This window comes from Hymenobacter sp. (assembly GCF_035709525.1).
GTDB lineage: Bacteria > Bacteroidota > Bacteroidia > Cytophagales > Hymenobacteraceae > Hymenobacter.
In genome coordinates this window covers 1-41,923 of the sequence record NZ_DASTEP010000242.1, presented here as the reverse complement: position 1 = coordinate 41,923, position 41,923 = coordinate 1, and the positions used below count along the sequence as shown (strand labels likewise).

The following is a 41,923-nucleotide window of genomic DNA, read 5'->3' as shown; positions in this document are numbered from 1 at the left end:
CCTCTTTTTTGGAGAGGGGGCCGGGGGGTGAGGTTCACCCGACCGAGTAGTATAGCGCGGGTGCAACCGTAGGGCAAACCGCGCTACCTTTCGCCTTCGAATAATGCCAACGTTTAGTTTGTTCCCCACCAAGCTTATGCCCTCCTACGTACCGGGCCTCGTGGCCACCGCCACGCTTTTTATTGCTACCACGGCTGCGGCCCAGCAGCGGCCCGCCCTCACCGACCAAGACTATGCCCGCGCCGAGCAGTTTATGGGCTATAATACCCAGGCGCTGGTAGATGGTGCCCCCGGCCAGCCGCACTGGCTCGCCAACGACCGGTTTTGGTACCGCGTGCTCACGGCCAAGGGCAGCGAATACGTGCTGGTAGACCCGGCCCGCAAAACCCGCACCGCTGCCTTCGACCACGCCAGGCTGGCCGCCGCGCTCTCGACGGCCACGGGCAAAACTTACGAAGCCAACCGGCTGCCGAACCTAGACCTTGCATTTGCGCCCGATGGCAAGTCGGTGGCCTTCGCGGCAGCGGGCAAGCGCTGGCAGTATGACCTAGGCAGCGGGCAGCTGAGCCCCGCCGCTACGCCAGCCGCCCAGGCTAACCCTAACGCCCGCAACGAAGTCGAGTCGCCCAACGGCCAGCTGGCGGCTTACATCAAGGACTACAACTTGTGGGTGCGCGATACCAAAACCAACCAAAGCACCCAGCTCACCACCGACGGCGCCAAGGACTACGGCTACGCTACCGACAACGCCGGCTGGACCCACAGCGACGCGCCGGTGCTGCGCTGGTCGCCCGACTCGCGCAAAATCGCTACCTTCCGCCAAGACCAGCGCCAGGTGGGCGACATGTACCTCGTGACCACCAACGTAGGCCACCCCAAGCTGGAAGCCTGGAAATACCCGCTGCCCGGCGATAAGGACATTGCCATGATTGAGCGGATAATCATCGAAGTGAATAGCCCGAAAGTGGTGCGCCTGCAAGTGGCCCCCGACCCCCACCGCGGCTCGCTCTCAGACGATATTTCGAGCAGCGGCACCTTCGACGATGTGGATTGGAGTCCCGACGGCCGGGAGCTGGCCTTCGTCTCGACCTCGCGCGACCACAAGCAGGAAAAAGTGCGCCTGGCCGACGCCGCCACCGGCGCGGTGCGCGAGGTGTTTGAGGAAACCGTGCCTACGCAGTACGAATCGGGCCAGCGCGCCATCAACTGGCGCTACCTGCCCAAAACCAAAGAAATTATTTGGTATTCGGAGCGCGACAACTGGGGCCACCTCTACCTCTACGACGCGGGCACCGGCAAAGTGAAGCGCCAGATTACGAAGGGTAACTTCGTGGTGACGCAGCTGCTGGGTGTAGACGAGGCCAAGCGCCAGCTCTACTTCCTGGCCGACGGGCGCGAGCCCGGTAACCCTTACTTCGCGCACCTCTACCGCATCGGGCTCGATGGCAAGGGGCTGACCCTGCTCACGCCCGAGGCCGGCAACCACCAGGTGGCGCTGGCGCCCTCGGGCCGCTACTTCGTGGACACCTACTCGCAGCCCGACAAGCCGGGTGCCACGGTACTGCGCGGGGCCGATGGCAAGCTGATTTCGACCCTAGAGAAAACCGATATTTCGCGCCTCACGGCCACCGGCTGGAAGGCGCCCACGGCCATCACGGTAAAAGCGCAGGACGGGCAGACGGACCTCTACGGCCTGCTGTTTACGCCCACGGCGCTGGACCCAGCCAAGAAATACCCGATTATCAACTACATCTACCCCGGCCCGCAGGGTGGGGGCGTGGGCAACTGGTCGTTTTCGGCGGCTCGCAACGACAACCAGGCGCTGGCCGAGCTGGGCTTTGTGGTGGTGGTGATAGAAGGCAGCTGCAACCCGCTGCGCAGCAAGAGCTACCACGATGCCTGCTACGGCAACATGGCCGAAAATACCCTAGGTGACCAAGTGAGCGGCATGCGGCAGCTAGCCCAGAAGTACCCCTACATCGACCTGGAGCGGGCGGGCATCTGGGGGCATTCGGGCGGCGGCTACGCCACGGCGGCGGCCATGTTCCGCTACCCCGATTTCTTTAAAGTAGGCATCTCGGAATCGGGCAACCACGAAAACCGCAATTACGAAGACGATTGGGCCGAGCGTTACATCGGCCTGCTCAAAACCAACCCCGACGGCACCACCAACTACGACAACCAGGCCAACGCCACTTTTGCCAAGAACCTCAAAGGCAAGCTGATGCTGGCCCACGGCCTGATGGACGACAACGTGCCGCCCTACAACACCTGGCTGGTAGTCGAGGCCCTCACCAAGGCCAACAAGAGCTACGACCTGGTAGTATTCCCCAACGCCCACCACGGCTTTGCGCAGTATTCGCCCTACATGACGCGCCGCCGCTGGGACTACTTCGTGCAAAACCTAGCCGGCGCCCAGCCGCCCCACAACTACGAGATGCAGCCCAAGCCCGACCCGCGCAACACCGTGCAGTAGGGTAGGTATTAGCTTGTACACGGTTGTCATGCTGAGCTTGCCGAAGCATCTCTATCGCATCGTTGAACGGCTTGGATGAAGCGGCAGAGATGCTTCGACAAGCTCAGCATGACAACCGTGTGCGAGGCTCTAATTTGAAAACAAACCGCTTATGCTCCACTGGATTAAAGCCCTGCTCGCTACCCTGGCCGCCATCGCGCTGACCTGGGCGCTGAATACCAAGCACGGCGACTTGCCGCCCTTCGGCAAGCTGCTGAGCCCATTCCGGGGCTTTTGGCAAAACGGCGAAGCGGCCGACGCTTTTGCCGCGCCCCAAACGCTACAGCTGCCGGGCCTGCAAGCGCCCGTGCAGGTGCGCTACGACGACAAGCGGGTGCCGCACGTATTTGCCCAAAACGACCACGACCTGTACTACGCCCAGGGCTACCTCACGGCGCAAGACCGGCTCTGGCAGATGGACTTTATCGCCCACGTGGCGGCCGGGCGGCTGGCCGAGATAGTAGGCCCGGCCCGCCTCGAAACCGACCGCTTTTTCCGGCGCATGGGTTTGGCCTACGGGGCGCGCAAATCGCTCGACTCGGCCATGACGGACCCCGTAACGCGCACTGTGGTCACGTCTTACGCCGACGGGGTGAACGCCTACATCAACACGCTGAGCCCGCGCACGCTGCCCTTCGAATACAAGCTGCTCGACTATGCCCCCGAGCCCTGGCAGCCACTCAACAGCTACTTGATTCTAAAGTACATGGCCTTCGACCTGAGCGGCCGCTCCGACGACCTGCGCATGAGCAACGCGCTGGCCCGGTACGGCCCGGCCGTGGTGAAGGACCTGTTTCCGGACTACCCGGAGCAGGAAGACCCCATTGTGCCGGTGGGCACGCCGCTCGATTTTCAGCCCCTGCCGGTGCCGCCCACGCCGCCTAGCTTCGCGGCGGCGATGTCGGGCCTGGTGCCGCAGCACGAGCCCGACCCCGAACTGGGCTCCAACAACTTTGCGGTGAGCGGGGCCAAGTCGGCCACCGGCTACCCGTTGCTGGCCAACGACCCGCACTTGCAGCTGAACCTGCCCAGCATCTGGTACCAGATGCAGCTGGTGGCGCCGGGCGTCAACGTGTACGGCGTCAGCATTCCGGGTACGCCCACGGCCATCATCGGCTTCAACGAGCGCGTAGCCTGGGGCGTTACCAACGTGGCGGCCGACGTGCTCGACTGGTACCAGCTGAAATTCAAGGACAATACCCGGCGCGAGTACTGGCACGGCGGCCGCTGGAAACCCGTGCGCCGGGTGGTGGAGCGCATCAAGGTGCGCGGCCAGCCCGACCGCTTCGACACGGTGCTGTATACCCACCACGGCCCCATCGTGTACGATAAGCCTGAGAAGCCTTTTCTGCCGGGCCAGGTGCCCGTGGCCCACGCCATGCGCTGGACTGCCCACGACGCGGCCAACGAAGTAGGCACATTTTACCGCCTCAACCGCGCCCGCAACTACCAGGACTACACCGCCGCGCTGGCCATCTATGGCGCACCGGCCCAGAACTTTATCTTCGCCAGCGCCGACAAGGATATTGCCATCTGGCCCAACGGCCGCTTTCCGCTAAAGTGGCGCGAGCAGGGCAAATTTATCCTCGACGGTACCGACCCGGCCTACGACTGGCAAGGCTGGATTCCGGCCGCCCAAAACCCGCACGTGAAAAACCCGCCGCGCCAGTTCGTATCGTCGGCCAACCAGTTTTCAACCGGCCCCGACTACCCCTACTACCTCAACTGGAACTACGGCGACGGCACCTACGACCGCTCGCACCGCATCAATACGCGCCTGGCGCGCATGACCCAGGCCACGCCCGACAGCCTGCGGATGCTGCAAAACGACAACCTCAACCTCACCGCTCAGCTCTTGCTGCCGCGCTTGCTGGAGCTGGTAGCCGGCCCCGCCAACGGTGATACGCTAGTGGCCGCCACCTCGCCCGAGGCCCGGGTGCTGGCCGAAATGCGCCGCTGGAACTATGAGTACAACGCCGACGCCCTGGCGCCCAGCGTGTACGACTTGTGGTATAACAGCTTGGTCAAGCGCATTTGGGGCGATGACTTCGGCCCGAAAGCCACCGGCCTCGAAATGCGCTACCCCGCCCGCGACCGCACCAAGCAGCTGCTCCTGCACGAGGAAAACAGCCCCTGGATAGACGACCGCCGCACCCCACAGCGCGAAACCCTACCGCAGTTGGTGCGCCGCAGCCTGCGCTTCGCCACCGACTCGCTCACCCGCAAATACGGCCCCCTAGGTCCCAAATGGGCCTGGAAAAATCAGAAAGGCACCGATGTGCTGCACATGCTTCAGCTACCCGGCTTCGGCCACCTAGACCTAGACTGCGGCGGCGGCGCGGGTATTGTGAATGCCACGTCTGAGCGCAACGGCCCCTCGTGGCGCATGGTGGTGGCCCTAGGGCCGCAGGTGCGCGCCTACGGCGTATTCCCTGGCGGGCAAAGCGGCAACCCCGGCTCGGCTGCCTACGACGACATGCTCGAAACCTGGCGCGTGGGCCAGCTCAACGAGCTGATTTTCCTGCGCTCGGCCACCGAAACCAACCCGCGCCTGCGCGGCAGCTGGACGCTGACGAAGTAATATCTGAGTGTGGAGTTTCCTAACCATCTGTCATGCTGAGCTTGCGAAGCATCTCTACCGTTTCGTTGTAGGCGCAATTAAAAAAGTTGGTCATGCAGAGCGCAGCGAAGCATCTCGCTCACATCGTTGCTAGCGTCAGAGATTACTGCGCCATGCGAGATGCTTCGCTGCGCTCTGCATGACCAACGTTCTCAATTGAAAGATACCTAGCACTATGCGACTTTTTATCTCGATTTTAATCTTAGCCTTCCTGGCGCAGCTTTTCTTACCCTGGTGGGTGATTGCGCCACTGTGTTTCGCCCTAGCGGCCGCACTAGGCAGCACGGGTGGCCGGGCGTTCGGGGCGGGCTTTGCGGGCGTTGGGTTGGGCTGGCTGCTTACTGCGGCGTGGCTCAACATAAACAGCGCCAGCATCCTAAGTCACCGGGTGGCGCAGCTACTGCCGCTGGGTGGCCGGGGCTGGGTGTTGGTACTAGTCACGGCCGTGCTGGGCGGGCTGGTGGGGGGCGTAGCGGCGCTGGCGGGCTGCTGGATGCGGCAGGCGGCCGGGGTAGGGCGTGGGCGGGTGGCCTAACTTTGTGCCGGGCCTCCTAGCCTCGCTAAAGCAGCCGTTTAGTGACCTAGAAACGCAATGCAATGCCTTGCGTCCGTAAGCATACGCTGGCGCCAGGCGCGAGGCATCTATTTCTATGGCCTTTCGCGCTTCGTTCTATTCTCTTTTGACCCGTTGTTGAAAAAGCTTCCTTTTCTCGGCTCCGTGCTGGCCCTAGGGCTGGCCTACACCACCAGCCTGGCCCAGGCGCCGCTGCCCGTGCCGCGCAACCTGCGCGCCACCTACGACCGGGGCACCCGCTCGCCCACCGGCCAGCCGGGCCCCAAGTACTGGCAAAACACGGCCGACTATACTATTAAGGTCAACTTCGACCCCGGCACGCGGCTGGTAGCGGGCACTGTCAACATCGCCTACCAAAACAACAGCCCCGATTCGCTGCGCCAGCTGTGGTTTAAGCTTTACCCTAATATCTACCAGAAGGGCGCCCCGCGCTCGGGCAAGTTTGCACCCGAGGACCTAAGCGATGGCGTCAAAATCGCGCAACTTAGCATCAATGGCCAAGCGCTGGACGTGAGCCAGTTGGCCATCGACAATACCAATATGGTAGTGCCGCTGCCACGCGCCCTAGGTGCCCGGCAGACGGCCCAGGTGGCTGTTACGTATTCGTACACACTCAACAAGGGCTCGCACCAGCGCACGGGCGAGGTCGAGCCGGGGGCGGCATTTGTGGCGTACTTCTTCCCGCGTATTGCGGTATATGATGACATCGACGGCTGGAACCGCATTCCGTACACCGGCGGGCCGGAGATGTATAATGACTTTTGCCACTTCGCGGTCGATATCACGGTGCCGCGCAACTTCCTGGTTTGGGCCACCGGCGACCTGACCAATGCCGACCAGGTGCTCACCAAAAAGTATCTGACCCGCCTGCGCACCGCTGAGAAGAAGGATGGCTTCACCACCATCATCGACAGCACCGAGGCGCGGCGACACGATGCCACGGCGCCCAACGCGCAAAACACGTGGCACTTCGACGCCCATGATGTCACAGACTTTGTATTCGCCACCGCCGACCACTACGTCTGGGACGCTAGCAGCCTCGTGGTAGACCCCGCCACCAAGCGCCGCACCCGCGTCGATGCCGTGTATAATGCCAAGCACGAAGACTTTCGGGAGGTAGCCAAGTTTGGGCGCCGCACGGTGGAGGCCATGAGCTACACCTTCCCCAAGTGGCCGTTTCCCTACTCGCACGAAACGGTGTTCGACGGCCTCGACCAGATGGAGTACCCCATGATGGTGAACGACAACCCCACCAGCACCCGCGAGGACGCCATTACGCTCACCGACCACGAGATTTTTCACACGATGTTCCCGTTTTACATGGGCATCAACGAAACCAAGTACGGCTGGATGGATGAGGGCTGGGCCACCATCGGCGAGTGGCTGATTTCGCCCCTCATCGACTCCAAGCTGGTCGATGACTACGGCATGGTACCCTACGCCCGCGCCGCCGCCACCGAAGACGACCTGCCCATCGTGACCCTGACAACGCAGCAAACCGGCACGCCGTTCTTCCTCAATTCGTACCCCAAGCCCGGCCTAGGTTACTTGTACGTCAAGGACTTGCTCGGCGATGAGCTATTTACCAAGGCGCTGCACACCTACATCCGCACCTGGCACGGCAAGCACCCGATGCCCTACGACTTCTTTTACTCCATGAATGCCGGAGCCGGGCAAAACCTCGATTGGTTTTGGCAGCGCTGGTTTTTCGAGGGCGGCTACCCTGACCTAGGCATCACGAGCGTAACGCCGGCCGTGGGCAACACCGCTGCCGAAATCGTAGTCACGGCCAAGGGCAGCAAGCCCGTGCCCGTAGACCTCACCGTGACCTTTGCCGACGGCAGCACCGAGAAAATCCACCGCACCATCGCGGTGTGGCAAAACGCCCAGACCGTAAAAGTGCCCGTAGCCGGCCGCAAAGCCATCAAAAGCGTCACGCTCGGCAGCCTTTACGTGCCCGACAGCTACCCGGCCGACAACGTATGGCCGGCCGGGCAGTAGTCGCTACAGCGCGAAAAAATACGTGCCCGTGAGCTGGGCCACGCGGTTGTAGGCCGCGTCGTAGCTGCCAGATTCTGAGTCGACTCGCTGGGTTAGGTCACGCAGGTTGCGCAGCCCTAGTCCGTAGCTCAGCTGCACTTGCAGCGGGCCTTGCCGGTAGCCAACCCCGAAGTTGAGACCTGCATCCACCCGCTTGCCATCCGAAAGAGAATTATAAGAGTGCTTTTGGTCAATGGGCTTATCGTCGGTAGCGCCCGTCCACGAGTAATGGGTGGTGTTACCCTGCTGGTGCCCGCCTACTGCCAGCGCCACGTAGGGGCCGGCAAAAAGCTGGAGGCCGTGGTCGCCGTGCTGCGTGTATACGACGTGCAGAGGCAGTTCTACCCAGTTATAGCGATTGGTACCCGTGGATTTCCAGGTATCGGTTCCCGCAAAGCCAACGATAGTATTGACAGTGGAAAACCGTGAGCCTTTCTGCGAAAAGAGTAAAGCTGGCTGCACCGCAAAATTTCCACGGCGCGCTTCTAGCGTTATTCCCGCTTGCCACGCATATAGCGCTGATGCATCGGAGGTTCGGCTAGGATAATCATTGCTCGCTCCGTGCGTCACCAGCTGCGCCTGGTTGAGGCCGCCGCGCCCGCCGATATGGAAAGACGTTTGGGCTGAGGCCGTGGCTGCGCTCAGCAGCAAGCTGGCGGCGAGAAGGGTAGCTAGGGGCTTCATGGGGAAAGGAAATAAGGTGCGTAGCACTATGATTACAGCCGAACACGAAGCGTTGCACAAGGGGGCGCTGAAAAGATGAAACTGCCCTGATATTCGTTTTTCTCGCGGGCATGGTGCGAGCAACGGGACCCGCGCCGCCCCGCCGCCCGTACCTTGCAGGAATGCCCGATTCCGCAACCCCGTCCCGCTACGCCCGCGCGCTGGCCTGGTTTGACCGCTACCTCATTCGCCCGCTGTACACGCCGCGGGTGCGGCGGCTCATTTTGCAAAGCCTGCCCTTCTGGATAGCCTCGCTGCTGACGGGCGTGGCGGCGGTGGGCTACGAAAAGGCGTTTGCCTGGGCCGAGCAAATAAGCTTTGGTTGGCTGAACCGGCTGCCGTTGCAGGCGTTTGGGCTGGTGCCAGTGGCGTTTTTGGCCTCGTGGGCGCTGGTGTACTACCTGGCCCCGGCGGCGCGGGGCAGCGGCATTCCGCAGGTGATGGCCGGCATCGACCTCTCGACGCCCACCCGGCACCGCTACGCCGGCTACCTGCTGAGCGTGCGCGTAGCGGTGGTGAAGGTGCTCAGCAGCGTAGTGCTGCTACTGGGCGGCGGCGTGATTGGGCGCGAGGGGCCGACCATCCAGGTGTCGGCGGCCATCTTTCGGGCTATCAATAACTTGCAGCCGGCGGGCTGGCCCCGGCTGTCGCGGCAGATTGCGCTGGTCACGGGCGGGGCGGCCGGCCTGGCGGCGGCCTTCAACACGCCGCTCGGCGGCATCGTGTTTGTGGTGGAAGAGCTGACGCAGGTGCACTTATCGCGCTTTCGCATGGCGGTGTTTGCGGCCGTTATTATCGCGGGGCTCACGGCGCAGCAGTTTCTGGGCACATACCTCTACCTGGGCTTCCCGAAGGTGACTTCGCCGGGCGGTTGGTTTCAGGTGCTGGCGATGGCCTGCGCGATGGCCTGCGGCCTGGCCGGGGCCGTGTTCGCCAAAACGCTGCTGGCGGTGGGGCAGTACCGCCGCCGCTTCACCACGCTGGGCGCGCAGGTGGGCTGGGTGTTGGGCTGCGGCGTGCTCATGGCCACGCTGGCCTACTTCGTGGGTACCGATGCGGTAGGCACCGGCAAGCCGATTATCAACCGCCTGCTGTTTCAGAACAACGGCGAGTCGCCGGGCTACTTGTTTCCGGTGCGCTTTGCGGGCATGGTGCTCAGCTACAGCGGCGGCGGAGCGGGCGGCGTGTTTGCCACCTCGCTCAGCGCGGGCGCGCTGCTCGGCGATGGCCTGGCCCGCCTGGCCGGCGTGCCCGTGCTCGACCGCAACCTGCTGATACTGGTGAGTATGGTGGGCTTTCTCACCGGCGTGGTGCGCTCGCCCTTCACCGCCGCCATCCTGGTGCTCGAAATGACGGACCGCCACTCGGCCATCTTCCAGCTGCTGCTCGGGGCGCTGCTGGCCCAGGCCGTAGCCGCCCTCATCGACCCGCACTCGCTGTACGAGCATTTGAAGCAAGGCTTCGTGCGCGAGGCGCTGGCGGGGGAGGCGGTTGCAGAAAAATGAGAGATTTCACAGCAGGTGTAAATTACAAAACCTGCCAATTAGGGAATTCTAGTAGTTGCGAATCTATGAAGCAGGCCATATCCTTGCCTGAATATCAAGAATACTTTGTAATTTTAAATCTTCGGTAGCTATAGATAAATCTCCTTTCCCAAAGGACACTTCTAGTTGATTTCTTAAAATCTTAAAGACCTGTTTACCGTGTCTATATCTTGGCTTGTTAGCTCTATACTTGGAAGTGCAATCTAATGCAATCTGGCCATTATCAACTCTGGCTCCCCCGGCGTACTGCTTCTGTAATGCATCTTGAGTTGCGGCATTAATAAAATTTCTTAGTGATTTTTCTTCTACTTTGTCAGTAGCCTTATCAATCAGATTTTCAACTTGTTCTAGATTTAGTTGAGTATATACTTTAGTAATGTGATGGGGGTTAAGTAAATGAGACTCTATATCAGTGCCGATAGTAAACATTATTTCTATATTGGCTGCACTGGCCTTCGAAGCTATTAAGTCGCATTCTTCATCAGTCAAATAATCTCTATCTCGATGGACTAGAACAGTTGTGCCTGGTGCGCTTTTCTTGATAAAAGCGGCTAATACTATTGCTGTATCAAGTTTTGAGCATCCCTCATAAGACCATAGCTCTGTTTCTGCCAAGTTAAAATTATTAGCGGCTAAAACTGATTTTAGCTTTTCTGTACGAGCATCTTCCGTTAGGATTACACACTTTGACGAGCCTTTATTGAGTATGTCTCCTCTATCAAGAGCACCTATCTCTAAAAGTACACTGATGAAACTATAGTCCTGATTGTTTAAAGCTCCATTAGATATCCAATGAACAGCCGCGTAATCTCTAAATGAATCTAGGAGATGTCTAGAATGCGTACTTATGATAATTTGAAAATTTAATCGCGCTGTGATATCATTCAACTTCTCCGCTAATATTTTTTGATTGCTTGGATGTAAATGGCTGTCAGGTTCATCTAATATAAGTAATTTAGGATTGTATAAATGTATATAAGATAAAATTTGAATTATTTGCAAAACACCTGTTCCAAAAGCATCTATCGGGAAAGATTTAGAATTAGATGTAATGAATGCATTTAAATATTCATCTTTTATTTTATCAAAAGTAATAGTGATATCGAGTTCTGGGAAAATATCCTTGAAATCTAAAATAAATGCGTCCCACTTGTTTGTGTCTTGCTTTAGAAGCCATAATACATTGCGAAATACATTATTTGCATCTCCTTTCGCTGCTAGTCTTCTTACAACGCCTTCGCTTTTTAGTTCTTCAGCTGCGGGAATTCCTGATAAGCCTGGTACGTATATAGAATAGGGATTATCTAAGTATCTGATAGTATTCCCTAAGTCTTTTCCTTCTATTGAGGTAAGCAAGTTCTTATTTCTTCCTTTTCTCAAGGAAAACTTTGCCAAATGTCCACTATCGCGTTCTGCAAATTCTACCATAATGGCCTTATCTGCATCTTGGCTTAAACTCCCTCCACTTCCTAAGGCATAAATATCCTTAATAGGAGAATAAATAATTTGATTTGCTGTCAAAGAAGTAGATAGAATACTATTCTTCCATCCTACTGTGCTAAACTCATCCAGCGATGTAGTTTGGGCAACGGCAACAGCAAATTGAATTCCCTGTAGTATAGAACTCTTACCCGCGTTATTAGCGCCGACTAAAATATTTATATTTTCTAGTTTAAGCGCGATACGTGAAATGTTTTTAAACCGCTCAATGGTTATAGTGTCAATCATAACATTACTATGTAATTAGAGCCCATACATCGCTTAGAGCGGTATAATACCGGTGTGTGATGTAAGCAGTTGTTATGTGCAAATATAGGAATAATTTTAATTTTTGAATATTACGCTCATCCCTTCGGGCTCTTGGCCTCCATTGCCTTGTAAATCACCTCCTGTATCCGCGTGCGGATGTTGTACGTCCGCAGCTTGACGTTCCCCGCGTCCGGGTACACACGGTTGGAGAGGAACACGTAGAGAATCTGGTTGTCGGGGTCGAGCCACACGCAGGTGCCGGTGAAGCCAGTGTGGCCGAAGGTGCTGGCGGGCGCGAGGCGGGCGGTGGGGCCTTCGGGCTTGCTAGGGTCGCCGTGGTCCCAGCCCAGGCCGCGCTTGTTGCCGGCCACCTGCGGGCGCGCAAACTCCGACACCACCGGCGACTGGAAGAAGCTGGTGCCACCGTAGCGGCCGTTTTGCAGGTTCATCTGCATCAGCACGGCCAGGTCGTTGGCGGTGGCGAAGAGGCCAGCGTGGCCGCCCACGCCGCCCACGAGGGCGGCAGTTTGGTCGTGCACGGTGCCTTGCAGTTGCTCGCGGCGGTAGTAAGTGTCGTTTTCGGTGGGCGCGATGCAGGTTTTGGGGAAGCGCGTGAGCGGGTTGTACGTCATCGTGCCCAAACCCAGCGGCTTATAAAACTTGTTGGGCAGGAACTCGGCCAGCGGCTGGCCCAGGATTTTCTCGCTCAGGCGCTTCATAATGATGAAGCTGAGGTCGGAATACTCGACCGGGTACTTGCCTTTGGTCTTGGGTAGCAGCGTCGAGCGCAGCGTCCAGGCCCACACCGAGTCGTCGGCGGCCTTGATGGAAAACTCGCCGGGTGCTACCTCGTTGGGGAAGTCGTCGGAGCGCTGGCTGGAGTAGTAAGCGGGCTTGAGGGTGCCGGCCGCCACGGTGCGCTCCCAGGTCGGGATGCCGGGCTTGAGGCCGGCTTGGTGCAGCAGCACGTCGCGCACGGTCATGTCGCGCTTGTTGGTGCGCGCCATTTCGGGCAGGTAGGCGCTCACTTTTTCTTCCAGGTTCAGCTTGCCCTGGTCTTTGAGGTACATGATGGCCTGCAAGGTGCCGGCCACTTTCGTCACCGAAGCCAGGTCGTACAACGTGCTGTTGGTCACGGGCTGGCTTTGGTCGTAGGTGCCGTAGCCGTAGCTTTGGTCGAAGACCACGGTGCCGTTTTTGGCGATGAGCACTTGGCAGCCGGGGGTGGCGGCGGTCACGATGCTTTCGAGCGCGATGTGGTCAATCTGGCTCATGATTTTTGAGTCGAGCCCCTCGCGCTCGGGCGCGGCGTAGCGCAGGCGGTGCAGGTCGGGCGTGGCGAGGCCGGTGCCCACTTTCAGGTTTTCCGACACCGTAACCGGCAATTTGCCCCGCGCCGGCAGCGCCCCAAACAGCACCTGCGGCACCACGATTTGGGCGGTGTAGTGGTCTTCGTAGCCGCAGACCAGCGTGCGGGCGCTTTGCAAATACTTGAGGCCGTAGGCATTGCCCATCGCTACTACCACGGTTTTGCGCTTGGGGTCAGCTTGCAGGCTTTTGAGGAAGCGTAGCGCGCCGTCGCCCAGACCGTAGCTGTGGGTGGGCGTGTTGTTCATTTGGTGAAGGCTCACTACCACCACATTGGCATCGCCGAGGCGGGCCTGAATGCGGCTGAACGTGGAATCGGGCGCGTAGCGGTCGGGCACCGCGTACACGGTGCCGGGCTGGTACTTATTGAAAATAGTAGCATACGGCCCCTCGGCCTGCGTGCCGATGGTGATGGCCGCAATGCGCAGGGTATCAAGCCGCTGGAAGGGAAGGAGCTTGTCGTCGTTCTTCACCACTGTCACGGCGTGCTCGAATATCGACTGCGCCAGCACCCGGCCGTCGGGCAGGTTGAGGCTGTCGCGCACCTTCGCTACGTTCAGGGGCTTGTACTGATTGAGACCCGCCCAGTACTTGGCCCGCAAAATCTTCTTCACCCGCGCATCGAGGTCAGCCTGGTTGAGGTGGCCAGCAGCGACAGCCGCCGTGATGCGGGTGAGGGCGGCCGGCACGTCTTCCGAAAAAAGCAGAATGTCGTTGCCGGCGGCGAGGGCCATTGCGTCGAGCTCGCCGGCTTTATAGAGCTTGCTCACGCTGCGCATATTCAGCGCATCGGTGAAAATTAGGCCTTTAAAACCCATCTTCTCTTGCAGTAAACCCGTTACCAGCGCCTTCGAGAGGGTAGTGGTTTTGGCGTTGGTAGTATCGAAAAGCGGGATGTACAGGTGCGCTATCATCACGCCCAGCGCCCCGGCCTCAAACGACTTTTGGAAGGGTACTAGGTCCACTTTTTCAAGCCGGGCCAGGTCGGTGTTCACCACTGGCAGGGCCTTGTGCGAGTCAGTGTCGGTGTCGCCGTGGCCGGGGAAATGCTTGGCCACCGCAATCACCCGCTGCCCCTGCAAGCCCTTGACGTACTGCACGCTGAGGGCGGCCACGTGGTCCTGGTTTTCGCCAAACGAGCGGTTGCCGATTACCGGGTTGTTGGGGTTGGAATTGACATCGACCACCGGCGCGAAGTTGATGTGCACGCCCAGCGCCCGCAGCTTGCGGCCCAGGTCGCGGCCCATCTGGTACACTAGGCGGTCGTCGTCCATCGCGCCCAGCGTCATTTGCTTGGCAAAATGCATGGTCGAGTCGAGGCGCATGTCGAGGCCCCATTCGGCGTCGGTGGCGATGAGTAGCGGCACCTTGGCCGCCGCCTGAAAGCGGTTGGTGAGCAGGGCCTGCCGCTTGGGGCCGCCCTGCAAAAACATAATGCCGCCGATGCCCTGGTTGCGCACCAGCCGCTCGATGCGGTCGGCGTGGGCCTTCTCGCGATTGGAATACGCCGCCACCATGAAAAACTGGCCTAGCCGCTGCTCGGGCGTAAGGGCGTTGAACACGCTATCGACCCAGCGCTGCTCGGCGGGGCCGTTGGGCAGCGGGTCGGGCAGGGCTGGGGTAGGCTTTACAAAACTCAGTAGCAACCCTGTGACGCTCAGCAACAAGCCTAGAGAGAGGAGCCGGAAGTTGACGCGCATCAGGTAATTTAAGCTGTTAGCTACTAGCGGTTAGCCGGTAGCTTTTGGGTTTGGTATAGGTAGCCAACGGCCGAACGGGCTACTTTTGCTGGCCGGAACCGGCAGGCTAGCCTGGGGGTTCCAAAGAGCACCCGCTGATTATTGCCGAGCCGGCAAAATTAGCCGCAAAGGTAGGGCGATTACGCAGGTTTATTGCCCGCCCCACCGCCTAAAAGCCACTAGCTAGCAGCTGCAAGCGAACAGCCCCACGAAAATGCCCGATATCATTCAACTGCTGCCCGAGTACCTCGCCAACCAGATTGCGGCGGGCGAGGTGGTGCAACGCCCCGCCTCGGTGGTGAAGGAGCTGCTTGAAAACGCGGTGGACGCCGGGGCCACCAGCGTGCAGCTCATTGTGAAAGAGGCTGGTAAGCAGCTGGTGCAGATAGTGGACAACGGCTCGGGCATGTCGGCCACCGACGCCCGCATGAGCCTGGAGCGCCACGCCACCAGCAAAATCCGCTCAACCGAAGACCTGTTTCGCATTCGCACGCTGGGCTTCCGGGGCGAGGCGCTGGCCAGCATCGCGGCCGTGGCGCAGGTCGAAATTCGCACCAAGCAGCGCGGGCAGGAAACCGGCACGCTGCTACTGGTGGAGGGCTCGGCCGTGAGCAGCCAAACGCCCACCGCCTGCCCCGACGGTACCAGCATCGCGGTCAAAAACCTGTTTTTCAACGTGCCCGCCCGGCGCAATTTCTTGAAAAGCAACGCGGTAGAGATGCGTCACATCCTGGACGAGTTTCAGCACGTGGCACTGGCCAATCCGCAAATTGCCTTTTCGCTCTACCAAAACGACCTGGAGGTGTTCAACCTGCCGGCCGGCAAGCTCAGCCAGCGCATCGTGGCCTTGTTGGGTAATAATTATAAGGAACAACTGGCGGGCTGCGAAGAAGTTACGCCCTTCATTACGGTGAAAGGCTACATCGGCAAGCCCGAGTCGGCGAAGAAAAGCCGGGGCGACCAGTTTTTCTTCGTCAATAATCGCTTCATCCGCTCGGCCTACCTCAACCACGCCGTGCTGGCCGCCTATGAGGGTTTGCTGCCCAAGGACACGCACCCGTTCTACGTGCTGTTCTTGGAGCTTGACCCCAAGACCATCGACATCAACGTGCACCCCACGAAGACCGAAATCAAGTTTGAGGACGAGAAAACGGTGTACGCGGTGGTGCGGGCCGCCGTGCGGCAGGCGCTGGGTATTCACAGCCTCGCCCCGTCGCTCGACTTTGAGGGCGACGTGAATTTTGCGCCCATCCGGCCGCTGCGCACGGCGGGCGGCAGCACGGGTTTCCCGGCTGGCGGGGGCGGTAGCTCGGCGTTGCCCGCGCCTACCCGGCACGTCGAGTTCAACCCCGACGCGCTTTCCGCCTCCGTGTCGGCCGCCGCTCGCCAGGGCAAAAGCCGCGCCGACGCGCCCGAGCGCCAGGGGCCGCCGCGCCCTACCGAGCAAGCCAAGCGCGACCTCGAAGCCTTCTACCGCGAGCTAGGCCAGCCCGTGCGCCCCGATGAGCCCGCCGCCCCGCCCGCCGTGGCCCCCACGCCGCCCGCGGCCGTACCCGCGCCTGTGCTGCCCGAGCTGCCGTTTGTGCACGCCGGCGCACCCGAGCCGTCGCTGAAGCCCGCCACGGCCCTGGCTGCTACCCACTCATCCACTCATCCGCTCACCCACTCACCCCGGGCTACGCAGGTGCTCACGCGCTACGTGCTGCTGCCGGTGAAGTCGGGGCTGATGCTCATCGACCAGGAGGCCGCCCGCGAGCGCATTCTCTACGAGCAGTACGCGGCGGGGCAGGAGCGGGGCGCGGTGCATTCGCAGGCGCTGCTGTTTCCACGGCCGCTCACGTTTTCGCCCGCCGACTACGCCATTTTGCAGGAGCTGACGCAGCCGCTGCATTTGCTGGGCTTCCGCTTTGCCGAGTTTGGTCCGCTCACCATTGCCATTGAGGCCGTGCCCGCCGACCTGCCCGCCCAGGGCGAAAAAGAGCTGCTCGAAAGCCTCATCGAGCAGTTCCGCAGTGGGGCGGCCCCGCTCAAGCTCGACCGGCGCGAGGCGCTGGCCCGCGCCCTGGCCCGGCGCGTGGCGCAGGCCACCAGCCAGCCCCGCCTGCCCGATGTGGAGCTGAGCGCCTTGGTCGATAAGCTCTTTGCCTGCCAGGTGCCCAACTACACCCCCGACGGCCGCCCTACCGTGGTGCTGCTGGATGGGCAGCAGTTGGCCGACTTTTTCCGTAAGCCCGGCACGTAGCCGGATTTTACGGCTCGCTCTCTGCCCATTACATCTTATGTTCAATCTCACGCCTACCGTTCGCAATTTGCTTATCGCGAACGTCTTAGTCCTCGTAATCGGCGGTAATCTCGTTCAGAACCTGACGCAGTTCGGGGCGCTCTACCCCGTTTCCTCCCCGTATTTCTACCCGTGGCAGTTTGTCACGTACATGTTTTTGCACGCGGGCTGGGGCCATTTGATTGGCAACATGTTCGCGCTTATTTCCTTCGGCCCGATGCTGGAGCAGCGCTGGGGCGGCCAGCGCTTTCTGATATTTTGGCTGGTGTGCGGCGTCGGCGCGGGCCTACTCTACGAGGGCGTGCGCTATTACGAAATTCACCAGATACAGCAGGCCGCCGTGGAATTTGCACAGCAGCCCTCGGGCGGCGGGCTGTCGCAGTTTTTTGAAAACTACGCGCCGCAGTATTCGGGCTACCAAACCCTGGCCCGCGCCATGCACGACGACCCGCGCAACGCGGAGTATATCGACTCGGCTACCAAGGCCGTGCAGGGCGTGCTGAACGAGATACTGACCTCGCCCGGCGGCGGCATGGTCGGCGCGTCGGGCGCGGTATTTGGCATCCTGTTCGCCTTCGCCTACCTCTTCCCTAATACCGAGTTGATGCTTCTGTTCTTCCCTTTTCCCATTAAGGCGAAGTATTTTGTGTTCTTCTACGCCTTGTATGAGCTCTACGCCGGCGTGCACCGCACGCCCGGCGACAACGTGGCGCACTTTGCCCACCTCGGCGGCCTGCTCATTGGGTTTATTATTATTAAGGTCTGGGAGCGGGGCCGCCGGCAGTTTTACTAACCTATTCCTTCCGCCTAATGAGTGTAATTCAGGATATCCGCGATGCTTTTTCGCGGCGCGATAATGTTCTCAACCAGCTGATTATAATTAACGTGCTGGTGTTTACAGTGCTCATTATCGTGCACGCCGGCTTCTTCTTGTCAAAGGCCAACGAGGCATTTGATACCCGCGTCATTCCGCAGTTCGCACTCTCGTCCGACCTGCGGGTGCTGCTGCGCCACCCCTGGACGCTGCTAACCTACGCCTTCACGCACGAGAACCTGTTTCACATCGTGTTCAATATGCTGAACCTCTACTGGTTTGGCCAGCTTTTGCGCGAGTACCTGGGCAGCCAGCGGCTGCTGAGCGTCTACATCCTGGGGGCGCTCGCGGGGGCGGCGGCTTTCCTGCTGTTCTACAATGTGCTGCCGGTTTTTGCTTCCAGCGTGGGCGCGCCCATGCTGGGCGCGTCGGCCTCGGTGGTGGCCATTATCGTGGCGGCGGCCACGCTGCTGCCCGACTACACCTTCGTGATGTTTTTGTTCGGAACGGTCAAAATCAAGTGGATAGCCCTGGTGGTGGTGGTAGTGCTGTCGGTGGCCAATATCTTCCAGGGTAACCCGGGCGGCGGCATTGCCCACCTGGGCGGCGCGCTGCTGGGCTACGTGTTCATCAAGCAGCAGCAAGCGGGCCGCGACCTCGGCCGGCCGGTGCATGCCGTGGGCAGCTGGGTGGGCCGGCTATTTGAGCGCCGACCGGCCGGTGGCATGAAGGTGACGCACCGCACCGGCGGCGCCAGCCGGCCCGCTGCCAAATCGGCCGAAGCCACGGACGTCGACGCCATCCTGGACAAAATATCGCGCTCGGGCTACGAAAGCCTGTCGAAAGACGAAAAGCAGCAGCTTTTCCGCGCCAGCCAGCAGTAGGGCTGGGCAAGGGCATACGTAAAGGGCCGGTCGTTGTCAACGACCGGCCCTGCTGTTGCTAGGCACAGCTGCCAGCTAATAATTGGTTTCGGTGCTAAACGCGAGCAGGCCCTCGTACAGCTCGGCCAGGGTGAGCGCGCAGTTGCCTGCCGCCAGGTTGAGGCGGTCGGCGGGGCGAGCTAGTGCCTCGTAGAGCCAAGCATCCCCGGCCTGCCGGGACAGGATTTCGACCTGCGGCCGGCGCGAGTCCAGCATGATGTACTGCCGCAGGCTCGGGATGCTGCGGTAGCGGGCGAACTTGCCGAAGCGGTCGTAGTCAGCCGTCGATTCGGAGAGAATCTCTACGATAACGACGGGGTTCGTTAACGACGGTAGCGCCACGGCGGGGTCTTCAAACTCCAGGTCGCCGCAGACTACTACCGTGTCCGGGTAAGCGTAGCCTTTGGTGAGCGGAATATGAACCTTGGCATCGCTGGCGAAAGCCCGGCAGCCAGCTGGCAGGCGGCCAAACAGCAAGCCATTGAGGCGGCGGCTGAGCTCGTAGTGCGTGGGGCTGGCCCCGGCCATAAACGTAGGGTCCAGCTGGTTTACCATGCCAGGCTCCCCGACGGGCGTGATTTTTCCGTCGAAATATTCCCAGCGGCCTTCCGCTTGCTCGTCGAAGGCCAGGTATTCGGCGCGCGTGTAGCGGCGGGTAGGCTCGGGCCGCTGGGGCCAGGAAAGCGGTTGGGCGGCGGACATAAGCGAGAAGACAGGGTGGGTAAAAATACGAAAAGACCGGCCGCTGCGAGCGCCGCGCTACCAGGCTGGCCGGCAGCGCTCGCCCCTAAGCAAACAAAAAACGCTGGCCAAGCGGCCAGCGTTTTTTGTTTGAAATACCCAGCGTACCAGCCCCTAGAACTTGCTCAGGCGGCGCGAAACTTTCAGCGTGTCGCTGGAAATCAGCACCAGGTAGGAGCCGGTGGGCAGCTCGCCTACCGTGAGTTGGTGGCTGAGGCCGCCGCTCAGGGTGTGGCGTTGCAGCAGGCGGCCGGCCAGGTCAAGCACGCGCACCTGGTAGGTGCCGGCGGGCAGCGCCGTCAGGTCGAGCGTGGTTTGGTCGGCGGCGGGGTTCGGGTAGAGGCTCACGCTGGCGGCGGCGGCCTGCGGTGCGAAGGCTACCACCCGCACCGGGCTGTAGCTGGTTTTGCCGTCGAGGTCGCGCTGCTGCAAGCGGTAGTACACGGTGCGGTGCTGCTCGCCCACGCCCGCATCGGTGTAGGCGTAGGTGTGCGCCTGGGTGCTGGTGCCGGCCCCCGCCACGAAGGCGAGCGGCGAGAACGTAGCCCCGTCGAACGAGCGCTCAAGCTGGAAGCCGGCGTTGCGCCGCTCCTGGGCCGTGGCCCAGTTGAGCAGGGCATCGGTGCTGGCGGCCTGGGCGTCGAAGCGCGTCAGGTCGACGGGCAGGGGGTAGGCCCCGATTTGCACCGGCACGGTCTGGGTCGTGATGCCGCCGTGGGCGTCTACCGTCGTGATGGTGACGGGATACGTGCCCGTCACGAGCAAGGTGCGGTCCACTACCGTCAGCTGGCCCGTCACCGGGTCGAGCTGGGTGCCGGCGGGCAGCGAGTTGTCGGGCGAGCTGGCGCTACGCACGCCGTTGTCGGTGAGCGTTACCGCGTCGTAGGTGCCACCGTTCACGTCGAACACGTTGGCCAGCACGTCGCCGTTCTGGTAGGGGTTGGCCCCGCCCTTCACCGGCGTCGTGGTGTACAGCGACGCATTATCCTGCCCCACGGCAATGGTATACAGCGCGGGCACCGAGACTACGCCCAGGTTGTCGGTGGTTGAGTAGGTGAAGAAGGCATTGCCCACAAACGTGGCCACCGGGTCGTAGGTGAGGCCGGCCGCGTTGGCCCCGCTGATAACCTGGCCTACCTGCACGGCCGTGCCATTGAGCGCCAGCGTGCCGGTAGCGGGCAGCGAGGCAATGGTGAACGAGCGCAGCGAGCCGTCGGCGTCGTAGCCCGTGAGAGCCGAAATCGCCAGCGGATTAGCCGTGTTGCCCTCGGGGGCTTGCAGGCGGTTGGTGATGGTGTTGGCCAGCGGCAGCTGGTCGGCCAGCGTAGTGGTCACGGCTGCCTTGTTATTGGCGGTAGCGCCATTTTCGCCCGTGTTGCTCGCCACGGTGGCCGTGAGGGTCGAGGCCGTGGTGGGGAAGGTGAAACTGATGCTATTGGTAACCTCGCCAAACTTGCCCACCGCCTGCGTGGCAATGCGGGGGAAGGTAACGAGGCCCGAAGCCGCGTCGTAGGTGCCGCCGCCCGAGGCGCTCACGTCGGTGAGGCCGGTGGGCAGCTGTACGGTTTGCACCACGGCGCTGGCCGGCGAGGGGCCGTTGTTGAGGGTCACTACCTGATAGGTAGCCAGGCTGCCGGGCAGCGTGGTGGCCGGGCCGCTGAGGCGGGTAGCCACGTCGGCCACGGGCACGATGGCCACGCTCACCGACTGCGTGTTGTTGCCCGGCGTGGGGTCCGAGAGGTTGCCGTTGATAACGGCCGTGGCCACGAGCGGGTCGTTGCCGGGGTTACTAACGGTGATGCGGTACGTGAGGGTAGTGTTTGCCGGCTGGTTGGTAACCGCCGGGAAAGTCACAACCCCGCTGGCCGCATCGTAGGCCGTTGGCAGGGCGCTGCCGTTGGCGTCGAGCACCGTCACGCCGCTGAGGCCGGCGGGCAGCGTTACCCGCTCGCGCAGGTTCGAGGCACCGGGCCCGGCGTTGGTGGCCGTTACGGTGAGCACGATGGGCTGCCCGGCCAGTTGCGACGACACGTTCGCGGCAATAGTGGTTTGCAAATCGGCCTGGCTGCTGGTGCGCGGCGATACCGGAATAACCAGCGTAGCGGCGTTGTTGGTCAGGTTGAGGTCGTTGGCCGCGTTATTAGCCGCCGCCGACACCCCGATGATGGGCCGGTCGGGCACCAGCACCGTGATGGTGTTGGTGACGGCACCCGTGGGCCCGGCCACTTGGCTGGCGATGGTGGGGAACGTAACCAGGCCGGTAGCAGCGTCATACACGCCGCCGCCGCTGGCTACCACGCTGGTGAGGCCGGTAGCAATACGCACCGTAGTAGCCACGTTGGCGGCCGGGGCCGGCCCGTTGTTGATGGTCGATACCGTGAAGGTCACGTTATTGCCGAGTACGGCCGTGGTGGGGCCTGCCACCGCCACGTTCACGTCGGCATTCCACTTGATGTCGGTGCCCACGGCTACCGAGTTGTTGGCGCTCACCGCGTCGGCCGAGGCCGTCGTGACGCTGGCGCGGCTCACGATGGTGCGCGGGGCGCTGGCATCGGTCGAGGGCAGGGCCGGGGCCACGTAGCTGTAGGTGTAGGTCTTCGCTTCGCCTACCCCCAGCGCAGCCACGCTGGGCCAGGTGATGACGCCGGTGGCGGGGTCGTAGGTGCCACCGTTGCTCACCGTCACGTCGGCGGGGTTAAAGTCGGCCGGGATGGACACGGTCTGCACCACGTTGAGGGCGGGCACCAGGCCCTTGTTGAGGGTCATCACCGTGAAGGTCGGCACCTGCGTAGATGCTGCCACGCCCGGGCCTACCAAAGTAGTAGCCACGTCGGCCGCACTCAGGATGTCAACGTTGCGGCTCACCACGTTGTCGGCCGGCATGGGGTCGGAGGTAGCGCTCGCTACGCTGGCCATGGCCACCAGCGGGCCGGTGGCGGGGGCCGTCAGCACCACCGTATTGGTTACGCTGGTTCCGCTGGCCTGGCTGGCCAGGGCCGGGAAGGTAATCACGCCGGTAGCAGCATTATACGTGCCACCGCCCGAGATGCTGCTGATGCTCAGGCCGGGGGGCAGCGACAGCTGCTGCACCACGTTCTGGGCCGACTGGGGGCCGTAGTTGCCGGTCACGACGCTGAAAGTCAGCGGCGTGCCGGGGGCCACGTTCTTGTCCGAGAAATTCAGCAAGGTGTACACATTGGCCTGGTCGGTAGTGGCCGAGGTCGAGCTGGTAGCCGGGGCCGAGGCCGAGTTGTTGGCCGTGGTGCCGGCTACCTCCGTGGTGGTAGTAGCTACGCTGGCCGAAGCCGTGAACGAAGCCACCGGCATGGCGAAGCTAACCGTATTGTTGAGCGCCACGCCGCTGGCCAGCGAGGCCAGGGCCGGGAAGGTAACTACCCCCGAGCTGGCGTTGTACGCGCCGTTGTTGGACACGAACACGCCGCTCAGGTTGCGGGGCAGCTGCACCGTCTGCACCACCGCGGCGGCGGCCGACGGGCCGTTGTTGGCCGTGGTCACGGCATACGTTACCAGGTTGCCGGCCACCGCGGTGGCAGGCCCGCTGATGGTGGTGGCCACGTCGGCCACCGGCTCCACGGCAATGCTGCCCGTAGCCTGGTTGTTGCCGAAAATGCCCGACGAAGCCGAGTTGCCGCCGCCGCTCAGGCTACCGCTGATGTTGACCGGCCCGCCGGCCGGAGCCGTAAACGTAACCGTGGAGGGTGCCGAGGCCCCGTTGGCCATAGCAATCGAGGGGTAGGTGATGATGCCCGTGGCCGGGTCGTACACCCCGTCGTTCGTAACCGACACCCCGCTCAGGCCGGGCGTGAGCTGGGCGTAGCGCAGGGCGCTCGCCGCGTCGGCCGGGCCGTAGTTGATGAAGTTCAAGGTAAATGACGCCTGCTGGCCGGGCCGCACCGAGCTGGCCGACACCGCCACGCCGTTGGTAGCCAGGTCCGAGGTCGCGTTGTTGGTCACGGCAAAGGCAAACTGGTCGGGCGCGGCCCCGGGGCCGTTGCTGGCATCCTGGGCGGTAGTAGTGCTGGTGGTGCTGACGACGTTGGCCACGCTACCCGTGTTCGAAGCCGTGTAGCCAAACTGGAAGACGCTGGTGGCCTTGCTGTCGAGCGTAGCCACCGTGCCGAAGTCGATAACCTGCGTGCTGCTGTTGTAGCTGCCGCCCTGGCTCTGAATGGCTTGCAGCTGGATGCTGCTGAGCGTAGCGCCGGCGGGCAGCGTCACGGTGCGCGTCACATTGGCCGCCTGGGCCGGGCCGTTGTTGGCAAATACGGCGGCGTAGGTGGCCGTGGGCCGGCCCGTGGTCGAGGAGCTCAGGCCGAATACGGCCGTTACCACGTCGGCAAAGCCGTTGATGGCCGTCGTGGCCGTGCTGGTGTTGTTGCTGGTTACGGGCTCGGCCGTGCTGGTGGTGATGTTTGAAGTAGCCACCACGCTGCTGGTGCCGGGGGCCACGTAGGAGATGCCAAACGAGGCGCTGCTGCCGCCCGCCAGCGGCGACACGCCGGGGTAGGTGATGGTGACGGTGCCGGCCGCATCGGGCAGGCTGATGCTGCTGCTGCCGGGCGCTACTACGTTGCTCACCGGGTTCAGCACGTCGCCCGAAGCCAGCGTTACGGTGCGGGTTACGGCTGTGGCCGCTACCCCGCCATTGTTGGTAAAGCTTACCGAGAGGTTGGCCGTTTGGCCGGCGGTAGCCGCGCTCGGGGCCGAAATGACGGTTACTACGTCGGTGCTGCAATTGATGCCCGACGCGCTGCCCGCGATGCTATTGCTCACCTGGCCGTTGGCAATGCCCGCGCCGCCCGCCGCCGCCCCGTAGGCGATGCCGTTGGTGGTGGTGCCGTTGGCCCCGCCCACTACGCTGGCGCTGCCGGGGGCCGCGTTGGTGAGCACAATGCCGCCGCCGCCGCCGCCGCCCGGCCCGTGGGCATCGCTGCCGTTGGCGTTGGTGCCCGTGTTGGTGCCGCCGCTGCCGCCGTTGGCCGCCAGCGTGAGGGCGCTGAGGCTGGCCGTGTTGTTGGCCGTGACGAGGATGGCCCCGCCCGCGCCGCCGCCGCCGCTGCCGTCGTATTGCACGGTGTTGTTGGCGTTGGCCCCGTTGGCCAGTATCGTGCCCGCGCCAGCTACCGAGCCGGTGCGTACCAGCACGATGCCGCCGCCCGCCGCGCCGCTGCTGGCGTAGCCCGGCGTGGGCCCGGTGCCGGTGCCGTCGTTGGTAACGCCGGCCCCGCCGCCGCCGCCCAAAATGAGGCGGCTGGTGCTGGGCAGGCTGAAGGGCGAGCCCAGCTCGCCGCCCACGGCCGCGTTGCTCTGCCAGGCGTTGCCGCCCCGGCCGCCGCGCGCGCCGTTGCCGCCGCCGCCGCCGCCCGAGTTCTGGGCATTGGCGCCGGGGTCGCTGGCGTTGCCGCCGCCGCCGCCGTTGCCGGGGGCACCGCGGCCCGCGCTGCCGCTGGGGTAGCCGTCGGTGCCGGTGTCAAGCACGGCCGCGCCGGTGTTCACGTAGCGCGGGGTGCCCACGGTGCCTTCGCCCTTCATGGCGTGGGCACCCACGGTAGAGGTGGCCGACGTGGCGGCCACCGAGCGGTAGTCGGTGCTGGTGAGGCCGGTGGCACCCACCAGGCGCTGGCCCGCGCCCCCCCGGAAGCCCAGGCCCGAGGCGTCGATTTTAGCGCCGCTGGCAAAGGCCAGTTGCCCCGTTACGTCGAGGGCCAGGATGCCGCCCGTGCTGCCGTTCCAGCCCGCAGGGGCTACCGTGCCGCTCACGGTCAGGTTCTGGTACTGCGGAATGCGCACCACCTGGAAGCGCCGCTGGCCGGCCGTGGCCGTGGCGTTGGCGTTCTGGTAGCTTTTGGTGAGGCCCGCCGTGAGGGTGAGGGTGCCGCCGCCCAGGGGCAGGGCCGCGCCGGCCACCGCATACTCATACTGGCCCGCCACGAAGTTGGCGTTGCTCAGGTTGCCGGTGGCCAGGCCGCCCGTTACCCCGTCGCCATAAGCGTCGGTGTTCGAGTAGTCGATGTCCGCGCCCTGCATCTGGATAATCAGCAGCAAGTCGCCAGCCGCGATGGGCGTCGTGCCCACGGCCGCGCCCAAACTCAGCGAGGTCGCGCCCGCCGCTACCACTTGGTTGGTGGCGGGGTAGTAGGTGTTGGGGTTGGTGGTGATGGTGGGCGAACCGTCGCGGCCGGGCGTGCCGCAGGCGCTGGCCACGCCCGCCGGCCCGATGGGCGACACGGCCACGGTGAGCACCGCCGCCGCAGCCGTGCCGTTGTTGTTGGCCGGAGTGGGGTCGGCGGTGGCGCTGGTGCTGGCCGCCGTCACGGTAAAGCTGCTCGGCGACGAAGGCACGACCAGCGCGAAGGAATTGACCACCGCCGCGCCGCTGGCCAGCGAGGGCGTCGCGTTGAAGGTGATGATACCCGTGGTAGCGTCGTAGCTGCCGTTGGTCACGGTCACGCTGCTAAAGGCCGGCTTGTTCGAAAGCGTCAACGTCGGCACCACGTTAGTAGCGGTGGCGGGGCCGTTGTTGGTCGTCGTCACGCTGTAGCTTTTCGACTGGCCTTCCACGCCCAACGGCTGGCCGCCTACCGTCGAGGCCAGGTCGGCACCCGGCGTCACGGGCACCGCGTAGGTAGCTGTATTAGAAACCGCGCCCGCGTCGTCGGTGGCGCGGTAGGTGAAGGTGGCATTGCCCGAAAACGTGCCGTTGGGCACGAAGGAAAGCTGGTAGCCGGGATTGCTGGCCGTGGCCGAAGTCGGCACGCTTATCACCTGCCCGGTCGTGGCGGCCGAGCCGTTCACGTACAGCGTGCCCTGTGCCGCTGTGGGCAGCGACACAATGGTAAACGAGGCGATGGTCGTGTTGCCAGCCGTGGCGTCGGGGTCGCTGGCGTTGAAGGGCGCGATGTTGGTCGGATTCGTAGTGCTGCTCAAAATGGCCGGCGAATTGGTCACGTCGCTGGCCACGGGGGCGCGGTTCTGGGTGGTGGCCAGGGTAGCCGAGTTGTTGGCAGGTGTGTTATCGAGCACCGCGCTCTGATAGGCGGCCGTGCCCGATACCGCGTTCGACGCCGGCATGGTGAAGGTCACACTGTTCGGCACCGCCGTGTTCAACGGCAGGTTGGCGATGGTCGAAAACGACACCAGGCCCGTGGCGCTATTGTAGCTGCCGCCGCTGTTCACCGTCAGGCCCGTCAGGCCGGTCGGCAGTTGCAGCGTCGGCGTCAGGCTGGCGGGCAGGTCGGGGCCGTTGTTGGTGGTAGTCACCGAGTAAGTGACCTGGCTGCCGGCCTGGGCGCGGGCGGGGCCGGCCAGGGTAGTGGCCACGTCGGCCTCGGCGCACCAGCCAAACGATGGGATGCCGATGGCTTGCTGGGCTGGGTCGTTGGCCGCCGTTTGCACGTTGCGATACGTCAGCGTGAGCTTGGTAATGGCCTGCGGAAACGTCACAATAACGTTGTCGGCCGGGGTGGCCGCGCTGGCTGCCGTGCCCGTTACGCAGTTATTGCCCGAAAACGTGTTCGCGCTGCCCAGCTTAATATTGCTGCTCGCCAAGGCAATAGGCGTGGCCGAGCCACTAACGTAGCCATCAAACTGCACCTGGTCGATGAAGGTCGACGTGGTCAGGTTGGAGGACGTCGCATCAATGTCTTGCACCGCGATAGAAAAGCCCGACACCGGCCGGCTAAACGTAAACGTAACCTGCGAGGTGCTGCCCTGCTTGGTCACGTAGTCCGTAAACCAGGTCAGTGCCGCGCTGTGGTTGCCGTTCTGCACGTTGTCAATTTGCAACGTATTGGTGCCATCGCCCGCCACGTAGGCGCTGCTGGCCACCGTTACGCTGCCCGCCGTGGCCGACTGCGCCGTTTTCCAGTTCTCGCCCGTGGTGCGGGTCGAGAAGTTCAGCCCCGCCGCCTGCCCGCAGGTAGCCAGCCCCACGGTCAGGGCGTAGGTAGCGGCCGCGCTCGTGCCCGTGCCATCGGTAGCCGTGAAGGTAAACGAGTAGTTGCCCGCCGTGCCCGAGGGCAGGAAGGACAGCTGCGTAGCCTCGGTTGGCGTGAGGCTGCGCGCCGCCGTCACGGCCACGTTGTTCACGTAGAGCGTGCCGCCCCCCGGTAGCGAGGTGATGTTGTAGCGGGTCGGCGTGCCGCTGGCGGTGAGGCTAGCGATAGGCGTGCGGGCGGCGTTGGCCGGCAGCACGGGCGTCGTCTGGTTCACGATGCCGGGGGCGGCCACAGCGGGAGTAGCCCCGACCAGTAGCGCCGCCAAAAGCCAGGCGGGTAATAATTCTTTCATCAGTAACTAATAAAAATTGTTGAATCGAGGACTAGAAACGGGCTGTGTACACCTCCCTGCTACGCCTGCCGCATAGCATGATGCTGGAATGAAATTGCATTAAATCAATAAAAAATTGAGGTGATTTATGCATAGTTCTTTTCAGGAATGACTTTTAAGATACTTTGTGAGTGAAGCACTGTTATACTTCAGATAGTTCAATTGGTCGCCTGTAAGCACTGGCAAAAATAAATAAAAATTTGACAAAAGCCAGAAAAAAGGCCTATTTGAAGCAAAATTATTGGCTTGATTTAATAATGACGCTGTAGCTTAATAATTGCATTTATTGTATTTATCAAAGTTTATTTTTTATATCGTTTAGTTATGCTCATCAGTAAAAAAAGCCTAACTGTTTTTGAATAAGCCGTAAGTAATAATTGTATTTATTTGGCGACAATTTATCTTGGATGCCTATTTGGTAGTCAAAATCAGGTAGCGCTGCCAGCAGGAGTTGGCAGGTAGCTGTGCACCTTAGCGTGCCACCCGCGCCAGCGGATAGAAAGCAGGCGCAACCCCACATGCGCAAGTCACCGCTCCGGTAGCGGCCGATTAGCCCAAAACGCAAAAAAAGGCCGGCTACCTCGCGGTAACCGGCCTTTCTCAATCACTTAATCTACTACTTCGACTCGCCAGCCTCGGGCTCCGAGGGGGCCTCTTCGGGCCGCTCGTCGCTGGGTAGGTTGGGCTTCTCCTCGCTCTTGGTTATCGAGAAGGTGAGCTCATCCTTGCCGTCCTCGTGGTCGGCCGTGATGATGTCGCCGTGCAGCACCTGCGCTTTCAGGATTTCCTCGGCAATCGGGTCTTCGATGTACTTCTGGATGGCGCGGTTGAGCGGGCGAGCGCCGTATTTGGGGTCGTAGCCTTTGTCGGCCACGAAATCCTTGGCTTTCTCGGTGAGCTCGACACGGTAGCCCAGGGTCAGCACCCGGTTGAGGAGCTTGTTGAGGCTGATGTCGATAATCTTGTGAATGTCGTGCTTCTCCAGCGAGTTGAAGACAATCACGTCGTCTAGGCGGTTCAGGAACTCAGGCGAGAAAGTCTTACGCAGGGCGTTGGTGATGGTGCCCTTCGTAATCTCGTCTATGTTCTCCTGCCGGGCCTTGGTGCCGAAGCCGATGCCCGCGCCGAAGTCCGCCAAATCACGCGCCCCGATGTTCGAGGTCATGATGATGATGGTGTTGCGGAAGTCCACCTTGCGGCCCAGGCCGTCGGTCAGGATACCGTCGTCCAGCACTTGTAGCAGCAAGTTGTACACGTCGGGGTGCGCCTTCTCAATCTCGTCAAGCAGGATAACCGAGTACGGCTTGCGGCGGATTTTCTCCGTCAGCTGGCCGCCCTCTTCGTAGCCCACGTAGCCGGGAGGCGCGCCCACCAGGCGCGATACGCTGAATTTCTCCATGTACTCCGACATATCCACGCGCACCAGCGCGTCTTCCTTGTCGAAGAGGTAGGTAGCCAGCACCTTAGCCAGCTCCGTCTTACCCACGCCCGTCGGGCCGAGGAACACGAATGAGCCGATGGGCTTCTTCGGGTCTTTCAAGCCCACGCGGGTGCGCTGGATGGCTTTCACGAGCTGGGCAATGGCCTTGTCCTGGCCGATTACCTTGCCCTTCAGCTCCTGGCCCATGTTCAGCAATTTCTCGCCTTCGTTCTGGGCCACGCGGTTCACGGGAATGCCGGTCATCATGGCGATTACCTCGGCCACGTTTTCCTCTTTCACCGTGTAGCGCTTCTTCTTGGTCTCGTCTTCCCACGACTTTTTGGCCGTTTCGAGCTGCTCCAATAGCTTCTTCTCGGTGTCGCGGAGCTTAGCGGCTTCCTCGTATTTCTGCGATTTTACCACGCGGTTTTTCTCGCCTTTGATGTTCTCAATCTGCTCTTCGAGCTTGAGAATATCCTCGGGCACCACGATATTGTTGATGTGCACGCGCGCACCAGCCTCATCGAGAATGTCGATGGCTTTGTCCGGCAGGAAGCGGTCGCTCATATAGCGGTCGCTCAGTTTCACGCACTGCTCAATGGCCTTGTCCGTGTACACCACATGGTGGTGGTCCTGGTACTTATCCTTGATATTGTGCAGAATCTCAATCGTTTCCTCGGGGGTGGTGGGGTCCACCATTACCATCTGGAAGCGACGGGCCAGCGCGCCATCTTTCTCGATGTACTGGCGGTACTCGTCCAGCGTGGTGGCGCCGATGCATTGAATCTCGCCGCGGGCCAAGGCCGGTTTGAACATATTCGAGGCATCGAGCGAGCCCGAAGCCCCGCCGGCACCCACGATGGTATGCAACTCGTCGATGAACAGAATCACGTCGGGCGACTTCTCCAGCTCGTTCATCACGGCCTTCATGCGCTCCTCAAACTGGCCGCGGTACTTGGTACCGGCTACCAGCGACGCAAGGTCGAGAGTCACTACGCGCTTGTTGAAGAGCACGCGGCTTACCTTCTTCTGGATGATGCGCAGCGCGAGGCCTTCGGCAATAGCCGTTTTACCTACGCCCGGCTCACCAATCAGAATCGGGTTGTTCTTTTTGCGGCGGCTCAGTACCTGGGCCACGCGCTCAATCTCTTTCTCGCGGCCCACGATGGGGTCGAGCTTGTCTTCTTCGGCCAGCTTGGTGAGGTCGCGGCCGAAGTTATCGAGCACCGGAGTGCGCGATTTTTCGCCGGCCTTGCGGGTGCCAGCAGCTCCGCCACCACCCTGGTTGCCTTGGCCTTGGCCACGGCCTCCCTGGCCCTGGCCAAACAGGCGGTCATCATCGTCGTCGGTATCCGGGCGCTCGGCCTTGGGGCCGGTCGTGTTCGGAGCGGCGCCGTGGTAGTCGAGCGAGTCGCGCACGGTTTCGTAGTTCACGTTGAATTTGGAAAGAATTTGGGAAGAAATATTGTCCTCATCGCGCAAAATCGAGAGGAGCAAGTGCTCGGTGCCAATGATTTCCGACTTGAAAATCTTGGCTTCGAGATACGTGATTTTCAGCACCTTCTCGGTCTGCTTGGTCAGCGGAATCGAGCCCGTGATGCTGGTGCCCTGGGTCGAGGCGGTGTTACGCGTGGCTTGCTCAAGAGCAAACTTCAGCTCGTCGGTGGCCACGCCCAGCTTTTTGAGCAAGCCCAGCGCCGTGCCTTCGCCTTCACGAATCATGCCCAGCAGCAGGTGCTCGGTGCCGATATAGTCGTGCCCCAGGCGGATGGCCTCCTCCCGGCTAAGGGAGATAACCTCCTTGACGCGGTTTGAAAATTTAGCTTCCATGCAAGCAAGAATAAGTATAAGCCGTCTGAATAACTTCTACCGGAATGCTACCGAATAGTTACGTTACGCCGATACGGAAGTAAGCGATTGATAGCTGGAAAACAAGCTGCTTCGGGCGAAGGTTCGGGATAACTAAATGAAGTAGCGCGTACTTTACAAAAACTGCCCCGCCGCCGGCCCGTGCATAAAAAGCAAATCCAGCACGCTTAACCCTGGCACAAATGCGGGGCCAAACACTTGCAAATACGGCCGCTGCGACGTACTGTCAGGTCCAAGAGAATCAACAGCGCCTTTGGGTGTCAGGAAGTCGCGTTTGTCGATGAGTGAGGGAGTGAATGAGTGAATGAGTAATGGGGTAGGGGAGAGGTATTGCGTAGTGAGTTCGATGGGCAGCGGCCAGCGCAGGCAGCGCAGTAGCAGGCGTAGCATTTCGAGGTTCAAATCCCAGAGCAAAGCAGGCTTGCTGGCGTAAATATCCTGCAAGTAGTCAGCGTAGTAGCCAAAATAAGGCGAGCTATTGTACGCCGTTTGCAACGTGCGAAAATGCCGGTGCATCCAGTTCTGGCTGTAGTCGATTTCAATCTCGCTGGTGCAGACTTTTTCGGAGCGCGCGCCATCCACCACGGGCACCGTGAGCGGCTGCGGCCCCTGTACCGTGAGGATGAGGCAGCGGTTGCGATACGTCTGCTTGTGGTAGTGCTCGTGGGCATCGAGCAGTAGCGCATCGGCGGTTAATAATTGCTGGAAATAAGGGATGGACGGCAAGTAGTGCAGCTCGGACAAGACAACGGACATGGCCGCAAGGTAGGAGTGTAGAACGGAGTGGCACTCCGTTTTGCGCCCGGCACGGCTTATGCACAATAGTAGCGCACTCCGTTCTACGCTTAAATTTGCCCTATGCGCTTTCTGCTTTTCCCGTTGGCCCTGGCTAGCGCCACCGTCGCCCACGCCGCCCCGCCGCAGCTGATTCTTGAAGTAGCTCGCTTTCGCAACCTCGACCAGGTACAGAAAGGTGGCGAAGTCGAGATTTCCGTGACTGTGCCCACCCAGCCGCTCACCTACCGGCAGCGGGCGCCGAAGTCGTTTCAGTCGTCGGCGGTAGTCGAGTTGGATATTTTGAAAGCTGATGGCACGTCGGCCTGGCACGAAACCGTGACCCTGAAGCCGCCCGTGCTGAATGACACTACCATCAGCATCAAAAACCCACTCAGCTTCCTCAAGCGCGTGACCGTGCCCGATGGCACCTACACGCTGCGCGGCAAGGTACGCGACCAGTACAAAGCCACCAACGGCGAAACCGTGGTAGAGCAGCAACTGGTAGTGAGTGCGCCCAAAAAGCCGGAGTTCAGCGACATCGTATTTCTGAGTAAGCCCGCCGTGAAAACGACCGGCGAGAGCGTATTTAACCGCGGCGGCTACTTGCTCACGCGGGCGCCGGGCGGCTACTACGGCCGGGGCACCGAGGGACTGTATTTCTACACCGAGCTCAATCAACTGCCGGCCGGCCGGCCGGTAACGCTGCACTACCACCTCGCCGCCCCCGATGGCACCGCCACCGATGCCGACGCCGCGGCCGTGACCCCCGCCGTGGGCCGGCCTACTTCCCTAGCCGGCGAATTGCCGCTTGGCTACCTACCAGCAGGGCCGTTTACGCTCACCATTGAAGCCCGCGACGCGGCTACCAAGAAGGTACTAGCTACCCAAAGCCGCGCCGGCGAGCGCAGCCTCACCGAGTACGCCCCGGCCGGGGCGGGCGGCCTCCGATGAGTGAATCTAAAACGCCTTTTGCCTGGTACTACCGGCCGGTGCAGTGGTTGCTGCTGGCGCTGGGGTGCCTGCCGCTCAGCGTGTTGTACGCGGTAGCGTGGCTGATTTACTTGCTGCTGGCCTACGTGGTGCGCTACCGCTGGCGCGTGGTGCTGGAGAATCTGCGCAATTCATTTCCCGAGAAAGGTGAGGCGGAAATCCACCGCATCGGGCGGCGGTTCTACTGGCATTTCGCGCAGGTGATAGTTGAAATCTTGAAGCTCGCTGCCATCTCACCGGCCGAATTACAGCGGCGGATGCGCTTTGTTAACCCCGAACTAATGACGCGGCACTTTGCCGAAAACCGCTTTGTGCTCTCGCTGGGCTCGCACCGGGGCAACTGGGAGTGGATACTTTCGGGCGCGGCGCTAGAGTTTGGCGGGCGCTCGGCGGGCGTGTACAAGCCGCTCAATAATAAGTTCTTCGAGCATTTTATGCGCCACCTGCGTACGCGCCTGGGGGCCGACGCGGTGCCCATGCTCAGCACCCTGCGCTACCTTGTGCAGCAGCGCGGCCGGGGCCGCACCCTCAGCCTGCTCACCGACCAGGCCGCCGGCCCCGAAGACCGTCCGTACTGGACTGATTTTATGCACCAGGACGCCGGCTTCTACACCAGCGCCGAGCGCTTAGCCCAGCAATTCAATTGCGCGGTGCTCTACGTGGGCATCCGGCGCGTGCGGCGCGGCTACTACGAGATAAAATTTACCGAGCTACCCGATGGCCAAGCTGCTGCTACGGCCGCTGATGCGACTGAAGAAGCCCAGCGCTACCCCATCACCGAGGCCTTCGTGCGCTGCCTGGAAACCGACCTGCACGCCACGCCCGAGCAATACCTCTGGACGCACCGGCGCTGGAAGCATAAGCGGGGGAATGGGTGAATGGGTGAATTGTTAAATGGTTGAACTGCTGGATTGTTAAATGGCTGCATTGTTAAACTGGTTGGAAAACCATTCAACAATGCAGCCATTCAGCCATTAAACAATCCAATCCCTACAAAAACTGCTCAATGTCGCCCAGGCCCTGGCGCACGAGGTCGAAGTCGTCGTTGGTGCAGTCCACGATGGTGCTGGGCACGTTGCCGCCGAAGCCGCCGTCGATGACGAGGTCCACGAGCGAGCGGTATTTCTCAAAAATCAGGTCGGGGTCGGTCACGTACTCTTCGAGCGTTTCCTCGCTTTCGCGCACTGAGGTGCTCACGATGGGCGTGCCAAACTCCTTGACAATCTGGCGCACAATCTGGTTGTCGGGCACCCGGATACCGACCGTCTTGCGCTTCACGCCGCCGTAGCGCGGGGCGTTGGGGCTGGCTTCGAAGATGAACGTGAACGGGCCGGGTAGGGCCTTTTTCAGTACTTTGAAGGTGGGCGTAGTGATGCCGTGGGCGTAGTCGCTGATGTGCGACAAATCGTGGCAGATAAAGCTCAAATCAGCCTTTTCGGGCTTGATGCCTTTGATGCGGCAGAGTTTTTCAACGGCTTTGGCGTTGTTGATATCGCAGCCAATGCCGTACACCGTATCGGTGGGATAAATAATGAGCCCGCCTTTGCGCAGCACTTCTACTACTTGCAGAATGCGGTTTTGGGGCGGGTTTTCGGGGTGGATACGAAGCAGCGTAGCAGCCATAAAGTGGATAGGGAGGGTCAGAAAAAAGCGGACAGAAGCCCGACGGGCTTCATACGGCAGGCAAGGTACTACGGATTTTTAAAGCGGGAAATTGAGTTTGCTCAGGCACGCCGGCCGGAGTTTGGGCCGGTGCGTAATTTTGAGGCTCACTTTCTGCATTTTCATGGCATCCCCTGTCAAAAAGTCCGCCCTTGAGTACAAAGCCGATTCTATTCGCCGGCGCAATCGGTTTGCCACGGTGAGTATCATCATCGGCCTGATACTGGTGTGCTTTTCGTACTACTTCTTCCAGATTTTTTATACTACCAACGTCGATACCCACGACCAGCCGGCCTTCGTGCTCATTCACCGGGGCGACGACTGGCAAAAGGCCCTGCGCGCCGTGGAAAGCGTGAAAACGAGCGGCGAAAAAGTCATCATCGACCCGCTGTCGCTGCACTTCGTGGGCAAGCTCATGGGCTACAACAAGCCCGGCGCCGTGAAGCCCGGCCGCTACCAGCTGCTGAGTGGCATGACCAACCGACAAGTAATCAACCTGCTGAAATCGGGCCGCCAGTCGCCGCTCATGCTCACGTTCACCAACGTGCGCCTGCGCCACGAGCTGGCCAGCAAGCTCTCCAAGCAAATCGACGCCCAGCCCAAGCAAATCGACTCGCTGCTGAGCAGCCCCAGCTACACCAAGAGCCTGGGCTTCGACACCACCACGGTGCTCTCGATGTTCATCCCGAACACCTACCAGCTTTACTGGAATACCTCGGCCCCCAACCTCATGCAGCGCATGAAAAAGGAGTACGAGAAATTCTGGACGCCCGCCCGCGATGCGGCCCGCGAAAAGCTGGGCCTCACCCGCGTGGAGGTGAGCACGCTGGCCAGCATTGTGGAGGCCGAGCAGCAGCAGCACGCCGACGAGCGCCCCCGCATCGCGGCCGTGTACCTCAACCGCCTCAAGCGCGGCATGAAGCTGCAAGCCGATCCTACGGTAGTTTACGCCAACGGCGATTTTGGCATCAAGCGCGTGCTCAACGTACACCTGCAAAAAGACTCGCCCTACAATACCTACCGCGTGGCCGGCCTGCCGCCCGGCCCCATCAACCTGCCCAGTATCAGCAGTATCGACGCGGTATTGCACCCCGAGGAAAACAACTACCTGTATTTCTGCGCCAAGGAGGATTTCAGCGGCTACCACGCCTTTGCCACCAATAAGGAAGACCACCTACTGAACGCGCGCCGCTACCAAGCCGCGCTGACGCGGAACGGGATTCAGTAGTAGCGCCAAGCTCCAGCTTGGCGAGCGAGTGAAGTGAGCAGTGGCGTAAGCGAACGTTGACAAGCGTAGATGTTCGCTTCGCTCACTCGCCAAGCTGGAGCTTAGCGCTACAGCAACAAAAAGGCCTGCCGCAATCGCGGCAGGCCTTTTCATTTCTATAAAACTCAGCTTACGCGGCCACGGCCGACGTGCCTTCGCGGTCCTCGATAGCCTTGCGCAGCTTGGCAATGGCCTGGGTAGCGCGCTCCTCATCAAGGCGGTTGATATTGAGCAACATCTTCGTCTTTTCCTGGCGCGTGATGAGCGGGTGGTTCAGCAGGCGGATAATCTCTTCTTTCTGCGACGCCGTGGCATATTGCACCGGGGCGGCAGCCTCGGCGGCCGGAGCCTCTACCGAGGCAACGGGGGCGTTGGTGGTGGCGCGCATGAGGGGCACGGCGGGCTCGGCAGCCACGGTCATGGCCGGGGCAGTGGGCACGTTGCCGGTGTACTCCATTTCTTCGGCGGGCGTGGGCTCGTAGCCGGCGGCGCGAATAATCCAGGCCAGGATGTTACGGTAGGCCTTACCGATAGCGCGGGTCTGGGCCATGCTGGCGATGGCGAACTCCTGGTAGAATTTCTTGCCGCTCTCCTTGTTGGAGCAGATGGCGAAGCCCGCGCCCACGGTGTGCTGCGAGCGCATGTCAAACAGCGTCACCTTGGCCTGGTACTTAATTTCCTGGTCGCTGCTGACGTTGATGACGTGCTCCACGATGGGCACGATGCCCAGGCGCGAGCCGGCGTACTGCCAGCCCTCCACGTTCACAAATTCTTTGCCCTGCACCTGGGTGCTGAGCTTATTCTCTTTAATGAACTTCGCTAAGTCCTTGGCCAGGTCCAGCGTCTCATCCGATTTAGCGATGTCGTAGCTTTCCACCCGCGCCGCCTTCTTGGTAGCCGCGGTGTCTTTCGGGGTTTTGGGGGCCTCGTTCATAACGGTAGTTTCGGGGTTTGCAGGTTGCTTGCTCATATACGACTACTTAACCTTTGGGGTCTGGAAAAGGTGCCAGTAATGGCCTCGTTTTTTAGTAAAATTTTGTGTTGTTGTTCAGCAACTTAGGCGAAAAGAGAAAATAATTTTTGCTTTCGCTTTTAGTTGAGCAAATGTAAGCTAAAAAATTTGGCATTCGCAAACGGGGTAAGGAAATATTTGAGGCTCGTCAGCCGAGTTACCCCACCCCCGGCCCCTCCCCTCCGGGAGAGGGGAGCCTATCGCAAGCTGCTGTAATTCAGTATAAAAACAGGAAGAGCCTGCGGCAGTACACCGCAGGCTCTTCCTGTTTAAAAACCAACGTTGTAAACGTCCGGCTCCCCTCTCCCGGAGGGGAGGGGCCGGGGGTGGGGTAACGCGGCCGCTACGCAATCCGGTTTGCCCGCGCTTCCTCCAGAATGTGCCCGTCGCGCATGATAATCGTGCGGTCGGCCATCTGGGCCAGCGTGTCGTTGTGGGTGACGATGACGAACGTTTGGCCGAACTCTTTGCGGAGCCAGAAGAATAGCTCGTGCAGCTCCTGTGCGTTGCGCGAGTCGAGGTTGCCGCTGGGCTCGTCGGCAAAGATTATTTCGGGCGAATTGATGAGAGCGCGCGCTACAGATACGCGCTGCTGCTCGCCGCCGCTCATCTCGCTGGGCTTGTGGTCGGCGCGGTGGTCGAGGTTGAGCAGGCCGAGCAGCTCGCGGGCGCGCACGCGCACTTCTTTTTCCGAGCGGTCGGCCAGAAAGGCGGGCAGGCACACATTCTCGAGGGCCGTGAACTCGGGCAGCAGGTTGTGAAACTGGAATACGAAGCCGATGTGGCGGTTGCGGAAGCGCGCCAGGTCGTTGCGCCCCAGGCTGCTGATGGATTCGCCATCGAACATCACCTCGCCCGAATCGGGGTTGTCGAGCGTGCCCAAAATCTGGAGCAGCGTGCTTTTGCCCGCGCCGCTCGAGCCCACGATGCTCACAATCTCGGAGCGCTCAATGGTGAGGTCGATGCCCTTGAGCACCTCCAACGAGTTGTAGCTCTTACGAATATTGATAGCTTGCAGCAAGGCGGGAAGGGAATAAATAAGGCGGATTACCGGCAAAGCTACGCGCAAAGCGAACGGGGGTTAGGCTACGGGCACTACCTTCGCCCCCAAGTTTAGTACCCCACCTCCCCCTCAGATGAATATTCACGAGTATCAAGGCAAGGAAATCCTGAAGAAATACGGCGTTCGCGTTCAGGAAGGCATCACCGCCGACACGGCCGAAGAAGCCGTAGAAGCCGCCAAAAAGCTCACCGAGCAAACCGGCACCAGCTGGTACGTTATCAAGGCCCAGATTCACGCCGGCGGCCGGGGCAAAGGCGGCGGGGTGAAGCTCGCCAAAAACCTGGAGCAGGTGAAAGACATCGCCGGCCAGATTATCGGCATGCAGCTCGTGACCAAGCAGACGGGTGCCGAAGGCCGCAAAGTACACAAAGTGCTGATTGCCCAGGACGTGTACTACCCTGGCGAAAGCCCCACCCAGGAATTCTACATGAGCGTGCTGCTCGACCGCACCTCGGGTAAGAACGTGATTATCTACACCACCGAGGGTGGCATGGACATCGAGGAGGTAGCCGAGGCGCATCCCGACAAAATCCACAAGGAATTCGTGGACCCCGCCGTGGGCCTGCAAGGCTTCCAGGCCCGCAAAATCGCCTTCGGCCTCGGCCTCTCGGGCGATGCCTTCAAGGAAATGGTGAAGTTCGTAACGGCCCTCTACAAGGCCTACGACGAAACCGACTCGGCCATGTTCGAGATTAACCCGGTGCTGAAAACGTCGGACAACAAAATCCTGGCCGTTGACGCCAAGGTGACGCTCGACGACAACGCCCTCTACCGCCACAAGGACTTCGTGGCCCTGCGCGACCTCAACGAGGAAGACCCGCTGGAAGTGGAAGCTTCGGAGTCGAACCTGAACTACGTGAAGCTCGACGGCAACGTGGGCTGCATGGTAAACGGTGCCGGCCTGGCCATGGCCACCATGGACATCATCAAGCTGAGCGGTGGCGAGCCCGCCAACTTCCTCGACGTAGGCGGTGGAGCCAACGCCCAGACGGTTGAGGCCGGCTTCCGCATCATCCTGAAGGACCCGAACGTGAAGGCCATCCTCATCAACATCTTCGGCGGCATCGTGCGTTGCGACCGCGTGGCCAACGGTGTGGTAGAAGCCTACAAGAAAATCGGTGACATCCGCGTGCCCATCATCGTGCGCCTGCAAGGCACCAACGCCGAAGAAGGCGCCCGCATCATCGACGAGAGCGGCCTGAAAGTGAAATCGGCCGTGCTGCTGAAAGACGCCGCCGAGCGCGTGAAAGAAGTACTGGCCGAGTAGTCGGCCTTGTAGGGTAAGCTTTAGCTTGCCAGTACATAGAAGAGCCCCGTTGATTATGCGTCAGCGGGGCTTTTCTATTCACTGGCAAGCTAAACGCTAGCCATCTTTGGTGGGCCCAGCTTGCGCAAAAAACTCAAATCCAAAATGCTAAAGCCTACCTTCGACAGAAATGGCACGAATACAAACAGCGCCGTTTCCAGGGTTTGGCCCAGCACGCCCAGCCCCGACGGCCCCAGCGCCCAGATGGTGGGGTAGCACACCCACAGCACACTCAAAAAAGCTGTGAGCCGCGTATAGCCGGCCGCTAGCTCGGGGTCGCTCTCCTGGGCAATGCGCCGCAGCGGCCCCCAAATGAGGTACACTACGGCCACGAATGCGCCCACGCCACACAAAAACCAAGTGAGGCGCGCCGTGGAATTTTCGGAAAGGTCGGCGAGCAGACCGCAGATTATCATCACGATATCGGCCCCCGCCAGGCTGGCGAGCAGCGTGACGCTACGCTTTTCTTTGGGCACGTAGTACATGGCCGTGAAGGCCAGCGCCAGCAGTAGCAGCGGGGTGCTCACCACCCAGTCGGCGTAGCGGGCGTAGTGAGTGGTTTGGCCGGCCACTTCGGTTTTGCCCTGGCCCATCGCCATTGCTAAGTAGGCCAGCGCCGACCAGATGGGAATCATCATGGCAATGCTATACTCGTATTGCGGCACGCCCTTGGGGTCGCGGCTCCAAACCCAGAATAAAAGTGCTCCGCCCAGCATCAGGGCCACGTACACCCAGTGAAGTGTAGTCTGTAAATCCATGTGAAAGATGAAAAAATGGTGAATAAGCTGAACATACTATAGAAGCGCTCATAAGGTTAAGCTTATCCATCAGGTAAGGCAGCAAAAAGCCCTGCTGATTGGGCATCAGCAGGGCTTTTTAGTCGTTTTTAACAATGGTAAGCTAAAGCTTACTCTACAGGCACTAGGCAGCTACGGCGTCACCTTTTTCGGCTACACCAGCATTCTCCTCGGGCGCTACCGGAATAGCTTCGCCCTGCACTTTCAGTTCCACTTCCATGTTGCCGCGGGTGCCTACCGAGTAGGGGCAGATTTTGTGCGCCTGGCGCACCATCTCGATGGTTTTGTCGCGGTCAAACGACTTCAGGTCCACGTCCAGAATGGCGCTGAGGCCATAGCCTTCGCCTTCCTGAAACAGCGAAACCGAGCATTTTACTTCCGTGCCGGGGTCGAGCTTGTCGCCGGCGCGCTGTGCGATAACGAGCAGCGCCTGCTGAAAGCACGACGAGTAGCCGGCCGCAAACAGTTCTTCGGGGTTGGTAGCGCCTTTTTTGCCGCCCAGGCCCTCGGGAACCGACATATCGAGGTCGATGATGCCCGTGGCCGAGCGCACATGGCCACTGCGGCCGCCAACGGCCGTAGCATCGGCCGTGTAGAGAGTTTTTTTGGTGGTTTCCATAAGAGGAAAAAGAAAAACGATGGATGAAAGGCTAAACTGACTTTTCTCGTTCAGGGTTACTTACCAACTGCTAATCGCAAGAAAAGCCGGCCAAAATTTGGCTTCCCCGGCTTTTGGTGCTACTTTTGCAACCCAATCCGGTCGCGTCGTACAACGGATAGTATGAGAGTTTCCGAAGCTCTTGATTTAGGTTCGATTCCTAACGCGACCACTAAAAACCCCGTTTCCAGCCTGGAAACGGGGTTTTTGCTTTTCTGCTACTCGTCGCCGCGCTGCGAGCCGTACTGCGCTATCATTTTCTTTTCCAGCTCGGCATGGTTGGCCAGGAACTCGGCGTGCTGCGCCTCGGTGCGCTCGGTGCCGAGGTCGGCGAGCTGCTGCCGCAGCTTATCGGCGGGCAGGTCGGTGCCGTACACGGGCGTGCCGGGCTGCTGCCGCCACGAGGTGTGCAGGGTGCCATCGTCCACGGCATCGAAGCCCAGCTCCTCGACCAGCTGCATTACTTTTTGCTTGGCGGCGGCATCGTCGCCGGCCACGGGCAGTCCAAAGCGGGCGGGGTCGCCGGCGGGCTTGCCCGCTTTGGCGAGGCGCTCGGAGTGAATGTTGTTGAATACCTTCACTACTGGGCGGCCCAGGTGCTGCTGCACCCACTCGCTTTCGGTGAGGTCGCCGGTTTCCAGCTCCGCGATTTGGCCATCGCGCAGCTGCGGGTAGTAGTTGCTGGTATCGATCACCGGCACGCTGGCCGGCACGCCCTCGAATAGGTCTTTGGGCAGGTCGGGGATGCTTTTCAGCGGGATAGTCACCACAACAACTTCGCCAAAGCGGGCGGCTTCCTGGGCCGTTACGGGCGTAGCACCGGTTTTTTGGGCCACGTCTTTCAGCGTCTCGGGGCCGCGCGAGTTGGCAATCTGGACCGAGTGGCCGAGGCTGGTAAACCGCCCGGCAAGGGCGCTGCCGATGTGACCAGCGCCGATGATTCCGATTTTCATCTTGAGTATGAGATAAATAACTTACTGAGTGGCCGCTGCCTGCGGCCGCGTCCAGGTAAACAATCTGACGGGGCAAATGCTTTTTCCAGGTACGCTATCTGCCTGGGTTGCGCGGACTGCAACAAGCCGTCATGCGGAGCATTCTGCGCATCAAGCAGCGACGCAGCGG

General features: G+C 61.1%; 25 protein-coding genes and 1 tRNA gene. 13 read left to right on the top strand and 13 right to left on the bottom strand.

Going from position 1 to position 41,923, the window contains the following annotated elements; all coding sequences use genetic code 11:
• Positions 1–136: 136 nt before the first annotated feature.
• The 4 genes from VFO93_RS21740 to VFO93_RS21725 all read left to right on the top strand — a co-directional run bounded on the left by VFO93_RS21740 (position 137) and on the right by VFO93_RS21725 (position 7,710).
• The gene (locus VFO93_RS21740; RefSeq protein WP_325136481.1) at positions 137–2,476 is read left to right on the top strand and encodes a S9 family peptidase; all 2,340 of its coding nucleotides are present in this window, start codon (positions 137–139) and stop codon (positions 2,474–2,476) included.
• Positions 2,477–2,627: 151 nt separating this feature from the next.
• Positions 2,628–5,096, top strand: coding sequence for a penicillin acylase family protein (locus VFO93_RS21735; RefSeq protein WP_325136480.1), 2,469 nt, complete (start codon positions 2,628–2,630; stop codon positions 5,094–5,096).
• Positions 5,097–5,310: 214 nt separating this feature from the next.
• Complete coding sequence (locus VFO93_RS21730) at positions 5,311–5,670, top strand: hypothetical protein (RefSeq protein ID WP_325136479.1); 360 nt, start codon at positions 5,311–5,313, stop codon at positions 5,668–5,670.
• A 156-nt stretch (positions 5,671–5,826) separates the two neighbouring features.
• The gene (locus VFO93_RS21725; protein ID WP_325136478.1) at positions 5,827–7,710 is read left to right on the top strand and encodes a M1 family metallopeptidase; all 1,884 of its coding nucleotides are present in this window, start codon (positions 5,827–5,829) and stop codon (positions 7,708–7,710) included.
• 3 nt (positions 7,711–7,713) lie between these two features.
• Here the strand turns inward: VFO93_RS21725 and VFO93_RS21720 are convergent, their stop codons facing one another.
• Positions 7,714–8,433: a porin family protein gene (locus VFO93_RS21720; protein ID WP_325136477.1), complete on the bottom strand. Its 720-nt coding sequence runs from the start codon at positions 8,431–8,433 to the stop codon at positions 7,714–7,716.
• A 161-nt stretch (positions 8,434–8,594) separates the two neighbouring features.
• Here VFO93_RS21720 and VFO93_RS21715 point away from each other — a divergent pair, with 161 nt between their 5' ends.
• Positions 8,595–9,977 (top strand): chloride channel protein, encoded by a 1,383-nt coding sequence (locus tag VFO93_RS21715; protein WP_325136476.1) that lies wholly within the window; start codon positions 8,595–8,597, stop codon positions 9,975–9,977.
• A 63-nt stretch (positions 9,978–10,040) separates the two neighbouring features.
• Here the strand turns inward: VFO93_RS21715 and VFO93_RS21710 are convergent, their stop codons facing one another.
• Entirely contained in the window at positions 10,041–11,744 is a 1,704-nt protein-coding gene (locus tag VFO93_RS21710) for an ATP-binding protein (protein WP_325136475.1), read from the bottom strand.
• A gap of 116 nt (positions 11,745–11,860) precedes the next feature.
• Positions 11,861–14,833: a glycoside hydrolase family 3 N-terminal domain-containing protein gene (locus VFO93_RS21705; protein WP_325136474.1), complete on the bottom strand. Its 2,973-nt coding sequence runs from the start codon at positions 14,831–14,833 to the stop codon at positions 11,861–11,863.
• 253 nt (positions 14,834–15,086) lie between these two features.
• Here VFO93_RS21705 and mutL point away from each other — a divergent pair, with 253 nt between their 5' ends.
• From mutL to VFO93_RS21690, 3 genes are read left to right on the top strand one after another with little or no spacing between them, the layout of a single operon-like run.
• Positions 15,087–17,114, top strand: coding sequence for a DNA mismatch repair endonuclease MutL (gene mutL / locus VFO93_RS21700; protein ID WP_325136473.1), 2,028 nt, complete (start codon positions 15,087–15,089; stop codon positions 17,112–17,114).
• A gap of 37 nt (positions 17,115–17,151) precedes the next feature.
• Positions 17,152–17,946: a rhomboid family intramembrane serine protease gene (locus VFO93_RS21695; RefSeq protein WP_325136472.1), complete on the top strand. Its 795-nt coding sequence runs from the start codon at positions 17,152–17,154 to the stop codon at positions 17,944–17,946.
• A gap of 17 nt (positions 17,947–17,963) precedes the next feature.
• Entirely contained in the window at positions 17,964–18,851 is an 888-nt protein-coding gene (locus tag VFO93_RS21690; RefSeq protein WP_325136471.1) for a rhomboid family intramembrane serine protease, read from the top strand.
• A 75-nt stretch (positions 18,852–18,926) separates the two neighbouring features.
• On the opposite strand, the gene VFO93_RS21685 is transcribed toward VFO93_RS21690, so the two are convergent.
• The 4 genes from VFO93_RS21685 to VFO93_RS21670 all read right to left on the bottom strand — a co-directional run bounded on the left by VFO93_RS21685 (position 18,927) and on the right by VFO93_RS21670 (position 32,025).
• Positions 18,927–19,592 carry a Uma2 family endonuclease gene (locus tag VFO93_RS21685; protein WP_325136470.1) on the bottom strand — a complete coding sequence of 222 codons (666 nt, stop codon included), beginning with the start codon at positions 19,590–19,592 and terminating at the stop codon, positions 18,927–18,929.
• A 153-nt stretch (positions 19,593–19,745) separates the two neighbouring features.
• On the bottom strand, positions 19,746–27,941 hold the full coding sequence (locus VFO93_RS21680) for a T9SS type A sorting domain-containing protein (RefSeq protein ID WP_325136469.1): 8,196 nt from the start codon (positions 27,939–27,941) through the stop codon (positions 19,746–19,748).
• A gap of 655 nt (positions 27,942–28,596) precedes the next feature.
• Positions 28,597–31,230, bottom strand: a complete 2,634-nt coding sequence (locus tag VFO93_RS21675) for an ATP-dependent Clp protease ATP-binding subunit (protein WP_325136468.1) — start codon at positions 31,228–31,230, stop codon at positions 28,597–28,599.
• Between the two features lie 153 nt (positions 31,231–31,383).
• On the bottom strand, positions 31,384–32,025 hold the full coding sequence (locus tag VFO93_RS21670) for a WbqC family protein (protein ID WP_325136467.1): 642 nt from the start codon (positions 32,023–32,025) through the stop codon (positions 31,384–31,386).
• A 102-nt stretch (positions 32,026–32,127) separates the two neighbouring features.
• Here VFO93_RS21670 and VFO93_RS21665 point away from each other — a divergent pair, with 102 nt between their 5' ends.
• Positions 32,128–32,997, top strand: coding sequence for a hypothetical protein (locus VFO93_RS21665; RefSeq protein WP_325136466.1), 870 nt, complete (start codon positions 32,128–32,130; stop codon positions 32,995–32,997).
• Entirely contained in the window at positions 32,994–33,914 is a 921-nt protein-coding gene (locus VFO93_RS21660; RefSeq protein WP_325136465.1) for a lysophospholipid acyltransferase family protein, read from the top strand. Before VFO93_RS21665 ends, VFO93_RS21660 begins: the two co-directional genes overlap by 4 nt.
• Positions 33,915–34,026: 112 nt before the next feature.
• On the opposite strand, the gene VFO93_RS21655 is transcribed toward VFO93_RS21660, so the two are convergent.
• Positions 34,027–34,659 (bottom strand): L-threonylcarbamoyladenylate synthase, encoded by a 633-nt coding sequence (locus VFO93_RS21655; protein ID WP_325136464.1) that lies wholly within the window; start codon positions 34,657–34,659, stop codon positions 34,027–34,029.
• 163 nt (positions 34,660–34,822) lie between these two features.
• On the opposite strand from VFO93_RS21655, the gene mltG reads away from it, so the two are divergent.
• Positions 34,823–35,926: an endolytic transglycosylase MltG gene (gene mltG / locus VFO93_RS21650; RefSeq protein ID WP_325136463.1), complete on the top strand. Its 1,104-nt coding sequence runs from the start codon at positions 34,823–34,825 to the stop codon at positions 35,924–35,926.
• 169 nt (positions 35,927–36,095) lie between these two features.
• On the opposite strand, the gene VFO93_RS21645 is transcribed toward mltG, so the two are convergent.
• The gene (locus tag VFO93_RS21645) at positions 36,096–36,899 is read right to left on the bottom strand and encodes a hypothetical protein (protein WP_325136462.1); all 804 of its coding nucleotides are present in this window, start codon (positions 36,897–36,899) and stop codon (positions 36,096–36,098) included.
• A 421-nt stretch (positions 36,900–37,320) separates the two neighbouring features.
• Positions 37,321–37,998: an ABC transporter ATP-binding protein gene (locus VFO93_RS21640; protein WP_325136461.1), complete on the bottom strand. Its 678-nt coding sequence runs from the start codon at positions 37,996–37,998 to the stop codon at positions 37,321–37,323.
• A gap of 115 nt (positions 37,999–38,113) precedes the next feature.
• On the opposite strand from VFO93_RS21640, the gene sucC reads away from it, so the two are divergent.
• The gene (gene sucC, locus VFO93_RS21635) at positions 38,114–39,307 is read left to right on the top strand and encodes an ADP-forming succinate--CoA ligase subunit beta (RefSeq protein WP_325136460.1); all 1,194 of its coding nucleotides are present in this window, start codon (positions 38,114–38,116) and stop codon (positions 39,305–39,307) included.
• Between the two features lie 89 nt (positions 39,308–39,396).
• Here the strand turns inward: sucC and VFO93_RS21630 are convergent, their stop codons facing one another.
• Together VFO93_RS21630 and VFO93_RS21625 are read right to left on the bottom strand one after the other, a co-directional pair.
• A complete protein-coding gene (locus VFO93_RS21630; protein ID WP_325136459.1) occupies positions 39,397–40,104 on the bottom strand; it encodes a bacteriorhodopsin in 708 nt (235 codons plus the stop codon).
• A 163-nt stretch (positions 40,105–40,267) separates the two neighbouring features.
• On the bottom strand, positions 40,268–40,762 hold the full coding sequence (locus VFO93_RS21625; RefSeq protein WP_325136458.1) for an organic hydroperoxide resistance protein: 495 nt from the start codon (positions 40,760–40,762) through the stop codon (positions 40,268–40,270).
• Positions 40,763–40,901: 139 nt separating this feature from the next.
• Here VFO93_RS21625 and VFO93_RS21620 point away from each other — a divergent pair.
• Positions 40,902–40,973, top strand: a tRNA-Arg gene (locus tag VFO93_RS21620).
• Positions 40,974–41,019: 46 nt separating this feature from the next.
• On the opposite strand, the gene VFO93_RS21615 is transcribed toward VFO93_RS21620, so the two are convergent.
• Positions 41,020–41,754, bottom strand: coding sequence for an NADPH-dependent F420 reductase (locus VFO93_RS21615; RefSeq protein ID WP_325136457.1), 735 nt, complete (start codon positions 41,752–41,754; stop codon positions 41,020–41,022).
• Positions 41,755–41,923: the final 169 nt, after the last annotated feature.

Bases quoted from the DNA above. Each gene is read 5' to 3' on its own strand.
- VFO93_RS21625 (WP_325136458.1), bottom strand. From the start codon at position 40,762: ATGGAAACCACCAAAAAAACTCTCTACACGGCCGATGCTACGGCCGTT.
- VFO93_RS21705 (WP_325136474.1), bottom strand. From the start codon at position 14,833: ATGCGCGTCAACTTCCGGCTCCTCTCTCTAGGCTTGTTGCTGAGCGTC.
- VFO93_RS21710 (WP_325136475.1), bottom strand. From the start codon at position 11,744: ATGATTGACACTATAACCATTGAGCGGTTTAAAAACATTTCACGTATC.
- VFO93_RS21645 (WP_325136462.1), bottom strand. From the start codon at position 36,899: ATGAACGAGGCCCCCAAAACCCCGAAAGACACCGCGGCTACCAAGAAG.
- VFO93_RS21680 (WP_325136469.1), bottom strand. From the start codon at position 27,941: ATGAAAGAATTATTACCCGCCTGGCTTTTGGCGGCGCTACTGGTCGGG.
- mltG (WP_325136463.1), top strand. From the start codon at position 34,823: ATGGCATCCCCTGTCAAAAAGTCCGCCCTTGAGTACAAAGCCGATTCT.
- mutL (WP_325136473.1), top strand. From the start codon at position 15,087: ATGCCCGATATCATTCAACTGCTGCCCGAGTACCTCGCCAACCAGATT.
- VFO93_RS21660 (WP_325136465.1), top strand. From the start codon at position 32,994: ATGAGTGAATCTAAAACGCCTTTTGCCTGGTACTACCGGCCGGTGCAG.
- VFO93_RS21730 (WP_325136479.1), top strand. From the start codon at position 5,311: ATGCGACTTTTTATCTCGATTTTAATCTTAGCCTTCCTGGCGCAGCTT.
- VFO93_RS21670 (WP_325136467.1), bottom strand. From the start codon at position 32,025: ATGTCCGTTGTCTTGTCCGAGCTGCACTACTTGCCGTCCATCCCTTAT.
- VFO93_RS21665 (WP_325136466.1), top strand. From the start codon at position 32,128: ATGCGCTTTCTGCTTTTCCCGTTGGCCCTGGCTAGCGCCACCGTCGCC.
- VFO93_RS21715 (WP_325136476.1), top strand. From the start codon at position 8,595: ATGCCCGATTCCGCAACCCCGTCCCGCTACGCCCGCGCGCTGGCCTGG.
- VFO93_RS21720 (WP_325136477.1), bottom strand. From the start codon at position 8,433: ATGAAGCCCCTAGCTACCCTTCTCGCCGCCAGCTTGCTGCTGAGCGCA.
- sucC (WP_325136460.1), top strand. From the start codon at position 38,114: ATGAATATTCACGAGTATCAAGGCAAGGAAATCCTGAAGAAATACGGC.
- VFO93_RS21685 (WP_325136470.1), bottom strand. From the start codon at position 19,592: ATGTCCGCCGCCCAACCGCTTTCCTGGCCCCAGCGGCCCGAGCCTACC.
- VFO93_RS21615 (WP_325136457.1), bottom strand. From the start codon at position 41,754: ATGAAAATCGGAATCATCGGCGCTGGTCACATCGGCAGCGCCCTTGCC.
- VFO93_RS21690 (WP_325136471.1), top strand. From the start codon at position 17,964: ATGAGTGTAATTCAGGATATCCGCGATGCTTTTTCGCGGCGCGATAAT.
- VFO93_RS21630 (WP_325136459.1), bottom strand. From the start codon at position 40,104: ATGGATTTACAGACTACACTTCACTGGGTGTACGTGGCCCTGATGCTG.
- VFO93_RS21735 (WP_325136480.1), top strand. From the start codon at position 2,628: ATGCTCCACTGGATTAAAGCCCTGCTCGCTACCCTGGCCGCCATCGCG.
- VFO93_RS21740 (WP_325136481.1), top strand. From the start codon at position 137: ATGCCCTCCTACGTACCGGGCCTCGTGGCCACCGCCACGCTTTTTATT.
- VFO93_RS21655 (WP_325136464.1), bottom strand. From the start codon at position 34,659: ATGGCTGCTACGCTGCTTCGTATCCACCCCGAAAACCCGCCCCAAAAC.
- VFO93_RS21675 (WP_325136468.1), bottom strand. From the start codon at position 31,230: ATGGAAGCTAAATTTTCAAACCGCGTCAAGGAGGTTATCTCCCTTAGC.
- VFO93_RS21695 (WP_325136472.1), top strand. From the start codon at position 17,152: ATGTTCAATCTCACGCCTACCGTTCGCAATTTGCTTATCGCGAACGTC.